Origin of the sequence: Geobacter sulfurreducens PCA, assembly GCF_000007985.2 — a bacterium.
Lineage (GTDB): Bacteria > Desulfobacterota > Desulfuromonadia > Geobacterales > Geobacteraceae > Geobacter > Geobacter sulfurreducens.
This window is the reverse complement of record NC_002939.5, coordinates 1,979,728-2,037,398: the sequence shown is the minus strand read 5'-3', so window position 1 is coordinate 2,037,398 and position 57,671 is coordinate 1,979,728. Positions and strand designations below refer to the sequence as shown.

The window sequence follows — 57,671 nt, the reverse complement described above, 5'->3', positions numbered from 1 at the left end:
GACGTACCTGCAGGTATGCGTTCCGACATCACAGTAGTTGCCATCCCCATGAACGACATTGCCGTGGATCTGGGCGATCCGCGCATGGTCAACATGGTTGCGCTTGGCGCCTATGCCGCCAGGACCGGCGCGGTTTCTCTCCAGTCACTTGAAGATGCCCTCAAGGAAACGCTTCCCGAGCGCAATCATCGATTCATCCCCGCCAACGTCAAGGCCATTGCCGCCGGCGCGGGGTATGGCGGCTAGGAACTGAACTTTCGGTCCCGCATTCCGTCTTCAGGTCGTCTTTGCCCGGCTCTTCCTCGCAAAATTCTCAACGTAGCCCTGCTACGCCTGCGGATTTGCCCGGCCGGATTCGTGGCGGATCCGGGTGCGAGTCTTTGAGAAGTTATCTACTGAAGCGCATGGGAGTATCTACCGGGTTAACGGGGGGCAGGGATGCCCGGAAGAAAAAATTGAAAAAAATGCTTGACGCTTCATGGGGCCTCGTGATAAATAATTGTCCTTCCTCTTGGGGTGTCGCCAAGCGGTAAGGCACCGGATTTTGATTCCGGCATTCCAAGGTTCGAATCCTTGCACCCCAGCCAGTTCAACATCTGGCGGACGGCCAGTGTCGATAGTGGCTGCGGCACAGGTTCAGAAGCGAACATAAAGTTTGGTCCCATCGTCTAGTGGTTAGGACACCGGCCTTTCACGTCGGTAACAGGGGTTCAAGTCCCCTTGGGATCACCATTTAAAGCGGCAATCCTTCTTATAAAGGATTGCCGCTTTTTTTATCCACACCCTGCCCGGCAAAAACGTTACCCACGTTTCACTCACGTTGTATCTCCCGATTCCTCACCGAATTTTTTCGTGTTATGTTGAGATTGTTTTACGGTCCACGTTGGGTATACATATTGCTGTTACGTAATAATACAGTGATTGCTCTTCACGGGCTGCCCTGTCAGGAAGAGCGTGAAGCGGTGTTCTACAGGCTTGAAGGAGGATTGGAAAAATGGTCTTACATGGTCGGAATGTTGGCATTTTCAGGGTTGTATTAGCGGTGGTTTTGACAGTTATTGTCGCAACCGGAGCCTGGGCCGCAACGTTGACCGGCAACGTCCAGAACAGCAGTGGCAAGGCGGGGCGTGTCTATCTCAGGGCCTCCAACAACAGTTTCGGGACCTCGTTCACAATTGCCGCCGGGCAGACACTCCCCTTTTCCATCAGAGGGGTCACCAGCAACAATATGTATACCGTGGACGCCTTCCTCGATGTAACCGGTTTGGGGGTTCAGCACGCCAACGATCCGACGGGTATCTCCTCTTCTGTCCAGGTCACCAGCGACACAACGTATAATGTCGGGACCATTACGCTCGCCAATCCCAGTGTGCCCTTCAGCGGGGAATACAGCCCCCTGGCCACGCCACTGGCGGCAAACGGCGCGGTGTTTCTCATGCTGGACAGCGATTTTTATTATTCCGAACAGTACAACCGGGAATATCCCGTGGCTGAAACGTTCGATGTTGAACGGGCAACGAACGGGAGTGCAAATCCTGCCATATGCGCCAGTCTCACCAACATAACAACCGTGAAGACCGGGATCAAGAACCGTGATCAGGGTGCCTGGGCAGACAGCGCGGGGCAGGCTACAAGCTGTTATCGGGTCACTGCCCATGCGTCTGGCCAGGCATCAGTCACCTCCTCCTGGATGCCCGTCATGCCGAAGCAGGGATCCCGAAGCGTAAGCGGAACCATCACCATCAACGGCGTCACCCCCAGCGGTCCCCTCTACGTGGCTGTGGTGGATGAGTCAGGCGATCCGCCGAAGGTTGCCGCAGCTGCCATATCAAATCCATCATCCCCGCAAGCCTTCACCATCACCGGTGTCGAGGACGGCACCTACTTCCTCTTTGCCTTTCTGGACATGAACAACAACGGGACTGAGGACTTCGGGGACGTGGTTTTCGGTGAATTCAACACAACCCATGTTGTTGTGAATGGCCAGAACGTGACCGGCGTTTCGGCCACCATGACGGCTGTCGATTCTCTTGCTTCCATCATGACGAACCACTGGACCGGCAACTCCCAATGGGGATATTTCGACAATTACAGCCTTAATTTCGCAATTGACGGCATGCGCAAGAAGCCGGTCACCGTGGTGGTCACCTCCGGCCCGAATATAGCCGTGCCCATCGATATTGGGCTTAATGATTGGGGATTCTCGTCATGGGTGTTTATCAACTCCACGCGGCCGACCCCCGGCAGTCAGTACAATCTTGACATCACTTACGAGGGAGACAGTTCTCCGACCCCGACCACCGTCACCATTTCAACGGTTCTGGACGCCTTTGCCACCAACCTGGCGCCGACAGGCAATATTCAATTTAATCAGAACCAACTCTTCTCATGGGCAGCCCCCTCGTCTCCTCCAGCCTCCTACACCTATACCGTTCAAGTCAGCGACGCCACAAACTACAACCAGATATGGTATATCGAGGACCTGCCGTCCACGACTACCTCGGTCACCTACAACCAGAACAATGAGGCGTTCGGCCCTCTTGAAGCAAACAAGACATGTCAGTGGAGCGTCAGCGTAAGGGACGCAGCCGGCAACGCCGCGTTCCGCCAGACCGTTTTCACCCCGGTCACCGGACCGGCTATCAACGGATTCAACCCCGCCGGAGGCAATACCGGCACAACCGTGTACATTGACGGACTCAACTTCAGCACCACGCCTGCTAATAACGTCGTTACGTTTGCCGGCAGCATGGGAAGGGTTGCGGCAACCGTAACCAATGCCACTGCGAGCAGATTGACTGTTACGGTTCCATCCGGAGTGACCACCGGCACTATTCAGGTGACATCCAGCGGCGTCGGTTCTGCGGAAAGTACCAGCAGCTTCAGCGTCGGAACAGCCGGATCCTTTGCAGGGCTGGTCGTGAATTCCGCAAGCACTCCTCTGGGTGGTGTTGCCGTCAGCCTAGGGGGCAACCCGTCAGTCACGACAACCAGCCAGGTCGGGACCGGCTCCTTCTCGCTCGGCGGACTTCCCGCCAACGGCACCTATGACCTCGTGGCAGAGAAGACAGGCTATTTGCCCGCCGTCTCCGCCGTCATCAACGGCGGCTCTGCCATTACTACCACTGCACCGTTTCTTCTCTTCACTCAGGCCGAAGTGAATAGCTGGGGTGTCTACGCCGGCAAAGGGGTGATTACGGCCCGCGTCGTAGACCAGAGCGGCAACCCGATAGGCGGCGCCGTAGCTTCGATCCAAAGCGGCATGGGCAAAACCTACACGGCATACTACTCATCAGACGGCATTACCTTTGGTGGGACCTCGACCTCTGCCAATAACGGCCTCATCGTCATTCCCAATCTAGAGCCCAATGACTGGGTCACTCTCGGCGCATCCAAGACCGGCTGGACGTTCTATACAACAAGTTTCCGCGTGAGACCCTTTGCCGTGGGCGAGGGGGCGGTTTTCGGGGCGCCCAGCATGCCCTCGGTTTCCGGCATCTCCCCCCAGTCCGGTAAAGCGGGAAGTACCGTAACCATCACCGGCAGCAATTTCGAAACAACCCAGTCCGTCACTCTCGCAGGCCAGAACGCGTCCTTTGTCGTCAACTCGGCAACCCAGATCACCGTCACCGTCCCTGCCGGAGCCTCTACCGGGGCATTCGTTGTCAACACCCTTGGCGGCGATGCGGGATCCGGGCTCTTCACGGTTCTCCAAACCCTTGCCGTTACGACTACGGGCACCGGCAATGGAACCGTCACCAGCGTTTCTCCTGATTCCAGAATCGCCTGCCAAAGCGGGTCAGCAACCAACTGCTCCGCTGACTTCGATAAGGGGATAACCGTAACCCTCACGGCTACGCCCGACAATTCCGGATCGATTTTCAGCGGCTGGAGTGGCGCATGTACGGCCAGTGCCGGAGACTGCAGCGTGACCATGGACGCCGACAAGGCAGTCACTGCAACCTTCTCCGTCACGCCCAATCTCAAGCTCATCAACGGCATGACGGAAACAACCTTCGCCTCTCTTGCCGATGCATATGCCGCCGCCGTAACGGGCGACACCATCATGGCGAGGGCCCTGGACTTTACCGGACCCTTTAACTTTAACCGTAACGTTGCGATACTGCTTAGCGGCGGATACGACGCCTCGTTCACACCGACTGCCGGCTACACCAAGCTACTCGGCGGACTCACGGTATCGCTCGGTAGCGTTACATTCAGCAATGTAGCGCTTCAGTAACCTGTATGTTACGTGTTACAAAATTATAATTTGCGGTTTGCCTCGCGAATTGTGTAAAGTGTGGTATATCAAGTTTTTACAGGTCACCTACCGCACACGTTTTTTTGCGTGTGCAAGGAGAACTAGCATGCAGTTTCAGCGTAGCAGGGGCACCAAAGAAGGTGAGAATGATTCTCCTGGCGGCCGGGATACTGGTTGCCATGCCCATGGATCGAGATGCAGAAGCAGTCGTGAGCAAAGCCTTTGTTACGGTAGGTCTCACTCCGTCGTTTACGGGCGTTGGGTCGATCAGCTTTCTTGTCAACAACCCAGCGGGCACGAGTTACCTTAGCACTACCCTTCTCAACCAGGCAGCTTCCCCCAATCTTGTTGAGACTACCGTTACAGATGCCAATACCATTTCATTTTTCTGGGCCGAGGTCATCAGCGGGATCAACACCACATCTTTGCCGCTTTTTGAGTTCGAGTACACGGTAGCGAATGACCAATATCCTGCCTTTTCGCTTGGACTGGATCAGAATGCAGGCATGGGCATCTACGACGTTAACATCCTGCCGCTCAGCACGTCACTTTCTTCATTTGTGCTGGCAACGCGCTACCTCACCGATACCGGCGTCACCCAGTATCCCGTCACGGTAACGGTCAGCGGCGCGGGAAGCGGGACGGTAACGAGCAACCCTGCAGGCTTAACCTGCACGAGCGGCCCCTGCCTGTATGGATTCGACGCGAACAGTCAGGTTACATTGATGCCTACCCCCAGTTCCGACTCCTATTTCAAGGCATGGACCGGGTCCTGCACCGGAACGGGTAACTGCGTGATATCTTCGCTGGCTGCCGGGGCAACCGTTGGCGCGGAATTCGCCAAATACCAAGCCATACGGATAGCGGGAACTACATCTTATTTTGACACTGTACAAGATGCTTACAACACTGCAACAACCGGAGCCGTACTGGAGGCCATGGCAACTACTTCCGCCTCCCTTGGAGCTCTGACCATGAACACCAACAAGACCATAACACTGAAGGGAGGTTACAACGGAGATTATACCCCCAGTACGACCCTGACGACCACGGTTGGCACGATCACGGTGGCGGCTGGCACATTAATTGCTCAAAATATCGTTGTAAACTAAACCTCATTTTGCTATTTTAGCAAAGATCCTCGCGGGGAAAGGAGCATCACATGAAGAGAAAGGTTATGTTGGCGGTTGCGGCTTCAGTTGTAGCACTTATGCCGGTGATGGCCCAGGCGGCGAATAAGTTGATTGTGAAGAATGCCACAGGTACTACTGATATGTTTGTGGTGACGGATGGAGGGCTTGTTGGTTCTGGTACTAATGCACCGGCTGCAGCATTCCACGCCAAGGGTAACACGTATGTTTCTACTCAAATAGTAGCTCACTGGAACGGCATTAACGCTGGTGTGGATAGTAGATATGCTGGAGGTGGCTTTATCGGGTTATACAATGGCGATAATAATGCTTTACCTTTAGCTAATAACCGCCTTGGGTATTTCTTGTTCGGCGCAGCAAATGGCGCGGGAAAGCTGATTGGCTCCGGCTTGAACTTTGCTGCCGAAAAGACTTGGACAACTACATCAATTCCAAGTTATATATCATTTCTGACGGCACCAGAAAACTCTGTTAACATGTCAGAACGAGTTCGGATTACCAGTGCTGGTAATGTCGGTATAGGATCCTTTGCTCCTACTCAGCGCCTTGAAGTGGCAGGTGGTGTTAAACTCAATACCACTGCGGTGAAGCCAGCATGTGATGCAAATGTAAGAGGGACGATTTGGTTCACCAGGGCAAATACTGGAGCTGCAGATACTTTGGAAGTTTGCTCTAAGGATGCAACAGAAAATTATGCCTGGAGAGCTTTATATTAATTAGTTTCCTACATTTGTTGTCATAAGGGCTAACTTAGGTTAGCCCTTTTTCATGTTTGGCGTCTTACCTTGCCTCTTTATCCAACCACTAAATATTAGTATTTTAGCGGTTGAGGGATGTGCCAGCAAGTTCATCTGGCGTTCAATTGGTCGGGGAACTGTGTGGTCTGCTTGAGTTATAAACCCTGCTAGATTCTATTTCTGCCTCGCGACATGCAGACCGATAAATATGTTCTCATCACTCGGCTTGGTTTGAAACTTTGGATAAATGTGTTCTGGACTTTTTTCTGGCTGAATGAACCGTGGCCTTACGTTATTTGTACCCACTCATCCATCGCTCTGCTGGTGAATTACGGGCCGTTATCGACGGCAATGGTTTAGCAACCCACGGGTGGCGGCGAGTTGATCCGTAAACTTCCCCAAATCGAAGATATGCTAAAAGTAGAGCCCTCTGGCACAATACTGAGCCAGAACTATGGTGACAGGGTGTCCTGGAGAATGGTAAAAATAGTTCAAAAGAATTAAGTGATGGAGGAATACGGTGTCTATCCTGCAAAAAGTTACTAGATTTATAACAAACTATGATGATACTGCTTCCGCTGGATCTAGATTTCGATCAAAGCGAATAATTCCTCTATTGCAGATGATTAAAGCTGTATACAATATTCACGGTGAAGTTAAAATAATTGACGTTGGTGGCACATGTAACTATTGGAACATTGTGTCTAAACAATGGATGTTAAAATACAATGTAAAAATAACATTGGTTAATTTGCCTGGCACCGCTGTTTCAATTAATAGTGAGATATTTGAATTTGTACAAGCAAATGGCTGTAATCTTGAAACGTTTAGGGATAAATCATATCATATTGGGCACTCAAACTCTGTTCTTGAACATGTTGGCGACTGGGACAACATGGTTAAATTTAGTAGTGAGTTATGCAGAGTATCAGAAAGGCAGTTTGTGCAGACGCCCAACTACTGGTTTCCAATTGAACCACATTGTATGATTCCGTTCTTCCATTGGCTACCAAAGCCTGTTCGAATTAGATTGGTTATGTCATTTAGCTTAGGGCATTGGAGTAAGGCCAGATCAGTTGATCAAGCTGTTAGAATAGTAGAAAGTGCAAGATTGCTGAATAAACTTATGTTTAAAGAGCTGTATCACGAGGCAAATATAATTACAGAAAGATTTATGATGTTGCCTAAGTCATTCATAGCGATCAATAATAGTACGAATATATGATGTTTGCTAATTAGTTGCGACTATGACTAGCTGTGTAGGTTTACTTGTCAGAATAATTTAAATATTATCGATACTGCTTGTTCTCCATCTTATTGTATAAGTTAGCACGTACCACTAGTGTCCCAACGTTTAGTTGAATAAAACCAGCTGGTTAGCTGTTATTCCGGATCGTTTTCGCAATCCGACTCTGTAAGTACTTGTAATTCTAATATTATCTCAAAAACCGTTACGCTCAGGACCTGTAGAATTGTGTAGATACTGGCGTTGGTTTTCAGCCTTTTCTTCATGATAGCAACGAGCAGATACACGGAGACAGCAATCCAGATTTGAGTCTTTACCGCGTTTTCGGAGGTTCCGTAAAAGGACTTGATCCTCAGGTTCTGCTTGATTCACTTGAAGAACAGCTCGACCTGCCATCTGTTTCGGTAGAGTTGGGCTCTGGTCAGGGCCGGCAGATCGAAATTATTGGTCAGAAAAACGAGCGTTCTGTCGTTTTCGGCATCGTAATACTTCACCCTGCGGAGCTTTTCCGGGTAATGCTTCGCCGAATTGACGCCGGTAAGCAGAATCGTCTGATCGCACATGATTCCCGTTGAACGATCCGTTGGTCCGGAATAAACGCGCCGGAATTTCAGGTTCGACTTTGCACGAATGACAAAGAAGGCCCGGAAATGGTGGAAAGGGTACAACCGCTGGAAGTCGAGGTATCCCCGATCCATGACGTAAAATGCCCCTGGCTCCAGCGGGACGAGGTCGAGGGTGTTGACCTCGTGGAGCCTGCCATCGGAAATGTAGATGAAGCTCGGGATGTTGCCACGCAGATCGAGCAGGGTATGCAGTTTCACCGCAGCCTTTGTCGTTCTGAACTCTGCCCAGGGAAACATTGAAAGACACAGATTGATCGTTGTGGCATCCAAAGCGTAGACGGTGTTGTCGAGATCGAGAGCGAGGCTGTCGCCGGCATAAAGCTTTCGGGCTGTCTGGATCAGAGAGTATGCGAAGTCGGCGTAAATCCGCCAATCCCTGATCTTGTTGGCATTGGCGATGGCGTTGCGGGAAATGGAGCTGCGGATTCCCATGTGGTAAAGCTTGCTCTTCTGCGCTCGCAGACAGGCTTCGATATCCCGCAGGCTTTCCCGGTAGGTGAGTTGAGCAAACGCCATGCAGAGGTAGTGGTCGAGACAAGTGAAGTCCTTGACCTTGAAGTTGCCGCGGTATCGCTCGACGCATTGATGGAAGACATGGAGCGGAAGATGCTCCATTATCTGAGAGAAAACGAGCTTCCCGGGATACATGGCAACACCTCCCGTACTTTGCTGCACGAGAGTGCCGGGGGTTTCTGGGAAAATTTCAAGTCGGTTAAATGCCATAAGCTCGTTTTATTTCAACCAGCACAAGGAGTTACGCCGATGCCGGCGACCAACGTTGGGACACTAGTGAGCATGGATGTAAAAGATGATGCTGGCTTTTGGTTGTGATTCCTTTTGGGCCAATGTTGTAGTGATCTAATAGAGTTGGTCAAAATTGCGAGGATACTATGGCTAATCTACAAAATGAATGTTGTAACGCTAACGATAGCAGCAACAATTTTGAAGCTGAGAGAATTTGCATTCTAGAATACCTAGAGGTTGTTTTATGTGGCTGGAAGCTGATAACAATATTGACCGTTTTGGCATTTGTTTTGTCATTGGTTATTAGTATTAGTTTGCCAAATGTCTACAAAGCAACAACGCGCATTCTTCCGCCACAGCAAGATTCTGGATTGCTAGGTCTTATGTTAGGGCAAGCAGGTTCTTTTGGTGGTGTAGGACCATTGGCGACAGATCTGCTGGGTAAAGCGAATCCTGCAGATATGTACGTTAGTATTATGACAAGTGAGGCTATAAGTGATAAGATTATTGATAAATTCAATTTAATGAAGGTATACAACGAGAAATACCGCATTGATGCATACAAAGTACTTGATAATAATATTGATATTCTTGCTGGTAAGAAGGATGGTATAATTACAATATCTGTTGAGGACGAAGATCCGCAGCGAGCTGCCAATATTGCTAATGCTTATGTAAATGAACTGAGTAATCTTTTAGTTCAACTAAATTCGAAGGAGTCAGCGCAAAATAGAGTATTTTACGAAGAGAGACTTGCTAAGGCAAAAGTTGATTTAGCTCGATCGGAAGACAATCTAAAGCAATTTCAGACAAAATATAAAGTCGTGTCAGTAGCTGATCAGGCACAAGCAGCAATTTCTAATATTGCTCAACTGAATGCTCAGTTGATCGCCCAAGAAATTCAATTATCAAATCTTAGAAAACAATTTACTGAAGATAGTCTAGAGGTAAAAAACGTTAAATCAACCATTAATGGACTGAGGAATCAAATATCTCGAATTGAAAGTCGTGAAGCCGGAGGTGCTATCCCGAATATGGGGTTGATTCCTGAGTTAGGACAACAGTATTTTCGCCTTATGCGAGAATTTAAAGTCCAAGAAGCGATTGTAGATTTACTTACAAAACAATTTGAGTCAGCAAAACTCGGCGAACTTAAGGATTCATATTATGTACAAATAATCCAAACTGCACGGGTTCCTGACAAAAAATCTAAGCCAAAACGTAGTATGATAGTTGCTATGTCCACAGTTATAACATTTGGCTTTGGTATCCTATCAGTAATAATTATGCATATGCTATCGAAACTACCAAGTAACGAGCTTGTTGTATGGAACAGGATAAAGTCAAGAGTAGTTAAAAGAATATAAATGTAGCCACTTAAGGAGTCATAATGGAAAGTAAGAAAGTATCTGTAATAGGTTTAGGATATATTGGACTTCCAACTGCGGCGCTATTCGCTTCAAGAAAAATAAGAGTAGTTGGCGTTGATATAAATATGGAAGTTGTAGATACAATAAACCGCGGCGAGATACACATAGTCGAACCAGATCTTGATATGCTCGTAAATGCAGCTGTAGTTGGCGGTTATCTTCGAGCAACTACTTCTCCTGAGGCGTCCGATGCGTTCATAATTGCTGTGCCAACGCCTTTCAGGGATGGAAAGAAGCCCGACTTAAGCTATGTGGAGACTGCTACTAGAATGATTGCTGATGTACTGAAGAAGGGGGATTTGGTAATTTTGGAATCAACCTCACCAGTCGGAACTACAGAACAAGTGGCAGAATGGCTAGCCGCAGCAAGACAAGACCTGACCTTTCCGCATCAAGTTGGTGAATCATCAGATATTAGGTTAGCGCATTGCCCGGAGCGGGTGTTACCTGGACAAATATTGCGTGAATTAGTCCAAAATGATCGAGTAATTGGTGGAATAACTCAGAAATGTTCAGCTGAAGCAGTTAAATTGTATAAAGCCGTTGTCAATGGTGAATGCATTGTGTCTGACGCACGAACTGCTGAAATGTGCAAATTAACAGAAAATAGCTATCGAGATGTGAATATTGCATTTGCGAATGAATTATCACTTATTTGCGATCAGCTTGGTATTAATGTTTGGGAGCTAATCAGGCTAGCGAATCGACATCCACGGGTCGATATACTTCAGCCTGGTCCTGGTGTAGGTGGTCATTGTATTGCTGTCGACCCGTGGTTCATAGTAAGCAAAACCCCCGATAAAGCACGTCTCATCCGAATGGCGAGAGAGGTCAACGATGATAAGCCGTATTGGGTTGTTGAAAAGATCAAAACAAAGGCTACCAGATTTAAGCACCCAGTAATTGGTTGTTTAGGCATAACTTTCAAAGCAAATATTGATGACCTAAGAGAGTCGCCAGCCTTAGAGATAGTTCGTGACCTTATGGCTTCTGATGTAGGGCATATACTTGTGTGCGATCCTCATTGCACAAATATGGAGTTGGAATTTCCTATTGTCGAATTAAATGAAGTTGTAGTATCTGCAGATATATTAGTTGTTCTTGTTGATCATCAAGAATTCAAAAACATAAGACCAGATACCCTAAAAGAAAAAATTATTATTGATACACGAGGTATTTGGAGTTAGGCTGAAACCAAAGGTGGATTGTGATTAATCTCGAGGCAACTAAACATAAAATAAGAAGTCACGCATCATTTGGTGTAATGGCTATTGGAGCTATTTCGATATTTGTCATAAATTTTGTACTTAAGCACGTAATGGGACCAGCTGATTACGGCAAATATACTGTACTGATGACGTATTTGTCAGCGCTGATTTCTTTTGGTTTTTTAGGCTTCGACCAAATAGTTGTTAGATTGTCAAATGTTGTGGATCAGATTGTCTATATCAATCGCAAATTAATATATTACATCTTAATATCTGGATTAATTACCGCCTTGTTTGCAGCTTGTATTGCGTATTTAACCTATATAGCGACAGATTCGTTTATACAATTGTTTGTAATATTCTTGCTCAGTAATTTTATTTATTTAGTGTCTACTGTGAATCGACTCAAGTCACAATTTGTTCTTTCACAAGTATGTAGTCACGCATGGAAGTTTTTCTTATTGTTTTATGTAATTAATGCAGTTGTCACTTCTGGCAAGCTAACTTATCTTGAAGTTACGTTTGCAATAACTATCAGTATGATATTTTGCGGGCTCATCGCGTTAGTTACCTGTTGTAGATCAAAGATTAGAGGGTGCGATGATACAAATAATAACTCAAAATTATTGGTTGGATTTATATTGTCAATAGCAATCATTACTTATTTGAATTATTTTGATAGACTCATAATCAATAATAAGGTCGGACTGATAGAGGTTGGCGATTACTTTTATTTGCAGAACTTTTTTAGTTATCCATTTGTATTAATTAGTACGTACGTTGGATTTAAAGAAATGATCTACTTTAAGACCCATATTTCTATGGATATTGTAAGAACAAAGATCATTCATGCAATTAAGTTGGGAATCGCATTGTTGCTGCTAATAACAGTTATGGTTACTGTGGTACAATTAAAATATCACAATTTGTCGGTTACTGTTTATGATGCACCGCTAATTATTATTATGAGTATTACTTCTGTTATACGCCTAATATATTCAGTACTATCATCAGTCATGGGTGCTATCGGTACTAGTCATGCCGTTTTAACAAGTAACATTGTGTCAGGAGTATCTGTATTAGTTGGTACGTTGATAGTTATAGCATACTTAAAATCAATTATTATGATTGCATTTATATTTGCAGTATTTTGGACTATCAGAACTATAACATATTATTATCAAATACGAGGATTTATATATGAATATCGCGAGAGCGATTAGGCACGAAATATTGATGTGGATCCAGTTTGTTGTAAAATACATTCCTGGTCGCACAGGCTGTTGGATTAGAAATATTCTTTATCCGTACCGATGCGGCAATAATGTCACCATTTGGGATGGTGTTCAAATCGACAAACCGTCCAACTTGGTAATAGGTAATAACGTCTCGATAAATAGAGGTTCTTTTATTAACGCAGAAGGTGGTGTATTTATTGGAAGTGATGTATTGATAGGCCCTAACGTGATTATATATTCTCAAAATCATAATTTTACGGGTGAGGAGTTAACAAGGCTCTGTGGGTATCAAAAAGCCCCTGTTGTCATTGAAGATAACGTATGGATTGCGTCTGGGTGTATTCTGTTACCTGGAATTAAATTGGGTAAGGGATGTGTTGTTGGTGCTGGTAGTATCGTAACACGAGATGTTCCTCCTAAGTGTTTGGCTCTCGGCAGTCCGGCAAGAGTTGTCAAGGAACTGTAAACATGATTGTCACTATATACAGTTATAATAATGCAACGCGATAGATTTCAGCGAATCGTCATAACATTTACGGCAATTATTGCGACAAGTTTCTTGTGTATTGCTAGTTCTCTTCTCGCTTTGAGCGTTCTTGCAGGATTTATAGTAGTTTATGGGTTGGTATTCGATAAAGAGAGTATTACTCATCCAGTCTATGTAATATCTGGTCTAGTGGGTTTTTACTTTATTTTCGGCTCATTGAATATTTCAACCTATAGAGGAGAGATATCAGAGCACACATGTTTACTTGAATATATGTTTTTATGTTCGATGATAATCGGTGTTCTAATTTATGATATTAAACCTAACGAACATGCACCCATACATTTAAAAGTACCAAATTTACTTTTGATTTTAGCTGGACTACCAGCCTTTGTCGGTTTGTTGTGGATTGGACTTTCACCTGGCTTTCCTCTATTTGACCCAAATTTATTTACTAAAGTTCGTGGCAAGGCCTATTTTTTATCAGAAACTATATTTGTCTTATTTGTTTTGGTAATTAATAATATCTATCTGAAGGAGTTTTCTAAGATAAAACGTGCATTAATAATAGCAGGTTTGTTATTCTTTATTTCTTTGCCAGGGTATAGAGGATGGCCAATTATTGCAATATTGTGCTTATGTCTGCTAAGCCTTAGGTATAGGCAAAAAAAATTATTCACTACATTAGCTATGTATAGTGTATTGGTTTTAGGACTAATTACTGGGTTAGCATATTATCGTAGGTTACATAGTGATGAGCTAATATTGGCCGAGCTAGTAGTCCAAAAATTTGATGCGGAACAGTTAGGTGTGTTTGGAGCCTTATTACATTTTGCATTACGAGAGAGTATTGCGATATCACAGTTTCTTATTGAAAGATATCAGCAAAATGTCAGAGAAATACACGGTTCGTTATTTTTATCAGATTTTATGACAATGTTTCCAGGGAGTAGAGATTCAGGCGGAATAATGATCGCTAGTATCTTTGGTGAGTATAGCGGTGTTGGATTGACTCCTGGGGCATTAGGTGCACTAATTTATGAGTTCGGCACTATAAATACATTCTTCATTGCGATGTTGATTGGTATTATCTTGAGCTATTTTTATAAAATATCTTTGAAGTATGCTGTACCTGGCTATAGCTGTCTGTATTATTTAATAATAATATATATTATTCACTATATCCACAGAGGTATTCCTAAGCCAAGCTATTTAACAAACCCTCTTTTAATAATTTTTTTGTTAACCCTATCAAAACAGTTATCAAAAAATATTAAACATCTAAAGGATATTAAGTGAAGATTTGTCATGTAGCATATCAAACATGGCCTACCCAGTGTGGGGCTGTTACACGGCTTGAACAATTATTAGAAGCTCAACATTTACTGGGCGTGGACACTTTTGTTATTAGCAGTCCGTTTCAAATGGCCAATTCTGCGTGTGCTATAGAATGTAGAAGAGGAATTAAGTACTATCGGACGTCAATTGGGTTTAAGCACATCGGATTTTCAAATGCTATTGGATTTTGGGGACGATTACATAAGTTTACTCACATATTTTCTTTTGTTCGTCAGGTCTGGAAGATATGTTGTATTGAAAAGCCAGACATAATTCATGCTCACGCGACATTTTTTATTGGTTTAAGTGCCTGGTTTGTTGCCCGATTCATGGGAATACCATGTGTCTATGAGGTCCGCTCAACGTGGGAGGAAGATTTAAAGGGAGGTAGTTTCGTATATTTGCAACGATCAATTGTTAAATATATGGAACGGTTAACAATTAAGCTTTCCTCTGGAACGGTTTTTCTTTCAAAAGGATTGCAAGAGCACTACTGTAAAAGAATACCCGTGAACCGATCAGCTTTGATATATAATTGCGTGAAAGAGCCCACAACATCTTCAACAGGGCGAATGAATGATTCAGTATTCAATCTTGGCTATATTGGATCATTATATGATTACGAAGGTCTAGAGAATTTGATCAAAGTAGCGCAGCTCTTGAGGCAAACTGATATTAAGCTCCATATAGATATTGTTGGTGGAGGCCCATCTGAGCAGTATTTAATGGATTTAACACGAAAGATGCGACTCGATGATATTATAACATTTCATGGGAGGGTTAATCCAGATTCAGTGGACAGTTATTATAATAATATCGATGTTATTGTGTTGCCCAGACGGGATCTAGTTATAACTAATAGAGTGGCTGGATTAAAGCCAATTGAAGCTTTTTCTCATAAAAAGATTGTTGTAGCTTCTGACGTTGAAGGCATGAAAGAACTATTTGTTGATGGTATACATGGATTACTATTTCAAGCAGATAACATTAGTGACATGTACAATAAAATTACTTGGGTATATAATAATAAAGAGATTGCATGTAAAATAGCATTATCGGGGTATCAGTTGTTTCTTGAAAAGTATACTTTAGCTGCTATGGGAAAGCAGTATTTACATTTTTACGATGAGGTTTTGGTTAATTCACGCCATGAAATGTGAAGATGCGACAGTAAGTAACTTGTTCGGTTTGCCTTTTTATAATGGCTCATTCGACAGAGCAATAGAATGTCTTGTAAATGATCTTAAGCAAATCACTTATACCCCCAAAGTAGTAGTTACTCCAAATGTTGATCATATAGTCAGAATATATGATGACCCTCAATTGTACGAGGTATACAAGTCAGCTAATTATTTCTTCGCAGATGGCTTCCCAGTAGTTTTGTTAAGTAGATTCATGTCAACACGTATTCACGAACGAGTAACAGGTGCTGATATATTCCCGGCTTTATGTGAATTATCATCAAATCTCCATCTTAAAGTGTTTATTTTGGGGGGTCATTCAACTGAGCCTGCTTACCAGACTTTGAAGAAATTGTACCCCGGAGCTGATATACGCATTTATGCCCCATCAATGAATTTCGAGTATAACGGACCTGAAGGGCAGCAAGCTGTACGACTTGTAAATAGTTGGCAACCAGATATAGTATTTTGTTGTCTGGGGATGCCTAAGCAGGAGTTATGGGCTCTGAGTCACCAGCAAGAGTTGAGTGCTAAGTTAATTCTATGTGTCGGCGCTGCTCTTGATTTCGTTTTAGGTGATGCAAAGAGAGCACCTCTTTTGTTTCAGCGTATAGGTATGGAATGGTGCTGGCGACTTTTCCACGAGCCTTCGCGCCTCTGGAAACGCTATTTGTGGGGATTTTTTAAATTTGTCAAGATCGTTATAAGTGAGATTGGAAAACATAATGAAAGCACTAAATAAATATGTTCGACTTGCGACAGTATTCACTTTGTTGCTAGTTTTTTATGTTTTTTATTATCCGTCTAACGCGAATACAAATGATGTTATTTCGGTTAAGATTTATCCAAACTACAGTCAGCAGACACTTATCGGGTGGGGGGGCAACATTTACCCCTTTCCTGTAGATGATGATTTTATGAAGTATTTGCTAACGAGCTTACCGGTTAACCATTTGCGCATATTCAGCGATTTTCCTGATGTTCCAGGTGAGATCGAAGATAAATTTTTGTCATACATAAATAGTAAAGGTATTAATATTATACTGAACTTTAGATTAAATGACAGGACCTTGACAATTAACGACTTGCCTAAGAAGATATGCGATTATATCGAGTATTTAAATAAGCGTGGCATATCTGTGCGCTATTTAACACTGAATGAACCTGATGCGAAGTTAAGCTCTAAGTTTACTTTTGACAATTACGTAAGCCTTGTAAAACTAATCAAAACAGAACTGTTGCTTAGAAACTTATCTACAGAAATGGTTGGACCAGATACTGCTACACCAAATGGTAGATTTATTGAACGACTAGCTGAGGTAGGAGCTCTGAGTTATTTTAAGGCAATTGCATATCATTCTTATGAGTATAAAGGACTTGATGGTTTTGCTGCCATCGCCAATACTGCCAAATTCTATGATAAACCAGTCTGGATTACCGAACAAAATTATGATGCTGTAGGAAGCAATATGTATAGTAATACATATGCTGCAAATAACATTCGTAACCTTTTTTGGGGAATTAATAAGGGTAATGCAGAACTATGTTTATTTTTTTCTTTTGCGTGGGGACGTGACGGAGGTGTAGTTTTGTTTGATAAAGGTAAGAAGGTTAAACCTATATTTTACGAGTTACAAAAAGTTTTTAACACGATTCCGAAAGGAAGTGTTGTGCTTAAAACTGATTCAGAAATACCTGTATTAGCTGTAAGGTACAACAACAAAATAATAATAATGTTGTATAATGACCAGAATACTGACAAAAATGTCAGGATATCGATAGGAGAAAAGCAGGTGCTCAGATCAATAAAAGGCATGACTATGGATATAATCACTTATTAACTAATCACTAATATTATGCTCAAACAACAAGCTAAGCAATTTACCATTTTGTGTAAGTTGATAGATATCATTTTGATATATATTGCTTTTGCTGCTGCCTATGAGATCAGGAGCAAAATCGGTAATATTGGTGACTTTTATCATTATTTATGGGTTTTGTTGGTTATAATCCCCGTCTGGCACCTCTTGCTTTCAAAATATGGGATGTATGCATCGACGCGAACCCATTCCATCCCCAAGCTTATTAGTGACTTAGTCAAAGTACACATCATCGGCGGCGTAATCACCGCGTCATTGATTTACTTCATAGAGCCCGGCGGCTTCAGGCGTATACTGTTCGGCATTTTCATCCTGCTGTAGCGCGCCCGGTACCCTGGACACAAGATAAGAGTCACGCAGCCTTCTTGAGTTGATACTCCTCGAAAGCCTGTCGTGGGCTTCTGAACCCGAGCTTTTCAACCAGCCACAGCCGGTTGTAACGATCCATGAAGTCAGCTACTGCCATCCTTACTTCTTCGATTGTGCGGTAATGGCGGCCATAGATGACCTGCTCTTTGATAGTCCGATTAAACCGTTCCGTCACCCCGTTGGTCTGCGGTTCGGCAACAAATGAGAAACTTGGGGCAATTCCCCAGAACTTGATCTGATTCTGGAAATGCTCTGAGAGGTATTGGCTGCCGTGATCCATCCTCAGTGCCAACCCTCGAGCAGCAGCGGCACCGACCGAGCCGAAACGGGCCTTGATTCCCATGGCGAGCGGCTGCAATGCGGCAAACCGGTCGCCATTCTTGGTCACATGCCAACCGACGCACTCGGCATTCCAATGCTCGACGGCGGTAAACAACCAGCACCACCCTTCTTCCAGGGTGAAGATCTTGGTGCCATCGGTACCCCACATGACGTTGGGGGCCGCCGTGATGATCTTGCCGGCGTGGTCCTTGGGCTGTCCCTGAACAACCCGGTGAGGGGAGAGCAGATTGTTCTCCCGCATGAGACGCAACACTCGTTTGCGGCCGACTTTTATCCCTTTGACGAAGCGTAGTCGTCCCCAGACCTTACGGTGCCCTTCGCCGACAAAGGGGGATGTCTCCAGGTCGGTCCGGATGAGAGAAAGTACCTCGTCGTCAGAGAGCGGTGTTTTTGGACCACGCTTGAGCAGTACAGCAGGCAATGTTTTTCTGCCTGCACGGCTATAGAACGACGAGCGGGGCACTCCCCAGGCAAGGCAGACGCGCTGAACGCCATAGGCTTTACCGGTGGCAGGGGAGATCGTAGCACTCATTTCTTCGATCTCCTCTGGGCCAAAGGGTGGGCACGCCTCGCTTTCTCCCGCAGTAGCTCGTTTTCCATGGTGATCTCACCGATGCGCTTGAAGGCTGCATCGAGTTCCGCTGCCAACGGATCACCTTCACGAGCCTTGAGAGCAGATTCTATCCCCTGGAGTGCTTTCTGATGCCACTCTTCCAGGCGATAGATTTCGATGCCCAACTCACGGGACAAGGCATCGATTGGTTCACCGCGCATCAACCGCAGGACAACCTCCTTTTTGCGGTTGGCGCTCCAACGTTTGACTTCCGGTGCTGCTCCAGTCGAGCTACGCTCTCCTTCCGCCGCACCGGAGACACTGACATCCTTTTCCATTGACGACCTCCTTGAACACCTAGATTTACCTCATTTTCGTGTCCAAGAAAACCGGGGCCGCCATACATTTTCATCCTGCTTTCCTTCTTACTTCTTACCCTCGGGAAACTGGCCCTCAAGCTGATTCTCTCCCATATCCGGCGGCGCGGTTATAACTTCAGAAATATCCTCATAGTCGGCACTAACGAGCGTTCGAAACGGTTCATTCATCTGGTTGAGCAGCACTCCGACTGGGGACTCAAAATAGTCGGGTTTCTCGGCGTGAAAACAAATTCGCTGCCTGATACGTTGTCCGGATATAAGGTGCTGGGCACCATGGCTCAACTTGTGGACATCTGTAAATCAAACCCCGTGGACGAGGTCGTTTTCTGTCTCTCCCGACAGTGGGAGGAGAATATCGACGACTACCTCCACGATCTGGAGGAGATGGGGATCACGGTTCGCATGGTGCTGGACCATTACGAGATGCGGATTTCCCGGCGAGAAATGAGCATGTTTCACGATGAGATTCCCATTCTCACGTTTTACAGCAAGAATTTCGATGCCACCCAATTGTTCCTCAAGCGGTGTCTTGATTTTTTGGGATCTACCATAGGCCTGCTTATTACCGGCGCTCTGTATCCTTTTATTGCCTTGGCGATCAGGTTTGATTCTCCTGGGCCGATATTTTTCGGCCAAGAGCGGGTAGGGGAGAATGGCCGTATTTTCAAGTGCTGGAAATTTCGTTCCATGTATGTCGACGCAGAGGAGCGCAAAAAGGAGCTTGAGCATCTCAACGAAATGAGCGGTGCCATCTTCAAGATTGCTCACGATCCGAGGATCACCCGGGTGGGCAAGTTCCTCCGCAAGACGAGCCTGGATGAGTTGCCCCAGTTCTGGAATGTGTTTCGCGGCGAGATGTCGCTGGTGGGTACGCGGCCGCCGACTCCTGACGAGGTGGCCAAGTATGAAAACTGGCAACGGCGACGCATCTCGATCCGTCCGGGAATTACGGGGCTCTGGCAAGTCAGCGGGCGAAACCGTATCAACGAATTCGATGAGATTGTTAAGCTTGACCTGAAATATATAGATCAGTGGAGCATCTGGCTGGATCTGAAGATTATCTTCAAGACGGTTGGAGTGGTTTTTTTCGGTACAGGGGCACAGTAGGGTACAGTCCGCCACGTGATGCACGGGCAGGGTGCGTGATTTTTAATTGATTTCTCTGCATTTCATGCTAGCATCGGCTCGTAATCGCTAATAAATTCAGCATATAATGCCGTGTTGAACCGTTCATATCCCTCTTGAGTAAGTGACCCAATGAATCGTATTCCGCTCGGACTGTTGATTGCACTGCTGATTCTCCCTGTGTTCCCCGGTTATGTCTGGGCACTCGCCTCGAGCAACATCCCTCTTGACAGTCCTGTCTATCTATACTTGGATAAACTTGCCGGCTTTGGCTTGATTACCTCTGATACCAAGGGGATCAGACCATACTCGAAGGCCGAAACGGCCCGGCTTCTCCTGGAGGCTGAGGCGAATCTCGTGAAAAACGAAGAACAGATTCCCCCGCTGGCTTTCGAGTTTATCAAGCGCATCCGGGAGTTGATACCCAGGGAAGCATCTCTGAGGGAAGAGCCGGAAAAGGCGCCTTTGGTGGATTATACGCCGGTGACTTCCGCCCGGTTGCGGTATGTGTACCTGGATGGACAGCCCCGCAGTTACAATCGGGATGTGCTCGACCCTGCGAATCAGTCCGCGTTCGGATTCATCGGCGGGAATCTGAGACCTCAGCCCCCCGGAGTGGTTCACCAGTCCGGAACCGAGGGTACCCCTCTGGTGGAGAATAACGAGGGGGTTGTCTATGGCGACGGACATAACCTTGAGTTCCGCTGGAGCATGGAAGGATACCTCGGCCGCTATGCAACCGTACTGGTGGAGCCGAACGCATTGCACACGGACGAAACCAACCGGCTGAGCCTGCAGAAGGGATATCTGAAGCTCGGGAGCGGTGGAATCGAGTTGGAGGTCGGGCGCGATGCCAACTGGTTCGGGCCGGGCTATCGCGGCGCCACGACTCTCACCAATAATGCCGCCAACTTCGACATGGTCAAGCTTTCAAGCCCAGAGCCCGTTGATGTGGGCTGGATCAAGGAGTACCTGGGTGACTTCAAGTATGCCCTGATCGGTTCGCGTTTCGATGCTACGGGGAGTGGCGCCGATTACCGGAAGCCGTGGTTTTTCGGGATGAAGCTGACTCTTAAGCCGAAGCCCTGGTTAGAGATCGGCGCGAACCTGGTGCGCCAGGAGGGTGGACCGGGATTCACGGGCGATGTGAGCCTATTCGATCAGATTTTCGGCGGCGCCGATAACGATCATGTGAACTCGATTGCAGGTATCGACCTGCGCGTCAGGATTCCCTGGCTGCGCAACACGGAGATTTACGGCGAGTATTCGGGTGAAGACTCGGCATCGTTCTGGCCGTTTGTGGAAAGCTATGTGGCCGGTATCTATATTCCCTGTTTGACGCCTTCCGGGCGAGATGACCTGCGGTTCGAGTACTATCGGGGAAGTGTCATCCACTATACCGACTGGCAGTTTCCGGCCGGCTACGTCTATAAGGGGATGACCCCCGGGCATTCGCAGGGGGGGGCGGCAGAGGAGTTTTTCATCCGGTACAGTCACTGGTTCTCGGCCCGCAACTCGCTGGCACTGGAATATTTTCACACCGAGCGGGGACAGGAAGGGCGCCTGAAGGTCAACAGCGCCGGCAGGTATGATCCGGTAAACGGGGTCATGCAGGCTGTTGAACGGAAAGATGCGCTCCGCGCTTTCTGGAGTCTGCCGTTTTACGGCGATGTCGATCTTAACGTTAATTACGGCTGGGAGCGGATTTCCAACGTGGATCTCGTGCTGGGCAACGACCGGACCAATCAGCTCGTGACCCTGGCACTCACCTACCGGTATTGACCCCCCCCCCCACGATTATCCACTATTTCCGCTATTCATTATAAATGATCACCGCCCCGGTCGGGGCTCCTTTGCGTTCGGTAGAACACCCTCCCCATTTTTGTGTCCTGCACAGCAGTGTCCCTGTCGCTGAAAAGCATCCCCTGTAACAAAACATTACATCCGTTCCGCCTGGTCTCTGGGCTGGGGAGAGGACCATCACGTGGCGCAAATGCTGCGCTGATGCCAGTTCCTTGGTGTGTCATGTTTGTCAGGTGCTAATGGCATGTTTCCTGTACTTGGCTACAGCAATCGCACAAGGACGAAACTGTACGCGTACAACGCGTTGTTCGTTCGGATATATGCCGGGCACTGAAAGGAGATATCCCCATGACACGAAAAAAACGCTGCGCCGGGTTACTGTTGGCCCCCGTACTGGCTCTTTCATTGTTTTCAAGGGCCGAGGCGGTCCTGCTCGACGTGGGGCCGATCGTCCCGCAGGTGATAAACAGCTCTCCCCCCCAGCACGGTTTCCCGCTCTGGTACCGAGACACCAACCGGGTGCCGTTGGAGCTTTGCCTCAGCAGAACGGCCAGTGTCAATGGCCCCATGTGTCTTACCCAGGAGCCGTTCCCGGCACAGCCCTTCAATTTTCCCAATAACTTTGGCCCGGAGGCCTTCTGGTGGTCGGCAGATGCCATCATGGCCATGCCCGGCGGCGGCGACGCCCGGCTGATCATGGCGTTGGAAGCGGCGTTTGCCGTCGGAGATCCGATTCCGGGCGACCAGGTTTCCTTTGCACGCATTCGCATACGGATTGACACCCCTGTTGCCGGTACCTATGTGGTGACCTACCCCTATGGCGAGATGACCTTTAATGTTACGGATACCGATGCAGGGATCAACTATACCCGTGACATCGGGATAGCGACAAATAATTTCAACGGCGCCCTCCTGGGGGATGTGGGGCCGTTCCTCTACTGGGACACGGGGCCCGTAGCCGTTGGCGATGAATTGTTTGTCGGGGACCCGAACGTGGATCACCGCGTTCTGGGAAGCCCCTTCCCCGATCCGCTCAATCCGAGCCAATTCTCCAATTTTTTCCGCGTCCGGGGGCCTGCGGCCGTTGGAACGCTGCAGACCGACCTGTTCGCGGTGATGGGCAAAATCTATCAGACGCCGATCCCCACGCCGCTGACGGTTGATCGTCTGACCTACAGCCGTGATGCGGCCGGGATGCAATTCCACGCCGCGGCAACGACCCAACCCGTTTCGAATCAGGTCAACCCGGCGCTTCCGTTCCCGCAGAACTTTGCGCTGACCGGCGTCCCATCTGCGCTGGAGGTGACCGGCACCGGTCTTCCGACCCAGACCATGATCACCAATGACCCCGCTGATGGTAAGTTCTTTTCGGCGAGCAGCTTCTTTGCCGATCCGGGGACACTCCCGGCCACGGTACAGGTGACCAACATTAACGATGAGCCGGATACGGTTGTCACGGTTCCGCTGGTGGACGATGTTACCGTATTCCGGGCAACGTACCGGCCGCAGAGCGGGACTCTGTCCATTGCGGCAGATTCCGCCGATGATGTGGCAAATCCGGTCCTCCAGGCGTATATGCCGGGCATGACCGCTCCGCTCGGCACCTTGGTCAACGGGCAGTTGTCGGTGAGCTTCCCGCTCGTTGATACCTCGGTTACGCCGACCAAGACCCATAGCGTCCCGCCGGTGTGGGTGACGGTAAAGTCGGCTGCGGGAGGAGAGGCTTCTGCACTGGTGACTGTGCGCGATATATCGCCGCCGGTGGTTGCCGGCTTCAGCCCGGCCAGCGGCGTGGTGGGAACGGCCATTACCCTGTTCGGCAGTAATTTCTCGCCGTTCCTGGCGGAAAACATCGTAACCTTCAATGGCACCCCCGCCACGGTGCTCAGCGCCACGGACTCTTTCCTGACCGTTGAGGTACCGCCCCTGGCGACGACCGGTGCCATCGCCGTGACGACGTCCGGCGGCCAGGCGGCCAGCGTTGCTTCCTTCATCCCCCGCTATACGACGTCGGTTACCTTGGCCGGTACCGGCGCCGGATCGGTCAACAGCGTGCCGGTGGGCATAGCCTGCACCGTGGGGACCTGCAGCGGTGAATTCGACTACAATACCGCACTTGAGCTTGTCCAGTCCGCTTCTAGCGGTTCCCAATTCGATGGCTGGTCCGGTGACTGCACCGGTACGGGACCCTGTACGCTTTCGACTACTGCCGATTGGGCCGTCTCCGCCGTCTTTTCCATCCAGCCCAATGTCAGGATCGGTGCGTTGACCTATTTCGGAACCGCCCAAGCGGCGTTCGACGCGGTTCAAAACGGCGAGGTCATCCTTGCCCGGGCCATGATTCTGCCAGGTTCGGACCCCGTGTATGATCGCCCCGGCATCTCCTCGACCTTCTCGGGTGGCTACGCCGACTTCACCGAGCCGTTGACGCAGAGCGACTACACCACCATTGTCGGTTCGCTGACCATAAACCGGGGCGAGTTGGTCGTCGACCAGGTAATGGTCAACTGATTCCTGCTACGACCGGCGCGGGAGTGAGAGCGTGGTTTCCGCTCTCTCACTCCCGCGCCGGTCGGCTTCTACTCCACCTGATACCCCTTCTCCGCAAGTACTCCAGCCAGAGCCGTCCGCGCCTCCTCTTCGCCGTGCACAAGCCTGATGGTTTTCGGAGGGACGGTGATTCCTTCGACGAATTCGACAAGGTCCCGCTGGTCGGCATGGGCCGAATAGCCGCTGATGGTGTGGACGGCCGCCCGCAGGGGGTAGGTGCCGCCGTCCAGGTCGATGGAGGGGCGGCCCCCGGTTTCCCATTTTTGTTTAGCCGCTTCCAGAATCTCTCTCCCCGGAGTTCCCGCGGCCTGATAGCCCACAAAGAGGATATCGGTGCGCGGATCCGGCATCAGGGCCTTGAGGTAATTGACAATGCGTCCGCCCGCGCACATACCGCCGGCAGCGATGACGATGCAGGGGCGGGCGGTTTTGCGGAGATACTCCACCGTGGCCCGATGATCGGCGTGGCTCTCGATGACGGTCATCTGCTCGAAGGATAGGGGATGACGGTTCTGGGCAACGGTTTCGAGCGCTTCTTCGTCCCAGAGTCTGCGCAGCCGGTCGTAGACCCGGGTGACGCTGAGGGCCAGCGGCGAATCGACGATGATTTCCAGGTCGTCCCACGGCAGGCCGGCGGCCGCCTCCTCGGTCCGGTGCCGGCTGATGAGATCCTCGATCTCGTAGAGCAGTTCCTGGGTCCTGCCGATACTGAAGGCCGGCACCAGAAGGGCGCCGCGATTTTCGAGCGCCCGGACGATGACTCTGCACAGTCGCTCCCGGCGCTGTTCGCGTCCCTCGTGCTGCCGGTCGCCGTAGGTCGATTCGAGAACCAGGATGTCTGCCCGTTCGGGCGGTTTCGGGTCGGGCAGCAACGGGGTGAAGGGCGCGCCCAGGTCCCCGGAGAAGACAACGACCGTATCGCCCCTTGTCCCGTTGACGGTGCCGGTCTGCTCCGCCTGAGACGCCGGACTGACCGACACCTCCACGTACGCCGAGCCCAGAATATGCCCCGCCTGCTGAAGACGCAGCGAAGCGGAGCGACCATCCCAGCTTCCCAGCTGGTGCCACCTGTCGTAGGGGAGGGGGACCAGCCGTTTTTTCACGGCATTGAGGAAGCGGGCGATGAGGTGCTCGTCACGGGTGATGCCGACCTTGACGGCGTCCTCAAGAACCAGGGGCAGGAGCAGGGCGGATGCCTCACTGCACCAGATGGGCCCCTGGAACCCCGCTCCCAGCAAGTGGGGGATACGTCCGCAGTGATCGATGTGGACATGGGTGAGCACCAGCCCCTTGACCCGGTCAAGCGGAAAGTCGATAAAAGGAAATCTCTTGCCGCCGGCGCCGTCGTTCCCCTGGAGGAGGCCGCAATCAATGAGGATGGCGGCGTTGTCGGAGATGACGAGCTCGTGACAGGACCCGGTGACGCCGAATATGCCGCCGTGATGGATGATCTGCATCGGTTCTCCCCGGAATTGACAAAGTAGTGTGTAAATTTGTTAATAAAAGCCAGGGGAGAAGTCAAGGGCATATGCGCATTTCCGGTTGACTGAAAGGCGAGGTAAAGGTACTAAGGATTATCGTGACATGTACACGGCACGCCGGTATCCAGCCGGGCATGGCCGCCGGTAAGTTGAGCGGCACCAACGCTGGCCGGTACCGCACCAGTATTTACAGCAGCCTGATAGAGGTACGACGCATGAGGATTTGGAAGGCTTACGTTATCGCTTTGTTCACCCTGATTGCCGGTGTTGCCGGCACTGCGCACTCCATTGCGAGGGCGGTGGAGGTCCCCGAGGCCGTGGTGCGCCAGCTCTCCGAAAGCAAGGGAGCGGCGCCCGCCGTCGGTGAGGCCGCTGGACAGCTTCCCCAGCAACAACCGGAGGAAGGGGCGAAGCTGCTGCTCAAGGCCGAGCCTGCCGACGGGCAGATCGTCCTCACCTGGGCATCGACAGCGGCACCCAAGAGCCCGGAGGAAACCCCGTCGAACTATGTGATTCACTACGGTACCGAGCCCAACGCATACGGTAATAAGGTCGACGCGGGGCTCGCCGCCACCTTCAGAATTCAGAACCTGACCAATGAGCGGCCCTATTTCGTGAGGGTCATGGGCTATAACGCAGATCGCAAGCTGGTGCTTTCCTCCGAGGAGGTAAGGGTGATACCCACGGCCCCGGATGCGTCCGCTTCGTCCCTGGAGCGTGCCTTTGCCCGCCAGAGCCCGACGCTGCTGGACAAGCTCGAACCGACTCCCCTCAACAGATCGCTCCGTCAGTTCGGGTATGAGTTTTTTAAAAACAGTCTCGCAAGTCTGGCCGTAACTGAAAATCTGCCCGTGGGCCCCGACTATGTTGTTGGTCCGGGCGATTCCATCAGAATTGATGTGTGGGGGAGCTTCACCGCCCGCTATGAGCCGACTGTGGACCGCAACGGCGAGATCCTGATCCCGCGCATTGGTCCGGTAAAGCTCTGGGGGCTGACCTACGGCCAGGCTCGGGAAGCCATAGACAAAGCACTGGCCCGCTACTACAAGGGGTACGAGCTGAACGTGACCCTGGGGAGCCTCAGGACCATCCAGGTTTACGTGGTGGGTGAGGTGGAAACGCCCGGGGTGTACAGTGTCAGCTCCCTGGCCACGGTGGTCAATGCCCTGGCCGCCGCCGGGGGGCCTTCGAAGAACGGGAGCCTGCGGTCGATCAGGGTGTCGAGACCGGGAGTCGAACCCCGTTCGATCGATCTGTACGACATGTTTCTCACTGGTGACCGCAGCAATGACGTGAGGCTGCAAAACGGCGACACGGTATTTGTGCCGGTGATCGGGCCGGTTGCTGCCGTGGCGGGCGAAGTGCGGCGTCCCGGCATCTACGAGTTGAAGGGCGCGACGCCGCTCGCCCGGCTGGTGGCCATGGCGGGGGGGATCACTGCAGCGGGAGATACGGGGCGTATCCAACTGGAGCGGATCGAGGGGAACAGCGCACGGATAGTGCTCGATTATGAGCCCAAAGGGGGCGACCTGGAGGCCGAACTCGCCCGGGTGGAACTGAAGGACCGTGACATGGTCACCGTGTTCCCGGTGTTCGATGCCGTGCGCAAGGTGGTCACCCTCACGGGGAACGTGACGCGGCCCGGTGCCTATCAGTTGAAGGAGGGAATGCGGGTCAGGGATATTCTTCCTGATCCGTCGGTCCTTCTCCCCGAATCGTATCTGGAGTCGGCCGAGATTACCCGTCTTGCTCTTCCCGAGTACCGCCGGGAAGTGGTCACCTTCAATCTGCGGGCCGCCATGCAGGGGGATCCCAAGGAGAACCTTCCCCTTCAGGAGCAGGACACGGTGCGGGTGTTCTCCCGGGCCGAGATGATTGAGAAGCATACGGTGTCCATCAGCGGGGCGGTGCTCAATCCGGGCAGCTATGAGTATTTTCCGCGCATGACGGTGCGCGACCTGGTGACCGTCGCCGGCAGTCCCAAGCGAAATGCTTTTCTGGGCAGTGCGGAGCTGACCAGGATCAATGTCAACGGCGACGGAGCGCGGGCGAGTAGGCAGGATATCAATCTCGAAAAGGCCATGGCGGGCGATCCCGATCATAACCTCCCCCTGCAGACCGACGACGTCCTCATCGTCCGGAGCATCGAGAACTGGCTTGAGGCCAGCGACCGGTTCGTGACCCTGCGGGGCGAGGTGAAGTTTCCCGGCACCTATTCCATTGCCAAGGGAGAACGACTGAGTTCGGTCATTGCCCGGGCCGGGGGCTATACCGAACATTCCTGCCTGAAGGGGGCCAAGTTCACCCGCCGGTCGGTCAGAGAGGAGCAGCAGCGCCGCATGGACGAGGTGATCGCCCGGACCGAGCAGGATGTCTACCGCAAGCAGGCGGAACTCTCGTCGGTGGCTACATCACGCGAGGAGCTGGAGGCCACCAAGGCCGCCCTCGACGGTCTGTTGCGGAGTCTGGCGAAGCTGAAGACCACCAGGGCCGAGGGGCGGGTGGTGATCCGGCTGGCGCCGGTCGAGGCGCTTGCCCACAGCTCCTATGACCTTGAACTGGAAGGCGGGGATGAACTCTCCATACCCCCAACCCCGAGCGTGGTGTCGGTCATGGGGTCCGTCTACAACCCCACGTCGTTCCTGCACATTTCAGAGCGGGACGTGGCCTATTACCTGGAACGTTCCGGCGGGGCTACCCGTGATGCCGAATTGGATGACATGTACATTATCAAGGCCGACGGATCGGTCTTCAGCAGGCAGCAATCGTCCTTCGGCATTCGCTGGGACGACTATGCCCGGCGCTGGACGTTCGGCGGATTCCTGTCGTCCCCCCTGGAGCCCGGAGATACGCTCGTGGTGCCGCAGAAGCTCGAGCGAACCGCCTGGATGCGCGAGATCAAGGACATAACAACCATCCTGTCGCAGGTAGCCATAACCGCCGGCGTGATCATCGCGGCAGGTCTCTAGCCGGCATGCTCACGCCGGGGTCACGCAGAAAGCTCTACACGGTTCTTCTTGCCGTCTGGGGGGTGGCTATCCTTGTCCTGACCCTGATGCCGGCCTCCAAGGCGGAACCGCTTCCCTTTCCCGGCTGGGACAAGATAGAGCATGCAGTGGCGTTCGGCGCACTGGCGTGGTTTGCCGGGCGATTTCTGGTCGTGTACGGAAAATGCGTGCGCCGCTGCTGGCTCTGGGCGTTTTGCGCCACTGTGACGTACGGCGCCCTGATCGAGGTTGCCCAGGCAACATTGACCACGACGCGTACCGCCGAGCTGGGCGATCTGGCTGCGGATGCGGTGGGGGCCGGTCTCGTCTGCCTGCTTGCCTCCCGCACGGTGGTTGCCGGAAACAGGGAGGGATAGGGTCGATGGGGCGGTGCATCTTGGGGGTGATAGTTGCGGCATCCGTTCTGGTGGCGCTCACGGCAACGGCTGCAATAGCGGAGGATATGCCCTGGTCGGGCGAATTTCTGAGCCGGGAGGCACGGACGCTCCGCGACGAGTCTGCCGCTTTCGTAACGGCGCCCTTCAGGGTCGATAATGGTGCCCTGTGGGGGACACTGGCCGTAGCGGGGGCAGTGGGAGTCCTGTCGCAGTTCGACGAGGATATCCGGGACGAGGTGGCAGAAACGCGCGGCCGGACCCTTGACCGGATCACCGATGCCGGCAGTCTCGTGGGTAATCCGGTCATCCATCTGGGAGTGGCGGGTGCCGTTTATGGCGGCGGGCTGCTTGCCGGGTCCCCCCGCTGGCGGGATACGGGGCTCATGATGGGCGAGGCGGCGCTCCTGGCCGATGCCGCAACCCTGGTGCTCAAGCAGGCTATTGGCCGCGCCCGACCCCTGACGGGCAAGGGGGGCGGCAGCTTCCGCCCGTTTGGGTTCGAATCGGATTACGATTCCATGCCCTCCATGCACACGGCCAGTTCCTTTGCCATGGCTTCGGTCATCACGTCCACGTCGGGAAGTGTGCCGGTGGGTGTCGTATCCTATGCAACGGCTGCCTTTGTGGGGTTTTCCCGCATGCAGGAAGGAAAGCACTGGGCCAGCGATGTGCTCCTGGGTGCCGCCATCGGCGAACTGGCCGGCAGGATCGTCACCCGCTTCCACGCCGGCGGCGGAAATCTGGCGCTGGTGCCGGCAGTGGCGGAAGACGCGGCAATCCTTTCCCTGGTCGGGAAATTCTAGGAGGTTTTTCATGCTGTCAGCCGTTATCTTCGATTTCGACGGGATCATCGTCGATACCGAACCGCTCCACTACCGGGCATTCCAGGCCATTCTCGAACCTATTGGGTTCGGCTATTCCTGGGAGGCCTACGTGGATGTCTACATGGGCTATGACGACCGGGACGCCTTCCGGGAAGCGTTCAGGGTGCGGGGCGCGGACTTGGAAGACCGCGAACTCGAAGGTCTTATCGCCCGCAAGGCGGCTGCGTTCCAGGAGATCATCGCTTCCGGCGTCACACCCTATCCGGGTGTTGTCGAACTGATCAGGAACATCAAGGCCAATCATCCCGTGGCGCTTTGCAGCGGCGCACTCCGCTCGGACATTCTGCCGATCCTGGAGGGGCTCGGCCTCTCGGGCATCTTTGACGTCATGGTCACAGCCGACGAGGTGTCGGCCAGCAAACCCGACCCGGCCAGCTACGCCCTGGCGGTGCGGCGGCTGACAGCTGCCTTTCCCAACCGGCAGATTCGGCCGGAAACATGCATCGCGATTGAAGACACGCCAGCCGGCATCGCCTCGGCCACGGGGGCCGGGATCGGTGTCCTTGCCGTCACCAACAGCTATCCCGCCGTGCGGCTCGGCGGTGCCCGCAGGGTCGTTGACTCCCTGGCCGACGTGGGCCTGGCCGACCTGGCGGCATTGGCCGGCCAGGAGTAAGCCCCCTGATTCATCGTTTCCATTCATTCTTCCAATGAACCGCCTTCCCGTTGACGACGTCATCCCCGACCTGCTGACGGCCCTTGAGCAGAGGAACGCCGCAGTACTTCAGGCGCCGCCGGGGGCCGGGAAAACCACCCGCGTTCCCCTCGCGCTCCTTGACGCTCCCTGGCTGAACGGCAAACGGATTATCATGCTGGAACCGCGCCGGCTGGCCGCGACGAATGCTGCCCGCTGGATGGCCCGCAGTCTGGGGGAGGAGGCGGGCGCCACAGTGGGGTACGCCATCCGCTTCGACCGCCGGGTGTCTGCCCGAACCCGGGTGGAAGTGGTGACCGAAGGAATCCTCACCCGTCGACTCCAGTCCGATCCGCTCCTTGAGGGGGTCGGTGCGGTGATCTTCGACGAGTTCCACGAGCGGAGCATCCATTCGGATCTGGCCCTCGCCCTCTGCCGCGATGTTCAGGCAGGGCTGCGGGAGGACCTGCGGATCATCGTCATGTCGGCAACCATGGCAGCGGCGCCGGTCGCGGCCCTGCTCGGCGACGCACCGGTCATCACCAGCGAGGGGCGAAACTACCCCGTTGCGCTGCGGCATATTCCGCCCAACGACCGGGAGAACCTCCCCTCGGCCGTGGCGCGCGCCGTCCGAATTGCAGTGCGCGAGTGCGAAGGGGATATCCTCGCGTTTCTCCCCGGCGTCGGAGAGATCAGGCGCTGTGGCCAACTGCTCGCTGATGATCCGCCGTTGCATGCCCCGCTGGTGGTGCCCCTCTACGGCGATCTGCCGTTCGTGGAGCAGGAGCGGGCGATTCTGCCGGTCCCCGGCCGGCGCAAGGTGGTGCTGGCAACAACCATTGCCGAAACGAGTCTCACCATCGAAGGTGTCCGCGTGGTTGTGGACGGTGGCCAGACCCGGCGGCTGAGGTATGACCCGGCCTCGGGGCTGAACCGGCTGGTCACCGAGCGGGTTTCCGCCGCATCGGCGACCCAACGGGCCGGTCGGGCCGGCCGCCTGGGACCGGGAACCTGCTACCGCCTCTGGCCAGAGCATGACCAGCAGGCGCTCCTGGCGGCAGATCCCCCGGAAATCCTCATCGCCGATCTGGCTCCGCTGGCCCTTGACCTGGCACACTGGGGGGTAAGCGATCCTGCGTCCCTTGCCTGGCTCGATCCTCCTCCCCGCGGGGCACTGGAGGAGGCGAGAAACCTTCTGAAGTCCCTCGATGCCCTTGACGGCCAGGGGATGATAACCGAAACGGGACGGCGCATGGCGGAGTTGCCGCTCCATCCTCGTCTGGCCCATATGCTGCTGCGCGCGACCGAGCGCGGCCCGGCACCTCTAGCGTGCGACGTGGCCGCGCTGCTCACGGAGCGGGACATCGTGCGTTCCGCCGGGACCGGTCAGGCCGCCGAACGCGCCGGCTGCGACATGCTCATCCGGGTAGAGGCCCTTGAACAGTGGCGGCAGGGAAGAGGGGGGAGGGATCACCAGGTTGATTCTTCAGCCTGCCGGGCAGTGGACCGGGTGGCATCACACCTGCGGCGCCTGATTGCCCCGGATGGAAAGGGGCACGCGGTTGCGGATCCGGTTCGGGAAACGGGGCTGCTGCTTTCGTGGGCATATCCTGACCGGATCGCCCAGGCCCGTCCCGGGGGCGAACGGCGCTATCTTCTGGCCAACGGCAGAGGGGCCTTGTTGTCGGAACGGAGTTCCCTCCACGGGGAGCAGTTGCTTGTGGCCTATCTGGTGGAGCGCGGCGAGCGGGGGGACGACCTGATTCGCCAGGCGAGCGCCCTTGACCCGGCGCGGTTCCACGAAGAGTTCTCCGGCGACATCTACCGGCGGCGCACGGTGGTTTGGGATGATCGGGAAGGGAGGGTGAGCGCCCGGGATGAGGCCTGCTACGGTGCCATCGTTCTGGAGAGCCGTCCCGTCTCCGCCACGGGCGATGAGGTCCGTGCCGCCTTGCTGGCGGGACTGCGAGCCGGTCCGGGTATAACGGCCCTGGGATGGACGCCGTCCGCCTGCCAGTTCCGGGCACGAGTACGGTTTCTCGGCCGGGTCTGCCCTGACGAAGGCTGGCCCGATCTTTCCGATGAACGACTTCTGAAAACAATCGAGGTATGGCTCGGCCCCTTCCTGGGCAAGGCCCGGAGCCTTGCCGACCTGGCGTCTATCGATCTTCTGACGCCGCTGAAAGCTCTGCTCTCCTGGGATCAGCTCCGTCGCCTCGACGAGGGGGCACCCACTCACCTGACGGTGCCGAGCGGTTCGCGGATTACCCTGGCGTACGATGCGGATGGGGCTCCGACCTTGGCGGTGAAGCTACAGGAAATGTTCGGGTGCGCCGACACCCCTGCCGTGGCCTGGGGGCGGGTCCCGGTGGTGGTCCACCTGCTGTCCCCCGCCGGGCGTCCCCTGCAGGTCACGTCCGATCTGCGCGGTTTCTGGAACGGGGCGTATCAGGAGGTCAAGAAAGAGATGCGGGGACGCTACCCCAAGCATCCCTGGCCCGATGATCCCTGGAGCGCGGTCCCGACCCGCAGGACCAAACGGGCGGGAGGAGGGTAACGAAGGTGGCGATGGTAATCAGTGGTTGGTCAGCAGTATGGTTCCGTCGGCCTGGAGGATCTTGCGAATGGTGTCCGCGGCGCGGGGAGTAGCAGCGGTGCCGATCCGATCGCCTCGAGCACCGGGCAGATATGATGATGTGACGTTCACGTCTCCCCGCCAGGCTTCGAAGTGGAGGTGGGGGCCGGTGGATCTCCCCGTGGAGCCGGAAAGGGCGATGGTATCGCCCGCCGAGACGTTTGCCCCTTCCACCACCGCATTCATGGAGTTGTGGGCGTAGAGTGTAATGATGCCGTCCGGGTGTTCAAGGACCACCATGGTGCCGTAGCCCGGCCGGTTGCCCGCAAAGGCCACGCGCCCCGGCGCGATGGCCCTGACCGGTGTTCCCTCGGGCACGGCGATGTCGATGCCCCGGTGTTCGCGCATGGTGCCGTCGATGGGATCGTGTCGGAGCCCCACCAAGGAGGTTATCCTCCCCTGGACCGGAGGCGCCGCGGATGCATCTGACGGGGACGGGGTGGTCGGGTTGATTGCAGGAGATGTCCCCGTGATGCCGGCAGCCCGCAGGTGGTGCGGCACGGTGCGACGGGTACCGGGCCGGGCTGCCTTTTTTTCGCGCAGATAGAGCGACGCCTTGCCGTTCCTGGGGGAGTCGGTGAAACATTCTACACCGTCCTCGTCCACGAACCGGTATATGTCGGCCCGTGACCGCTCGGGGGCAGTCAGCCCCACCAGCGCCGCGAGCATGACGATACGTACCGTGTGTCCCGTGATCATGATGGTCTCCACTATACTCTATCGGCCGAAAACAACACAAGTTTAACCGGGCTATGAACGCCTGCTGCAAAAGCGTGATGCAGAACTGTCCGATGTTTGGCTTGACCCGATAGCCGGAGAAGACGCAGGGCTGCGCTACTGACCGCGTCACTGGAGCGGGCTGCCTGATAATTGTGCTCATTTGGTATGCAAGCGGGTGCCTTGTGGTGCCTTTATTTTGTGCTATATTTTTCCTGTTCCCTTCCCGATGCCAATCCCCATTCCTCAACCCGTTGAATTTGCTGTTGTTGGATTTTTCTCTCTGTTTAGGCAGACTATTTGCTTTTATATTTGCACCAAAGACGCCGAGGGGGATACGCCTTGCTTTTTGAGGGCGGCAAACCTATAATCCTCCAACTTTTCAACTATCCCAAGGGGGTGATGTGTCTTGAAAAAAGTCGAAGCGATTATCAAACCGTTCAAGCTGGATGAAGTGAAGGAAGCGCTCAACGAAATCGGCATCCAGGGAATCACGGTTGGGGAAGTCAAGGGGTTCGGTCGTCAGAAGGGGCACACGGAGCTCTATCGCGGCGCTGAATATGTCGTGGATTTTATCCCCAAGATCAAGATGGAGATCATTGTCGCCGACGATATCGTTTCCAAGGTGGTCGATACCATCGAGCAGGCCGCCAAGACGGGGCGCATCGGCGACGGTAAAATTTTCGTGACTCCGGTTGAAGAGGTTATCCGCATACGGACCGGCGAGCGCGGCGAAGACGCACTGTAGCGTCGTACTTTATCTGTTTTCGAAAGGAGATTGTGTAAATGACACCACAAGAGGTAGTAAGCTTCGCCAAAGAGAACGGCGCGCTGATGGTCGATTACAAGTTCATGGACTTCGTCGGCATCTGGCAGCATGTTTCCGTGCCCATTTCGGAGTTCGGTGAAGATACCTTTGAGGAAGGCCAGGGTTTCGACGGCTCCTCCATCCGCGGCTGGCAGCCCATCCATGCGTCCGACATGATCCTCCTGCCGGACCCCGCAACGGCCAAGATGGATCCGTTCATCGCGGTGCCGACCCTTTCACTCATCTGCAATGTCTTCGATCCGATCACCAAGGAAGACTACACTCGCGATCCGCGCAACATTGCCCGTAAGGCCGAGGCGTACCTGAAGTCGACCGGCCTCGGCGATACCGCTTTCTTCGGTCCCGAGGCCGAGTTCTTCATTTTTGACGACGTCCGGTACGATTCGACCTCCAACCAGTCGTTCTACATGGTTGATTCGGTGGAGGGTGCCTGGAACACCGGCCGCGAAGAGTTCCCGAACCTGGGCTACAAGCCGCGCCACAAGGAAGGTTATTTCCCCGTTTCCCCGACCGACTCCCAGAACGATCTCCGCAACGAGATGGTCATGGAGCTCCAGAAGGTCGGCATCCGGGTCGAGTGTCAGCATCACGAAGTTGCCTCCGGCGGCCAGGCCGAAATCGACATGCGGTTCTCCTCCCTCGTCGACATGGCCGACCAGCTCCAGTGGTTCAAGTATGTCATCAAGAACGTTGCCTACCGTAACGGCAAGACCGTTACCTTCATGCCCAAGCCGCTCTATGGCGACAACGGCTCCGGCATGCACTGCCACATGTCCATCTGGAAGGACGGCCAGAACCTCTTTGCCGGCGACAAGTACGGCGGACTTTCCCAGATGGCACTCTGGTACATTGGTGGTATCATCAAGCACGCCAAGGCTCTCTGTGCCCTGACCAACCCGACCACCAACTCGTACAAGCGTCTGGTGCCGGGTTTCGAGGCACCGGTGAACATGGCTTACTCCAGCCGTAACCGTTCCGCCTCCATCCGGATACCCATGATGTCCACCAACCCGAAGGCCAAGCGGATCGAGTACCGGACTCCGGACCCCTCCTGCAACGGCTATCTTGCCTTCGCCGCCATGCTGATGGCCGGCCTCGACGGCATCGAGAACAAGATCGATCCGGGGCAACCGCTGGATAAGGACATCTACGGGCTTTCCCCCGAGGAGCTCAAGAACATCCCGTCCGCTCCGGGAAGCCTTGAAGAAGCCCTCAAGGCCCTGGAGGCCGACCACGAGTTCCTTCTCAAGGGCGACGTCTTCACCCCCGACGTTGTCGAGAAGTGGATCGAGTACAAGATGGAAGCCGAGGTCAACCCGGTCCGCATGCGTCCGGTCCCCCTCGAGTTCGCCCTCTACTACGACATCTAGTCGAAGGGGCACCATCTGCAGCAAGCGAAAGGCGGGAGCGATCCCGCCTTTCTTTTTTTGCATCGGCGGTTCAGGCTGCCTCGTTGACTTTCTGCCCCATATCTGTTAGAAATGACCGATTTTACGAGGTGAAAAGCCCCACACATGGAAAACTTCTTTCTCAAGCTCTCCATCATGCTCGTGCCGGCCCTTATGGCAATCACCTGCCACGAAGTCTCCCACGGCTTCATTGCCGATCGCCTTGGCGACCGGACGGCCCGCTTCATGGGCCGGCTCACGCTGAATCCTCTCAAGCATCTGGACCTCTTCGGTACTCTCATGGTCTTCATTGTCGGCATCGGGTGGGCCAAGCCGGTTCCGGTCAATTTCGGCAACCTGCGTAATCCGAAGCGGGACATGGTCTGGGTTGCGGCCGCCGGGCCCATTACCAACTTCACGCTGGCCTTTCTGTCTGCCATGGCCATGCGCGGACTGGCCGCTGCAGGCAGCATGCTGCCGGATAGTTCGCCCCTTCAGATGGCCCTCGACCCGATCGTGCTGATGCTTGCCTTTTCGGTCTACATCAATCTGCTCCTGGGCATCTTCAATCTGATTCCGGTGCCTCCCCTGGACGGCGGCCGCGTGGCCGTGGGGCTTCTGCCCTACCGGCAGGCCGAGGCCTTGGCGCGGTTTGAGCCCTACGGCATGATCGTCATCATCCTGCTGGTTTTTTTCACCAATATATTCGAGAAAGTCATCTCCCCGGTGGTGGATTTGGGCATCAGCATCCTCGCCGGGCCCCAAAGCGGACTGGTGTACAATGTCACGCATTTTCTGATGAGATAACAGGTGCGCGGACCCGGTGGATGAAGCGATGGTCCACCGTTGTCCCGTGCCGGTAAGGAGCCTGTAATGAGCAACAAGCGGATAGTAAGCGGCATGAGACCCACCGGCAAGCTTCACCTCGGCCATTTCCACGGGGTGCTGGCAAACTGGCGTGAGCTTCAGGAGGAGTATGAATGTTTCTTCTTCGCCGCTGACTGGCATTCTCTCACCACCGAGTATGACAATACCGGCGCAATTCTCGAGAACATCCGCGAAATGGTTCTCGACTGGCTTGCCTTCGGGGTCGATCCGGCCAAAAGTGTCATATTCCGCCAGAGTCTCGTGCCCCAGCATGCGGAACTCAACCTGATTCTTTCCATGATTACGCCCGTGTCGTGGCTTGAGCGCAACCCGACCTTCAAGGAAATGCAGGACAACCTTGACGCCAAGGATCTTTCCACCTTCGGCTTCCTCGGCTATCCGGTCCTCATGGCGGCGGACATCATCCTCTACCGGGCGGCAAAGGTGCCGGTGGGACATGACCAGCTGCCCCACCTGGAGATAACCCGCGAGATCGCCCGCCGCTTCAACTACCTCTACCGTGAAGTTTTCCCCGAACCGGCGGCGCTCCTTACGGAGACCCCCAAGGTGCTCGGCCTCGACGGCCGAAAGATGAGCAAGTCGTACGGTAATTCCATCTATCTCTCCGAGACTGCCGAAGAGACGAGCAAAAAAATCATGTCCATGGTGACCGACACCCAGCGGGTCCGCCGCAGCGATCCGGGCGAGCCGGACCGGTGCGTGGCATTCAACCTACATCGTCTCTATGTTCCCGACGACGAACGGGCCGAGATCGTCGAGTCCTGCCGTGGCGCAACGATCGGTTGTGTGGACTGCAAGAAGATCCTTGCCCGCCATCTTGTGGAGACACTTGCGCCGTTCCGCGCCAAGCGCGTGGAACTTGCGGCCCGTCCGGAACTGGTGGACGAGATTCTGGCCGAGGGCAGCGATCGGGCGGCCCGCGAGGCAACCGTGACCATGACCGACGTGCGGGACGCCATCAGACTATGAGTGAAGGGGAAACCCTCACACTCGGCCTTGAAGGAGCCGCCTCGCCCTATACGGTCAGGCTCGAGGTGTTCGAAGGCCCCCTGGATCTACTCCTGCACCTCATCAAGAAGAACGAGGTGGATATCTACGATATCCCGGTATCCACCATCACGCGCCAGTACCTTGAGTACATACGCATGATGAAGGAGCTCAACCTGGAGGTGGCCGGCGATTTCATCGTCATGGCCTCCACCCTGATCCAGATCAAGTCGCGGATGCTCTTGCCGGCGCCCGACGAGGAGCCCGGCGCAGAGGATGAAGAGGCCGACCCGCGGGCGGAACTGGTGCGCAGGCTACTGGAATACCAGCGGTACAAGGAGGCCGCGCTCACCCTGTCCGAACGGGAGTTGCTCGGCCGCGACGTGCATGTGCGCGCCGCAGCGGGGGATGAGCCCGAACCGGCTCCCGAGGAGGAACCGGTAGAGGTGGAGCTGTTCGAATTGATCGAGGCTTTCCGGCGGGTTCTCGACCGGGTTTCCCAGGAGAGTTTTCATGAAGTGGGCTCCGAGTCGATTACCATTGCCGAGCGGATCAACGATATCCTCACCGCTCTGGAGGGAAAGGAGTCGCTCCTGTTCGACGATCTTTTCCCCGAGGGCTCCAACAGGGATTTTTTTGTTGCCACCTTTTTGGCCGTGCTTGAGCTGTGCAAGTTGAAGATGGTGCGGGTCGTTCAGGCGAGCCGCTACGGCTCCATCTGGATCGCGCCGGCAGTGTCGGATTCGGCGGATGCCGCCGGGGAGTTGACTGATGCACCGGCTTGAGTCCCTTGTGGAAAGCCTGCTTTTCGTTTCAGAGACACCGTTGTCTCTGGATCGTCTCTGCTCATTGCTGGAGGAGTTCGACCGGGCCGCTATTCGCGAGGCTCTTGATCGCCTGCTGGAACGCTATGGCGGAGAGGGCCGGGGTATTATCCTGGCTGAGGTGGGGGGCGGATTCCAGTTCCGGACTCCCGCCGGCAACGGAGATGTGATCCGGCGGCTCACCAAGGCCCGGCCGGCCCGGTTCAGCCAGTCTGCTCTGGAGACACTGGCCATCATCGCCTACCGTCAGCCGGTCACCCGAGCCGAAATCGAGTACCTGCGCGGGGTTGATTCGGGCGGGGTGCTGAAGACCCTTCTGGAGAAGAAGCTCATCAAGATTCTCGGCAAGCGCGATATTCCAGGGAAACCTCTCATCTACGGCACCACCCGCGAATTTCTCGAACTGTTTGCCCTGAAGGACCTGAAGAGTCTGCCGTCACTCAGGGAGATCCGCGAGCTTTCCGAAACCGCGGTATTCGAGCAGCAGGAGGAACTGCCGCTGGCTGCTCCTCCGGAAGAGGGCAGAGAGCCGTAAATGTGGTATACGTTATACGTCGACACGTTGCCACAGGGGGGCGGCACGAGGTTACGGGTGTCAAGGAGGATGCCATGGTACGTCAACCAGCAGTGGCCGGACAGTTCTATACCGACGATCCCCGCAGGCTCAGGGAGGAGCTCGGCCACCTGATCCGGCCCGTGCCTGCCCCGCGCCGCGTAACCGGCGTCATCGCCCCCCACGCCGGCTATATGTATTCCGGCGCCATTGCCGGCGCCGTCTACGGTTCGATTGTCATCCCCCGCACCGTTGTCATCCTCGGACCCAACCATCATGGCCTTGGCGCTGCCGCCTCGCTCTACCCCGACGGAACATGGTTGTCGCCTCTGGGGGAGGTCCCGATCGAGCAGCGGCTTTCCTCGCTCGTTCTTGAACACGTGCCCCAGGCGGAACCCGATGTAATTGCCCACCGCTTCGAACATTCGCTGGAGGTGCAGGTGCCGTTCCTGCGCTATCTCAATAGTGATGTTGCCATTGTACCGATGTGTCTGGGTGGCGGCGGGTATGGCTGGTGTCGCCAGGTGGGGGAGGGGCTGGCCCGGGCAATTGCTGCCTATGGCGAGGAGGTCCTGATCGTGGCGAGCTCCGACATGACCCATTACGAGTCGGCGGAGAGTGCCCGGCTCAAGGATGAGGCCGCGCTTTCGTGTGTGCTGGCGCTGGACGCCGAAGGGTTGTTAAAGGTGTGCCGGCAACGGGGCATAACCATGTGCGGGGTGATCCCGTCGACGGTCATGCTGGTGGCGGCTCGGGAGCTCGGCGCGTCCCGGGCGGAACTGATCAGGTACGGAACCAGTGGCGATGTCACGGGGGACAACAGGCAGGTGGTTGCCTACGCGGCGGTTGCGGTCTATTAAGCCTACTCTTCCTTGGATATCCTGACCACCTGCAGAACGCCGGGCATCCGCTCCAGGGTGGGGGCATCCAGGGTTTCCGTGTCACCGATGACACCGATGATGGTTCGGTTGGCGCCGGTGGACTGGTGGATGTCGAAGTTGCGGTTGATCAGATATTCCTTTATCTTCACGAGCGCCTCTTCATCGGCGCTTTTTTTCATGATGATGAGCATGATGGCTCCTTCCTGCCGTCGGATTCCCCGCGGTGCGTCATTATTCGTTCCAGTCGCCGCGATTCGTCAATGACCCGTTCGAAAAGCCGCACAATGGCTCCGTCGTCCAGGGGACCGGTGTTTTCCCGTTGCATCCGCTCGAAGATCTTTTTTTCCCGGGTCGGGTCATAGACCGGCAACCCCTTGTCTTTCTTGATGGCACCGATTTCCAGGGCAAGCCCTGCCCGACGGTTGAAGATCCGCAGCAGTTCGCTGTCCAGCCGGTCGATTTCCTGGCGTATCTGGTCTATGGTCATTGCCGCCTCAGAATTGCTTCTTGATGAAGGTATCGTGTCTGCAGTGGATGTCGTCGCGTTCCGGGTAGTTGATGGTGTAGTGGAGTCCCCGGGATTCCTTGCGCTGGAGAGCGCACTTGACGATGAGTTCGGCCACGGTGGCGATGTTGCGCAGCTCGATCAGGTCGGAAGTTACGGTGAAGTTCCAGTAGTAATCCTCGATTTCCTCCTGGATGAGGCGGATGCGCCGCAGGGCACGCTCCAGCCGCTTGTCGGAACGGACGATTCCCACGTAATTCCACATAAAGCGCCGTATTTCGTCCCAGTTCTGGGAGACGACCACCATCTCGTCGCTATCCGTGGCAGTGCCTGAATCCCACTCGGGAATGACCGGGAATTCGAAGTGGTTCTGCCGCAGTTCCTCCACTGCGTGCTGATAGGCGCGTCCGGCATAGACCGCGGCCTCAAGCAGGGAGTTGCTCGCCAGGCGGTTTGCCCCGTGCAGGCCGGTGAAGGCGGCTTCGCCGATCGCATAAAGGTAGCGGATATCGGTTTCGCCGTTGGCATCCACGGCCACCCCACCGCAGAGATAGTGTGCTGCGGGAACCACCGGCAGCGGATCCCTGGTCATGTCGAGCCCAAACTCAAGGCAGGTCTGGTAGATGTTGGGGAAGCGATTTCTGACGTACTCGGGGTCCTTGTGGGTAATGTCAAGGAAGACGCAGTCTTCCCCATGGGTTTTCATCTCGTTGTCGATGGCCCGCGCCACGATGTCGCGAGGAGCCAGGTCCTTGAGCTTGTGATATTTTTCCATGAACGCGGTGCCGTCGCGACGCCGCAGAATCGCCCCTTCGCCACGCACCGCCTCGGATATGAGGAAGGATTTTGCATGGGGGTGGTAAAGGGTGGTGGGGTGGAACTGCATGAACTCCATATTGGCGATGGTGGCGCCGGCACGGTAGGCCATGGCGACGCCATCGCCCGTGGCCACGTCGGGATTGCAGGTGTAGAGATAGACCTTGCCCGCCCCGCCGGTGGCAAGCAGGGTGATCTTGGCGGTGAATGTTCTCACGACATTGTCTTCGATACCGAGGACATGAGCGCCGAGGCAGCGGTTGGGGGCCACCCGCTTGCGGGTCACTTTCGCCTCTGTGATGAGGTCGATGGCAATATGGTGTTCGTAAATGCGGATGTTGGGGTTTTCCCGGGCCGCCGCCACCAGCGCCCGCTCGATTTCGCGGCCGGTGACGTCGTCGGCGTGCAGGATGCGCCGCTGGCTGTGACCGCCCTCGCGGGTCAGGTCGAAGGCCTCGCCGCTGCGGGTAAACTGCACTCCCCATTCGATCAGGTTCCTGATGACCTTCGGGCCTTCCTCCACCACCATTCTGACCACGTCTTCGTGGCAGATACCCGCGCCGGCGACCAGGGTGTCTTCCACGTGAGCGTCAAAAGTATCGTCTTGGGAAAAAACCGATGCGATTCCACCTTGGGCGTAATTCGTCGCCGACTCGGTTACTTCGCGTTTTGTCACTATTGCGACGGTTCCATGACGCGCTGCCTGGAGCGCGAAGGCGAGGCCGGCGATTCCGCTGCCAATGACCAGAAAATCGCTCTGGATCTTCATTGCGTGTCTCCTAGAAGGGAAAGGAAAAGTAACAGCAGGGTTTGTGTGTAAACGGAATAACTGGGCGATTATTCTCCCCCGTCTGTGGTTTGTCAAGGGTTTTGGGCGCTTGGGCGATGTGCGGCTCCCTTTGGGTTGCATTGGCAATCGCGTTGGTCTATATTTTGAATGGCTTTACGCAGCGGCGCATGCCATAACCGCTGTGGAGGTGTAATGACAAAGACGTTGACGATCATGTTGCTGGCAGGGGCGATGATCTGTTCTGCAGCAGTCGCGCCGGCCCGCGCCGACATCTACCGTTACGAGGATGAAGAGGGGGTCGTCCATTTTACCGACGCCCCCACCGATAAGCGCTTCAAGGTCTTCATGCGCGACATCAAGCGCGACAAGAAGCTCCGGACAACCTTTCGGCTGGCTAATTGCGCCCGCGATCCCAAGGAGTTCGAGCCGATTATCGATCAGTGCGCCCTTGAATTCGGTGTCGACCGTTCCCTGGTAAAAGCGGTTATTCACGCTGAATCGGGCTATAATCCCAATGCTTTGTCCCCCAAGGGGGCCAGCGGCCTGATGCAGCTGATGCCGAAAACAGCCAAGGACCTGAAGGTTGCCAACTCCTTTGACCCCAAGGATAACATCAAGGGGGGAGTGCGTTATCTCCGCTTCCTCCTTGATACATTCAAGGGGGATGTGACCCTGGCCCTAGCCGCTTACAATGCCGGCATGTCGAGGGTTGCCCAGTACGGAGGCGTCCCCCCGTACCAGGAAACCCGCACCTATATTGATCGGGTGCTCAGTTACCAGAAATCCTACCAGACGAATTGAGACAGCCAATGGCCCCCGAATCCGCCAGCACCATCTGGAACGTGCCCAATATCCTGACCCTTGTCCGAATTGCCCTGATTCCGGTCATGGCGGTACTGTTGCTTTCGCCCTCGAAAGAAGCGGGCTTCTGGGCAGCAGCGGTTTTCGCAATAGCCTCGGTCACCGACTGGCTGGACGGCTACCTGGCGCGCAAGATGGAGATCGTCACGGTGTTCGGCAAGTTTCTCGATCCCATTGCCGACAAGCTGATGGTGATGGCGGCACTGATCATGGTTCTTCCCTTCAACAGAATACCCGCCTGGATGGTGCTGGTCATCCTTGGCAGAGAAATCATCATTACGGGCCTGCGCGGCATCGCCTCCACCGAAGGGATCGTCATCCCGGCCAGTGATCTGGGTAAATTCAAGACCATCTTTCAGATCGTGGCCATCCTCGGCATCCTGCTCCACTTCGATTACCACTGGTTCTTCGGCATCGATCATCCCTATCTTTACGTAAATATGCATAACGTGGGGATGTTCTACCTCTGGATCGCCACCATCATTACCATCTGGTCCGGTGTCGACTACCTCGTCAAGTTCACCAAGGTTATTGCCCGCTAGCGGGTGCTATTTGTCCAGCGGCACCGGTTCGCAGACATTGTCGGCCGAGTTAGCCTCAGCACCGCACATGAAACAGGATACCGTGGGCGATGATGTCAGGTGCCGGACTTCGTCCATGAGTCCCTTGCTCTTGAGGACGCAGAGATGTCCCTGATGTTTTTCTCCGCAACTGCATGCAGTTTGCTCAGCCATGACGTGTTTTCCTTTCTCTACGATGCTGTTTTTGTTCAAAGTTTTACATGGTCCCGCGAAGGGCGCATTTTTTCATGCAAAGTTGCTGTCTGTCAAGCCGGTATCCCGGAAGCGGCCTTGGCTGGCTCATCGATGCCATTTTTTGACGTTGACAGGAGATGACAAAACCGGTATAAACCAAAGTCCGATTTGATGATCGGCGGCGTCGCCAAGTGGTAAGGCAAAGGTCTGCAAAACCTTTATTCACCGGTTCAAATCCGGTCGCCGCCTCCAGTACGCAAAAGGGGCTAGCTCATGCTAGCCCCTTTTTTGTTTTTCACAACGGATCGGCCATGGAACCTGATGATAAAGGGGGTTTCGGTTTTGCAACGGACGGATTTTTCTGTTACGATACCCCTTCAATTCCACCGGCAGCAAGGTTTTTCCCATGTCCGAACTTACTCCCATGATGCGCCAATATCTGGAGATCAAGGCTGATCATCCTGACGCGATCCTCTTTTTTCGTCTGGGCGATTTCTACGAAATGTTCCTTGACGATGCGGTCAAGGCATCGCGTATCCTTGACATCACCCTGACTTCGCGCAACAAGGGGGGCGACGGTGCCGACATTCCACTCTGCGGTGTCCCTTTTCATTCGGCGGCACCGTATATCGCCAAACTGGTCGAGGCGGGCGAGAAGGTCGCCATCTGCGAACAGGTCGAGGACCCAAAAAGCGTCAAGGGGATCGTCAAGCGGGAAGTGGTCAAGGTGGTTACCCCTGGCCTGGTGATTGACGCCGAAAGCCTTTCTCCCAAGGAGAATAATTATCTTCTGTCTCTTTTCCCCGGCCCGGACCGCTGGGGGGTTGCCTATCTCGATCTCTCCACAGGTGATTTCCGAGTAACCGAAACTGATTCAGCCGATGCCGCGTGGGCGGAGGTCGCCTGCGTCAACCCCCGTGAAATCCTGATGCCCCTTTCGTTCAGGGACGGGGGGGCGGGGAGTGAACGCCCGGACCTGGCGGCGGGGCGGATGCTCAGCTATGTTGATGAATGGGTGTACGACGCCGAGTATGCCGAACGCATGGTGCGTAATCATTTTGGTGTCGCCTCTGCGGAGGCGGCTGGGTGCGGCAGCATGGACTGCGGCCTCAGGGCCGTTGCCGCGGTGCTCCACTATCTGCAGCAGACCCAAAAGGGGGACGTTCGCCATATCAGCTACCTTCAGGCGTACCGTACCCAGGAGTTCCTGGTGCTGGACGAGTCTTCCCGGCGCAACCTGGAGCTGAACGCCACCATTGGCGATGGAAAGCGGCGCGGCTCTCTCCTTGGCTTGCTGGACCGGACCGTGACGGCAATGGGGGGGAGGAAGCTCAAACAGTGGATTAATTATCCGCTTGTATCCATAGAAAAAATAAACGAACGACTTGATGCGGTCGAGGAGCTGGTCGCTGATGCCGAGTTCAGGCAGGGGGTTCGGGCGGCCCTTGACGGCGTCTATGACCTGGAGCGGCTTAACGGCCGGATCAGCCTCGCTTCGGCTTCGGCCAAAGATCTGGTCGCCCTGCGCGCTTCCCTGGTACGGTTGCCGTCGCTCATTGCCCTTCTGACGCCGGCAGCCTCAACGCTCCTGGCCAGATTGCGCGACGGGATTGATCTCCTCGCGGACGTGGAGGAGCTGATCGGCCGTGGCATCGTGCCAGATCCTCCCTTTGTTCTCCGTGAAGGGGGGATCATCGCGCAAGGGTACCACTCCGAGCTTGACGAACTACGCAGCATCAGCCGGGAAGGGAAGGGGTTCATTGCCCGCCTTGAAGCCCAGGAAAAGGCGCGCACCGGTATTTCGTCGCTCAAGGTTCGCTACAATAAGGTGTTTGGTTATTACATCGAGGTGACCAAGTCGAACCTGTCAGCCATCCCGGACGACTACATCCGGCGCCAGACCCTGGCCAATGCCGAGCGTTTCATCACGCCTGAGCTGAAAGAGTACGAGGAAAAAGTGCTCGGGGCCGAAGACAGGATCGTTGAGCTGGAATACGCACTCTTCCAGGATATCCGCCAGCGGGTGGCGGCCCAGGGGGAGCGGATCGCCCGCACTGCGGACCGGCTTGCGACTCTGGACGTGCTGGCGGCCCTGGCCGACGTGGCCCACGACCATCGCTATGTCAGGCCGACGGTGGACGAAGGGGACGCCATCGTCGTCACCGGCGGCCGCCATCCCGTGGTGGAAGCCCTGAACCGGTCCGAGCGGTTTGTTGCCAATGATGTGCAGCTCGACAACGGTGAGAACCAGTTGGTCATCATCACTGGTCCCAACATGGCCGGTAAGTCGACCTTCATGCGACAGGTGGCCCTGATTGTTCTCATGGCCCAGACGGGGTCCTTCGTGCCTGCCGACGAAGCCAGCATCGGCGTGGTCGACCGCATCTTCACCCGGGTCGGCGCATCGGACAATCTGGCGCGGGGCCAGTCGACCTTCATGGTCGAGATGATGGAAACCGCGGCGATTCTGCGCAATGCAACGCCGCGCAGCTTGGTCGTGCTCGATGAGATCGGCCGGGGAACATCCACCTTCGATGGTGTTTCCATTGCCTGGGCCGTGGCCGAGTATCTGCACGACACGGAGCGGTGTGCGGCAAAGACCCTCTTTGCCACCCACTACCACGAACTGACCGAGCTTGCGGTGACACGCAACCGGGTCAAGAACTGTAATGTGGCGGTGAAGGAGTGGAACGATCAGGTAATCTTTCTCCGCAAGATCGTCGAGGGAGGGGCCTCCCACTCCTACGGTATTCAGGTGGCCCGCTTGGCCGGACTTCCGCAGGAGGTTATCGAGCGGGCCAAAGAGATTCTCCATAACCTCGAAAAGGGAGAGTATGCCGAAGGGGGCATACCGCGCATCGCCCGGGGGAAAAGGGCCGGAGCGCCGAAGCCGTCGCCGCAGCTGTCCCTCTTCGACCAGGGGGACGACCTGCTGCGTCGCCGGATTGCTGGTTTGAATATTGCAGCTCTCACCCCCCTTGAAGCGCTCAATATCCTGGACGAATTGAAAAGGATGGTCTGAGGTCGTGATGCGAAGCACGCTGGCATATGGTTTCTTTTTGGTACTGATGTCCCTGAGTCTGCTCTTCGCTGCGGAGATTCACGCAAAGGAGGAGAAAACCTCGAAAAAAGGTACGGTGACCAAGGAGGCGGCACGAAAGAAGACTTCTACGACCAAGGCGGCCGAGACGAAAAAGGCCGGGGCCGATTCACGGACGGCCGGAACCACCACGGCCGCTGAAAGTGCCGGTGCTACAACCGGCGAGGCGCGGGCCCAGGTAACGGAGATCCGCTACTGGTCGAATCCTGATTACACGCGGGTTGCCATAACCTTGGACCGTGAGGTGCGGTTTGAATCCAACCAGATCAAGCAGCATGTGTCCGACGCCAATCCTTCTCGCATTTACATCGATCTGAACGCTTCGCGCCTCGGTCCCGGCGTGAAGGATCTTTCTATCGGCGACGGCCTGCTGAAGACCGCCCGCGTGGGCCAGTACCGCGCTGACGTGGTACGGGTAGTGCTCGATGTTGAAAATGTCAAGGATTACAAGGTATTTCCCCTGTCGGATCCCTTCCGGATCATCATTGATGTGAAGGGGGTGCGTCCCCTGGAGATCAGCCGTCTCACGGAGCAAATCCAGCCGGCCCCGGCAGTGGCGGCCGAACCGAAAAAAATCGAGCCGAGGGACGAGAAGCCCCGTGTTGGAGCCCGTTTCAAACCGGGCAAAATCAGGCGCATCGTGGTGGATCCGGGCCACGGCGGCCACGATCCAGGCGCGGTGGGCGCCCATGGGACCCAAGAGAAGAACGTGGTGCTGGCCATCGGGCTCAAGCTGGCGGAGAAACTTCGCGATGAGCTCGGTATTGATGTGGTCATGACCCGTTCCACTGACGTTTTCATTCCCCTGGAGGAGCGAACCGCCATCGCCAATAAGGTGAACGCCGACCTCTTTGTGTCCATTCATGCCAATGCCTCGCTCAACCGGGGGGCATCGGGCATCGAAACCTATTATCTCAACCTGGCGAAGACCGAGAAGGCTGCACAGCTGGCGGCCCGCGAGAACGGTACGTCCCTGGAAAAGGTGAGCCTTCTCCAGGCGATCCTCTTCGACCTCATGGCCAACTACAAGCTCAATGATTCCGCCCATCTGGCCGAGGAGGTCCAGAAGGCTCTCTACCGTAAGCTCCACGGGCAGTATCCGTCCACCAGGAACCTGGGAGTCAAGCAGGGCCCGTTCTATGTGCTTGTTGGCGCCACCATGCCGAGCATCCTCGTAGAGACGGCATTCATCAGCAATGAGGCCGAAGAAGAGCGCCTCAAGGATTCTTCTTACCAGGAGCAAGCCGCCGAGGGCATCCTGGAGGGAGTCAAGGGGTACATCTCCAGCCTCAAGTAAACGGCAGTCGGAACTCGCACCCTAAGACATCGAGGTGATATGCAATTCGACATCGACCGATACTTTCCCGACACCTCCCAGGAGAGCGGTGACTCCGGCCGGGCATCCTTTGAGGAAAAGCGCCCGCTCTACCTTGCCGCCAGCAAGCATTTCCTCACTCATTACCGCGAGGAGATCAAATCCGTCCACCGCGGCGGGGCGGCCGGCACCACGGTAGTGAAGCATATCACCGCCATGACCGATACCCTCATCCGCAAGCTTTTCCGGAGCATCACGCGGGACGTGGCCCAGCCGGGGAGGGGCCGCGAGCACCTGACGCTCATGGCCATCGGCGGCTATGGGCGAGGCGAACTGAACCCCCATTCGGACATTGACCTGATGTTCCTCTATGGCGGCAAGGATGCCGCGAGGGTAGAGGATATTGCCCAGAAGCTCCTCTATTTCCTGTGGGACATGCGCCTGGATGTTGGGTATTCCGTCCGCACGCTGCAGGATTGCGTGGAGATGGCCAGTTCGGATCTGACAGTACGAACCGCACTTCTGGACTCGCGGGTGCTGGCGGGCAGCCGGGTCTTTTTCCGCGAGTTCGAGAAGGTGATGCTGACCCAGATCCTGGCAAAGAAGAGTGATTCGTTCATCCGGGACAAAGTGGCGGAACTGCGCAAGCGAAGGGAGAAATACGGCTCATCGGTCTATCTTCTGGAACCCAACGTGAAGGAGAGCGAAGGGGGGCTGCGGGATCTTCATACAGCTCTCTGGGTCATGAAGATCAAGTATAAGGTGAAGGATCCCAAGGAATTGGTGGTGAAGGGGATTCTGTCCGAGGAGGAGCTTGCCTCCTATCACGAGGCTCTCTCCTATCTTTGGCGCGTCAGGAACGAACTCCACTTCCTCGCCGGCCGCAAGAACGATCAGCTCACCTTTGAGGCCCAGACGGAACTCGCGTCGTTTTTCGGCTACGAGGATTCGGCGCGGACTCTTGCCGTTGAAGAGTTCATGCGGGACTACTACCTGCACGCCAACCGGGTTGAACACTTGGCCTCATCGCTCATTGCCCGCTGCATGAGGAAGGAAGAAGGGGCCTTCAAGATCCTGGGGTACTTTATTCGCCGTCCCATCGGTGAGGGGTTTTACATCCTCAAGGGAGAGCTTGTCATCCCTGATGAATCGGTAATCGAGAAAGAGCCGGCCCGGCTCATGAAGATTTTCGAGTATGCCCAGAAGCACGGCGTGGAGATCAGCGTTGCCGTAAAGTCGCTGATCCGGAAGAATCTCCACCTGGTCAACGACAAGTTCCGACGTAGCCGAGAGGTGAACCAGTCGTTCTTTGCCATCCTCCGCAGCGATAAGGGGGTGCCCGAAACGCTCCGCCTGATGCATCATCTGGAATTCCTGAACCATTTCATTCCCGAATTCGGCCACATTTACTGCAAGGTCCAGCATGATCTCTACCATATCTACACGGTTGACATCCATTCGCTCTTTGCCGTGGAGGAGATCGTCAAGCTGCTCCGGGGAGAGCACGAAAAGGAACTGCCGCTGCTTACCTCGCTGGCACGTCAGGTAGACAAGCGGGAGCTGCTCCTGCTCGCGGTCCTGTTCCACGACATCGGCAAGGGCGAGGGGGGCGGACACGCGGAAAAAGGCGCGGCCATGATGCCCACTATTGCCCGGCGCATGGGGCTCTCCAAGGAGGATAGCGAGCGGTTGGAGTTTCTCGTGCGGCAGCATCTGCTCTTTGCTCACATTGCCCAGCGTCGCGACCTCCACGACGAGAAGATGATCGTGCAGTTCGCTCGCCAAATGGAAAAGAGCGAAAACCTGAAGATGCTCTACCTGTTGACTTATGCCGACATCAGGGCGGTGGGCACGGATGTCTGGACGGAATGGAAGGCGAGACTCCTTCAGGAATTGTACGAGAAAGCCTTTAACGTTCTCGAACGGGGCGATTTCCGGCTCGAAGCGCACAGTGAGCGGGTCAAGAAGGTCAAGCGGAAGGTTGTCGAGCTTCTGGGCGACGAGTATCCCGCCGCAGCGGTCAGGGAAGAGCTTCGCGCCATGACTATCCGACATCTTTTGTCCAACCCCGCGGCTGTCATTGCCGAGCACGTGAAGATTCTCCATGCCCTCGAACCGGGCGGTGTCCTCACGCATGTAACGCACGTGCAGGAAGGCGGCTACTCTACCTATTCCATCTGCACCTGGGATATCCCCGGCCTGTTTTCCATGATCACCGGGGTCATGGCCGCCAACGGCATCAATATTCTCGGTGCCCAGATACACACCAGCTCCAATGGTAAAGTCCTCGATATCCTTCAGGTTAATTCGCCGCAAGGATTCATGATAATCGAGGAAAGCCGCTGGAGCCGGGTCGACGAAGACCTGCGCCAGGTGCTGACCGGAAAAATTCGGGTGGCTTCCCTCGTGGCTAAGCGCCAGAGGCCGACGCTTTTGACGGAGCGGCCCAAACCCCGCTTTCCCTCGCGGGTTGATATCGACAATGAGGTGTCGTCGGACTATACCGTCATCGATATCTATACCCACGACAAGGTCGGATTGCTCTACCGGATAACAAGCACGCTCACGGATCTGGGGCTCTACATCGGAATTGCCAAGATTTCTACCAAAGTTGACCAGGTGGCGGACGTCTTTTACGTGAAGGATATCTTTGGCCACAAGATCACCAGTGTCGAGCGGCTGGAGGAGATCCGGGAAAAGCTCCGTGTCGCGGTTGAACAGCCGGAATGAATCAGCATCTGGATCTTTTTCTCGGCTATCTGGTGGTCGAGAAGGGGCTTGCCCGCAATTCGGTGGAGTCCTATGCCAGGGACCTGAGCCGTTATCTGGGGTATGTCGAGCAGCACGCGGGAGGTGATCCTGCCGCAATCCGCCCCCTCCATGTTGCGGATTTCCTGGCGCACCTCAAGGAGTCGGGACTCGGCGCCAGAAGCCGTGCCCGCGCCCTGTCCGCAGTACGGATGTTTCACCGTTTCCTGCTGGTGGAAGGGTATGCCGAAACCAATCCCACCAGCATTATTGAAGCGCCCCGCGTTCTCGCCAAGCTGCCCCAGGTCCTGACCGGCCGGGAGGTGGAGATGCTTCTGGCCGCGCCGGCCGGTGATGCCCCCATCGAGGTGCGTGACCGGGCCATGCTGGAGCTTCTCTATGCAACGGGTCTCCGGGTTTCCGAACTGGTGGGGCTGCGCACGAGGGATGTGAATACCTCAGCCGGTTACCTAATGACCGTGGGCAAGGGGGAAAAAGAGCGGCTGGTCCCCATGGGCGAATCAGCCTGTGCAGCCGTAGTGCTCTATCTTTCCTCGGCTAGGATTCAACTGGGTCGGGGCGGGGAGAGTCCCTTTCTTTTCCTGAGCAGGCTCGGTGAACGGATGACTCGCCAGGCCTTTTGGAATATAATAAAAAAGCGCTCAAGGCAGGCCGGCATTCTGAAGGGAATTTCGCCCCACACGCTCAGGCATTCGTTCGCCACCCATCTGCTCGAAAACGGGGCGGACCTACGGAGCGTGCAGGCCATGCTCGGCCATGCGGATCTCTCAACAACCCAGATTTATACGCATGTTACCCGTGAACGGCTGAAGCGTCTGCACGAACAATTCCACCCGCGCGGCTGAAACGTCGGCCAGGGGGCGGAGATGATAACGTGAAGTGAAATCGTGATCCTGTGATGAAAGGAACTGGCATGAAGTACATTGTGTTACTCGGAGATGGCATGTCCGATGAGCCGATGCAGGAGTTGGGCGGGAAAACGCCGCTCCAGGCGGCACGGACTCCCCATATGGACGCCATGGCACGGCGGGGCAGGATCGGTCTCGCCCGTACCGTGCCGGAGGGATATCCCCCCGGCAGCGATGTGGCTAACCTTTCGGTGTTCGGTTATGATCCCCGCGCCTGCTACACTGGGCGTTCGCCCCTGGAAGCTGCCAGCATGGGAGTAGAACTGGGCTCTGCCGACGTTGCTTTTCGGGTGAATCTGGTGAACCTGGCACCGACCCGCGGTACGCTCGTCATGAATGATTATTCGGCCGGTCACATTTCCACCGCCGAGGGCCGGGAGCTCATCGAGGCGATCCAGGGCGTAATGGGCACGGATGAATTCCAGTTTTATCCCGGGGTCGGCTACCGTCATCTCATGGTCTGGCGCAATGGGAAATGCGGCATGACTGTGGTCCCCCCTCACGATATTTCCGGGCAGAGCATCCTTGAACACCTGCCAAAGGGGGAGGGGGCGGAGCGACTGATAGAGCTCATGAACTCCTCGCAGCTCGTGCTCAACAATCATCCCCAGTATCGGCGCCGGCTCGAAGAGGGAAAGGTTCCCGCAAACTCCATCTGGCTCTGGGGGCATGGCAAGGCGCCCCGGATGGCATCTTTCCACGAAAAGTTCGGCCTTACGGGCGCCGTCATTTCCGCGGTGGACCTGGTGCGCGGCATCGGCGTGTGCGCCGGTCTGGACGTGATCAAAGTTGAAGGCGCCACCGGTTATATCGATACCAATTACGAGGGAAAGGTAACTGCTGCTCTTGAGGCGCTGGAGGCGCACGATTACGTCTATCTCCACGTGGAAGCCCCCGATGAGGCGGGTCACGGCGGCAACCTGGAGCACAAGCTGAAGGCCATCGAAGATTTCGATGCCCGGGTCGTGGGTCCAATTATGGCGGGCATGGAAAAGTTCGGATCGTACCGAATCCTCTGCACACCGGATCACCCGACGCCGTTGCGGCTCAAGACTCACACCGACGCTCCGGTTCCGTTCGTCCTCTTCAGCGGGGAAACCTCGGAGAACGCCGGCGTGGCCGGTTACGACGAAGAGTCGGCCAGATCAGCCGGCTTGGTGGTCGAGGACGGCTTCAGACTCATGGAGATGATGCTGGACCGATAGGGGGAACACGGAAGGGGCGGTCGCAAAGACCGCCCCTTCTTGATTCGACGCGAGGGAGGGTGCTCACCACCTGCGGTAGACGGGACCGAGCGGGCGGTGCCAGTAAGGTCCGGGCCAGACTCCGTACCAGTAGGGATCGTAGTAGTAATAGGGTGCCGGCGTCGGATAGGGATATCCACTGTCATAGTCCTGGCTCTTCCAGACGTGGATCTCCTTGATGGCAACCACCGGGTAGCTGTAGTTCACTTCGTCAAGAGGCTGAACCTTTTTACCCTTGATCTCTCCCACCAAGGTCACCAGACGTCCCGGTTTGAAGATCACCGCATCGAGGAACTGTGCGGAGGTGGCGAGGAACCGTCCTTCCGAGCGGAAGGTGTCGCCGGGAATGCCGCTTTCGTCGAGACCGACCTGCATTACCTCGATTTGCCCCCCATCACTGTTGTTTTTCGTGTCGACAATGACCCCGCCAAGCATGACGTATTTCCCCAGAAATGCGTCAGGATTCGCCTTCAGTCCCGTAAAGGTTACGGTCGGATCCACCAGGCGCCTGGCCTCGTCGCTGAGAACCCGTGTGCATGCCGCCAAGACGACGCATGCAAGGACCATCATCACCAACCTGAACGATCTGTTCATGATTGGCCTCCTTTCTCCTGTCTGACCATAATGGTAGCCGAACATGGGGAAAAGTCCACGACGGTCCCCGTCTCCTTGACGCTGCCGGGATACGGAAATCTCTGGAAGTGACCGGGGTTTCCATGTTATAAAAATCCGCTGATGTTTCCGTCTGGAGGGCGTTCATGAAAATCTGCGTCATTGGCACCGGCTATGTGGGGCTCGTTGCCGGAACCTGTTTTGCCGAAAGCGGCAATACCGTTGTCTGCGTGGATGTAAATGAAGAGAAAATAGCCGGACTCCGGGAGGGAGTCATCCCTATCTACGAGCCGGGGCTCAAGGAGATGGTGATCCGCAACAGCGCTGAGGGGCGGCTAACCTTTACCACCGATCTCGCCGCTGCGGTGAAGACATCCTTGGTGAACTTCATTGCCGTGGGTACCCCGCCGGGTGAAGACGGGTCCGCAGACCTCAAGTACGTGCTCGATGTGGCTCGCGCCATCGGGAGCCACATGGAAGGGTTCAAAATCATCGTCGACAAGTCCACCGTTCCGGTCGGCACGGCCGATCAGGTGCGGCGCGCCGTGCAGGAGGAACTGGACCGTCGCGGCGTCAGCTATGAGTTCGATGTGGTGTCCAATCCCGAGTTTCTCAAGGAGGGGGCGGCCATTGACGACTTCATGAAGCCCGACCGTGTCGTCATCGGCGTTGACAACGTGCGGACCGCCGAACTGATGAAGGAGCTCTATTCCCCCTTCATGCGCAAGACCAACCGTATGATCCTGATGGACGTACGCAGTGCCGAGATGACTAAATATGCCGCGAATGCCATGCTTGCCACGCGGATTTCCTTCATGAACCAGATTGCCAATCTCTGTGAACGGATGGGCGCCGATGTCTCCGCGGTCCGGGAAGGTATCGGGTCAGATTCGCGCATCGGCTACGATTTTCTGTTTCCCGGCGTGGGCTACGGCGGTTCATGCTTTCCCAAGGACGTGAAGGCCCTGGTTCGGACCGCGGAAGAGTGCGGCTACGACTTCATGCTTCTCAAGGCGGTTGAAGAGGTGAACGAGCGGCAAAAGATGCTCATCCCCGAGAAGATCCTCCGGCACTTTTCCGGAGATCGGGCAGGAGAGTCACGTCCCCTCGCCGGCAAGACCATTGCCGTGTGGGGCCTGTCATTCAAGCCGCGCACCGATGACATGCGCGAGGCACCTTCCATTGTCGTGATCGAGCGGCTGCTGGCGGAGGGAGCCTCGGTCCGCGCCCATGACCCCGAGGCGGTCAAGGAGGCGCAAAAAATCTTCGGTGATCGCATTGCCTACAGCTGTTCCAGTCCCTACGACATCCTTGCCGGTGCCGACGCACTCGCCATCGTTACCGAGTGGAACGAGTATCGCAACCCCGATTTCGAACGGATCGCCGAGCAGCTCAGAACGCCGGTCATCTTTGATGGGCGCAATCTTTACAATCCGCGCCGCCTGAAAGAAATGGGCTTCATTTACCACGGAATCGGCCGCAACGGCTCCGGCTTCGTGGAAAAGTAGGCGACTTATGCGCATCCTGGTAACCGGCGGCGCCGGATTCATCGGTTCTCATCTGTGCGAACGGCTTCTGGAGCAGGGGCATGACGTGCTCTGCCTCGACAACTTTTTCACCGGGTCGAAACGCAATATCGATCGGCTGATGGATTTTCATCGTTTCGAGGTCATCCGTCACGATATCATCGAGCCGATCCTGCTGGAAGTGGACCGGATCTACAATCTGGCGTGCCCTGCTTCGCCCGTTCACTACCAGTACAATCCGGTAAAGACCATCAAGACCAGCGTGATGGGAACCATCAACATGCTGGGGCTTGCCAAGCGCGTCAGGGCGCGCATCCTCCAGGCATCCACTTCGGAGGTCTATGGCGATCCCACAATTCATCCCCAGCCCGAATCCTACTGGGGAAACGTGAACCCGATCGGCATCCGGAGCTGCTACGACGAGGGAAAACGGGTGGCGGAAACCCTCTTGATGGACTACCATCGCCAGAATGGTGTCGACATCCGGATCGCCCGCATCTTCAACACCTATGGCCCGCGGATGGCAGAACACGATGGGCGAGTGGTTTCCAATTTCGTGGTGCAGGCCCTCCGGGGAGAAGATCTCACCGTGTACGGCGACGGCAGCCAGACCCGTTCCTTCTGCTATGTGGACGACCTGCTGGACGGGCTCGTGACGCTCATGGAGCATGATCAGTTCTGCGGGCCCGTAAATCTTGGAAACCCGGAAGAGACACCCATTATCGAGTTTGCCCGGCGGATCATTGCGATGACCGGTTCGTCCTCGCAGATCATCTATCGGCCGCTCCCTTCCGACGATCCTCGCCAGCGTCAGCCCGACATCACCCTGGCCCGAACGATCCTTGGCTGGGAGCCTCGCGTATCCCTCGACGAGGGGCTTGCAAAAACCATTGAGTACTTTGCCGGCCTGACCCCGACCGGATAGCAGTACGGAGGAAATCATGCGGAAGCGGATGTATCTCATCCCGACCGGGTGCATACTCTTTATCTTGTATTTCACCGTGTTCGGTGAACGGGGATTGTTGCGGATATATCATCTGAGCAACGAAAGGGATCAAATTCGCCAAAAGGTCGGTGTCGTCCGTGACGAGAACGAAAAGCTTAAAAGAGAGATCGAGGCACTCAAATCGGACAGGCGATACCTTGAAAGCATCGCACGCAAGGATTTCGGCCTCGTGAGACCGAACGAAATCGTGTACCAGTTTCCCACCGCGACCGATAGACCCGAAGCCAAGCCACAGCAGCCGGTATCCACGGCTGTTGGCGCTAAGCGTTAGGCTCTTCGGCTTTTAATCAGATTCCGGTTCAGGAGTATCAACCCATGAGCACCACACGAAAACAATCCTGCGCGGTCTGCGCCTGGCGGGCTAATTGCGCCAAAAAGTTTTGCGTCACTGATGGCGGAGCCCGTTGTCCCGACTTTTCGAGAGACGTCTCCATCAAGGACGTGGAAGAAGAGCCCAATGAGGAGACGAAATGAGTCAGATAGAAGGTTCCATGAAAGATGCGGTCAGGGATCTGGTGCGCGAGGCGCTTGAGCGCTCTTTCGCGGACGGCACCCTCGCCTCGGGCCACGTGCCCGATATTGTAGTTGAAAAGCCGGCCCTCGAAGAACACGGAGATTTCGCGTGCACCGCAGCCATGCTGATGGCGAAGGCGGAAAAGAAGGCACCGCGGGCAATTGCCGAGATTATCATTACTCACCTGAACGATCGGGAATCACTGGTCGAGTCGG

The 57,671-nt window shown here is 54.9% G+C and carries 50 protein-coding genes, 3 tRNA genes and 1 pseudogene (2 of these 54 only partly in view); 44 read left to right on the top strand and 10 right to left on the bottom strand.

Annotation, left to right across the window (positions count from 1 at the left end; genetic code table 11):
• The 7 genes from GS_RS09355 to GS_RS09325 form a co-directional block, all read left to right on the top strand.
• Positions 1–246, top strand: the 3' portion of a protein-coding gene (locus GS_RS09355; protein ID WP_010942504.1) for a 2-oxoacid:acceptor oxidoreductase family protein. It extends 294 nt beyond the left edge of the window; the window shows 246 of its 540 coding nt (coding positions 295–540); its start codon lies off the left edge, out of view; it ends in the stop codon at positions 244–246.
• 266 nt (positions 247–512) lie between these two features.
• A tRNA-Gln gene (locus GS_RS09350) sits at positions 513–587 on the top strand.
• Positions 588–657: 70 nt separating this feature from the next.
• Positions 658–732, top strand: a tRNA-Glu gene (locus GS_RS09345).
• Between the two features lie 310 nt (positions 733–1,042).
• Complete coding sequence (locus tag GS_RS09340) at positions 1,043–4,240, top strand: IPT/TIG domain-containing protein (protein ID WP_235044856.1); 3,198 nt, start codon at positions 1,043–1,045, stop codon at positions 4,238–4,240.
• A gap of 167 nt (positions 4,241–4,407) precedes the next feature.
• Positions 4,408–5,373: a hypothetical protein gene (locus tag GS_RS09335; protein WP_010942502.1), complete on the top strand. Its 966-nt coding sequence runs from the start codon at positions 4,408–4,410 to the stop codon at positions 5,371–5,373.
• 50 nt (positions 5,374–5,423) lie between these two features.
• Positions 5,424–6,128, top strand: a complete 705-nt coding sequence (locus GS_RS09330) for a hypothetical protein (protein ID WP_010942501.1) — start codon at positions 5,424–5,426, stop codon at positions 6,126–6,128.
• A gap of 541 nt (positions 6,129–6,669) precedes the next feature.
• Entirely contained in the window at positions 6,670–7,374 is a 705-nt protein-coding gene (locus GS_RS09325) for a hypothetical protein (protein ID WP_010942499.1), read from the top strand.
• Between the two features lie 129 nt (positions 7,375–7,503).
• On the opposite strand, the pseudogene GS_RS09320 reads toward GS_RS09325, so the two are convergent.
• Positions 7,504–8,669: pseudogene (locus tag GS_RS09320) on the bottom strand (IS4 family transposase).
• A gap of 242 nt (positions 8,670–8,911) precedes the next feature.
• Here GS_RS09320 and GS_RS09315 point away from each other — a divergent pair.
• From GS_RS09315 to GS_RS09275, 9 genes are read left to right on the top strand one after another with little or no spacing between them, the layout of a single operon-like run.
• The gene (locus tag GS_RS09315) at positions 8,912–10,132 is read left to right on the top strand and encodes a GumC family protein (RefSeq protein WP_010942498.1); all 1,221 of its coding nucleotides are present in this window, start codon (positions 8,912–8,914) and stop codon (positions 10,130–10,132) included.
• Positions 10,133–10,155: 23 nt separating this feature from the next.
• Positions 10,156–11,382 carry a UDP-N-acetyl-D-mannosamine dehydrogenase gene (wecC, locus tag GS_RS09310; protein ID WP_010942497.1) on the top strand — a complete coding sequence of 409 codons (1,227 nt, stop codon included), beginning with the start codon at positions 10,156–10,158 and terminating at the stop codon, positions 11,380–11,382.
• 20 nt (positions 11,383–11,402) lie between these two features.
• Positions 11,403–12,626, top strand: coding sequence for a hypothetical protein (locus GS_RS09305; protein WP_010942496.1), 1,224 nt, complete (start codon positions 11,403–11,405; stop codon positions 12,624–12,626).
• Positions 12,604–13,107 carry an acyltransferase gene (locus GS_RS17750; protein WP_010942495.1) on the top strand — a complete coding sequence of 168 codons (504 nt, stop codon included), beginning with the start codon at positions 12,604–12,606 and terminating at the stop codon, positions 13,105–13,107. Before GS_RS09305 ends, GS_RS17750 begins: the two co-directional genes overlap by 23 nt.
• A gap of 30 nt (positions 13,108–13,137) precedes the next feature.
• A complete protein-coding gene (locus tag GS_RS09295) occupies positions 13,138–14,427 on the top strand; it encodes a hypothetical protein (RefSeq protein ID WP_164930430.1) in 1,290 nt (429 codons plus the stop codon).
• Positions 14,424–15,626, top strand: coding sequence for a glycosyltransferase family 4 protein (locus GS_RS09290; protein ID WP_010942493.1), 1,203 nt, complete (start codon positions 14,424–14,426; stop codon positions 15,624–15,626). The genes GS_RS09295 and GS_RS09290 overlap by 4 nt, the downstream gene beginning before the upstream one ends.
• Positions 15,616–16,389 carry a WecB/TagA/CpsF family glycosyltransferase gene (locus tag GS_RS09285; RefSeq protein ID WP_164930429.1) on the top strand — a complete coding sequence of 258 codons (774 nt, stop codon included), beginning with the start codon at positions 15,616–15,618 and terminating at the stop codon, positions 16,387–16,389. Before GS_RS09290 ends, GS_RS09285 begins: the two co-directional genes overlap by 11 nt.
• Positions 16,373–17,488 carry a glycosyl hydrolase gene (locus tag GS_RS09280; protein WP_164930428.1) on the top strand — a complete coding sequence of 372 codons (1,116 nt, stop codon included), beginning with the start codon at positions 16,373–16,375 and terminating at the stop codon, positions 17,486–17,488. The genes GS_RS09285 and GS_RS09280 overlap by 17 nt, the downstream gene beginning before the upstream one ends.
• Before the next feature lie 15 nt (positions 17,489–17,503).
• Entirely contained in the window at positions 17,504–17,848 is a 345-nt protein-coding gene (locus GS_RS09275; protein WP_010942490.1) for a hypothetical protein, read from the top strand.
• Between the two features lie 31 nt (positions 17,849–17,879).
• Here the strand turns inward: GS_RS09275 and GS_RS09270 are convergent, their stop codons facing one another.
• Positions 17,880–18,770 carry an IS3 family transposase gene (locus GS_RS09270; protein ID WP_010941223.1) on the bottom strand — a complete coding sequence of 297 codons (891 nt, stop codon included), beginning with the start codon at positions 18,768–18,770 and terminating at the stop codon, positions 17,880–17,882.
• A complete protein-coding gene (locus tag GS_RS09265; RefSeq protein ID WP_010941222.1) occupies positions 18,767–19,129 on the bottom strand; it encodes an IS3 family transposase ISGsu7 in 363 nt (120 codons plus the stop codon). Before GS_RS09265 ends, GS_RS09270 begins: the two co-directional genes overlap by 4 nt.
• A gap of 66 nt (positions 19,130–19,195) precedes the next feature.
• On the opposite strand from GS_RS09265, the gene GS_RS09260 reads away from it, so the two are divergent.
• The 3 genes from GS_RS09260 to GS_RS09250 all read left to right on the top strand — a co-directional run bounded on the left by GS_RS09260 (position 19,196) and on the right by GS_RS09250 (position 24,610).
• The gene (locus tag GS_RS09260) at positions 19,196–20,278 is read left to right on the top strand and encodes a sugar transferase (RefSeq protein ID WP_164930467.1); all 1,083 of its coding nucleotides are present in this window, start codon (positions 19,196–19,198) and stop codon (positions 20,276–20,278) included.
• A gap of 291 nt (positions 20,279–20,569) precedes the next feature.
• Complete coding sequence (locus GS_RS09255) at positions 20,570–22,078, top strand: capsule assembly Wzi family protein (protein ID WP_316445019.1); 1,509 nt, start codon at positions 20,570–20,572, stop codon at positions 22,076–22,078.
• Positions 22,079–22,447: 369 nt separating this feature from the next.
• Positions 22,448–24,610 (top strand): IPT/TIG domain-containing protein, encoded by a 2,163-nt coding sequence (locus GS_RS09250; RefSeq protein WP_010942488.1) that lies wholly within the window; start codon positions 22,448–22,450, stop codon positions 24,608–24,610.
• Positions 24,611–24,678: 68 nt separating this feature from the next.
• Here the strand turns inward: GS_RS09250 and GS_RS09245 are convergent, their stop codons facing one another.
• The gene (locus GS_RS09245; protein WP_010942487.1) at positions 24,679–26,106 is read right to left on the bottom strand and encodes an MBL fold metallo-hydrolase RNA specificity domain-containing protein; all 1,428 of its coding nucleotides are present in this window, start codon (positions 26,104–26,106) and stop codon (positions 24,679–24,681) included.
• 239 nt (positions 26,107–26,345) lie between these two features.
• Here GS_RS09245 and GS_RS09240 point away from each other — a divergent pair, with 239 nt between their 5' ends.
• The 5 genes from GS_RS09240 to hrpB are packed head-to-tail and all read left to right on the top strand — an operon-like array spanning position 26,346 to position 33,590.
• Positions 26,346–29,099: an SLBB domain-containing protein gene (locus GS_RS09240; protein WP_010942486.1), complete on the top strand. Its 2,754-nt coding sequence runs from the start codon at positions 26,346–26,348 to the stop codon at positions 29,097–29,099.
• A gap of 5 nt (positions 29,100–29,104) precedes the next feature.
• Positions 29,105–29,494 carry a VanZ family protein gene (locus GS_RS09235; RefSeq protein WP_010942485.1) on the top strand — a complete coding sequence of 130 codons (390 nt, stop codon included), beginning with the start codon at positions 29,105–29,107 and terminating at the stop codon, positions 29,492–29,494.
• A 5-nt stretch (positions 29,495–29,499) separates the two neighbouring features.
• Positions 29,500–30,318, top strand: a complete 819-nt coding sequence (locus tag GS_RS09230) for a phosphatase PAP2 family protein (protein WP_010942484.1) — start codon at positions 29,500–29,502, stop codon at positions 30,316–30,318.
• A gap of 10 nt (positions 30,319–30,328) precedes the next feature.
• A complete protein-coding gene (locus GS_RS09225; protein ID WP_010942483.1) occupies positions 30,329–31,015 on the top strand; it encodes an HAD family hydrolase in 687 nt (228 codons plus the stop codon).
• Between the two features lie 34 nt (positions 31,016–31,049).
• Positions 31,050–33,590 (top strand): ATP-dependent helicase HrpB, encoded by a 2,541-nt coding sequence (hrpB, locus tag GS_RS09220; protein ID WP_010942482.1) that lies wholly within the window; start codon positions 31,050–31,052, stop codon positions 33,588–33,590.
• Positions 33,591–33,608: 18 nt separating this feature from the next.
• Here hrpB and GS_RS09215 read toward each other — a convergent pair whose 3' ends face one another.
• Positions 33,609–34,367, bottom strand: coding sequence for a M23 family metallopeptidase (locus GS_RS09215; protein ID WP_010942481.1), 759 nt, complete (start codon positions 34,365–34,367; stop codon positions 33,609–33,611).
• Between the two features lie 427 nt (positions 34,368–34,794).
• Between GS_RS09215 and GS_RS09210 the strand changes: the two genes are divergently transcribed.
• The 7 genes from GS_RS09210 to amrB all read left to right on the top strand — a co-directional run bounded on the left by GS_RS09210 (position 34,795) and on the right by amrB (position 40,714).
• Positions 34,795–35,133, top strand: a complete 339-nt coding sequence (locus GS_RS09210) for a P-II family nitrogen regulator (protein WP_010942480.1) — start codon at positions 34,795–34,797, stop codon at positions 35,131–35,133.
• Positions 35,134–35,171: 38 nt separating this feature from the next.
• Positions 35,172–36,584 carry a type I glutamate--ammonia ligase gene (gene glnA / locus GS_RS09205; RefSeq protein ID WP_010942479.1) on the top strand — a complete coding sequence of 471 codons (1,413 nt, stop codon included), beginning with the start codon at positions 35,172–35,174 and terminating at the stop codon, positions 36,582–36,584.
• 144 nt (positions 36,585–36,728) lie between these two features.
• Positions 36,729–37,409, top strand: a complete 681-nt coding sequence (locus GS_RS09200) for a site-2 protease family protein (protein WP_010942478.1) — start codon at positions 36,729–36,731, stop codon at positions 37,407–37,409.
• A gap of 66 nt (positions 37,410–37,475) precedes the next feature.
• The gene (trpS, locus tag GS_RS09195) at positions 37,476–38,459 is read left to right on the top strand and encodes a tryptophan--tRNA ligase (protein WP_010942477.1); all 984 of its coding nucleotides are present in this window, start codon (positions 37,476–37,478) and stop codon (positions 38,457–38,459) included.
• Positions 38,456–39,262, top strand: coding sequence for a segregation and condensation protein A (locus tag GS_RS09190; protein WP_010942476.1), 807 nt, complete (start codon positions 38,456–38,458; stop codon positions 39,260–39,262). Before trpS ends, GS_RS09190 begins: the two co-directional genes overlap by 4 nt.
• On the top strand, positions 39,249–39,836 hold the full coding sequence (scpB, locus tag GS_RS09185) for an SMC-Scp complex subunit ScpB (protein WP_010942475.1): 588 nt from the start codon (positions 39,249–39,251) through the stop codon (positions 39,834–39,836). Before GS_RS09190 ends, scpB begins: the two co-directional genes overlap by 14 nt.
• Before the next feature lie 74 nt (positions 39,837–39,910).
• Positions 39,911–40,714, top strand: coding sequence for an AmmeMemoRadiSam system protein B (gene amrB / locus GS_RS09180; protein WP_010942474.1), 804 nt, complete (start codon positions 39,911–39,913; stop codon positions 40,712–40,714).
• A 2-nt stretch (positions 40,715–40,716) separates the two neighbouring features.
• On the opposite strand, the gene GS_RS09175 is transcribed toward amrB, so the two are convergent.
• Genes GS_RS09175 through nadB form a run of 3 tightly spaced genes read right to left on the bottom strand, consistent with a single transcriptional unit; the run spans position 40,717 to position 42,825 of the window.
• Complete coding sequence (locus tag GS_RS09175) at positions 40,717–40,926, bottom strand: hypothetical protein (RefSeq protein WP_010942473.1); 210 nt, start codon at positions 40,924–40,926, stop codon at positions 40,717–40,719.
• Complete coding sequence (locus tag GS_RS09170; protein WP_010942472.1) at positions 40,911–41,222, bottom strand: chorismate mutase; 312 nt, start codon at positions 41,220–41,222, stop codon at positions 40,911–40,913. The genes GS_RS09175 and GS_RS09170 overlap by 16 nt, the downstream gene beginning before the upstream one ends.
• Before the next feature lie 7 nt (positions 41,223–41,229).
• On the bottom strand, positions 41,230–42,825 hold the full coding sequence (gene nadB / locus GS_RS09165) for an L-aspartate oxidase (RefSeq protein ID WP_010942471.1): 1,596 nt from the start codon (positions 42,823–42,825) through the stop codon (positions 41,230–41,232).
• Between the two features lie 213 nt (positions 42,826–43,038).
• Between nadB and GS_RS09160 the strand changes: the two genes are divergently transcribed.
• Together GS_RS09160 and pgsA are read left to right on the top strand one after the other, a co-directional pair.
• A complete protein-coding gene (locus GS_RS09160; protein WP_010942470.1) occupies positions 43,039–43,647 on the top strand; it encodes a lytic transglycosylase domain-containing protein in 609 nt (202 codons plus the stop codon).
• Positions 43,648–43,655: 8 nt separating this feature from the next.
• Positions 43,656–44,249 carry a CDP-diacylglycerol--glycerol-3-phosphate 3-phosphatidyltransferase gene (gene pgsA, locus GS_RS09155; protein ID WP_010942469.1) on the top strand — a complete coding sequence of 198 codons (594 nt, stop codon included), beginning with the start codon at positions 43,656–43,658 and terminating at the stop codon, positions 44,247–44,249.
• Between the two features lie 6 nt (positions 44,250–44,255).
• On the opposite strand, the gene GS_RS09150 is transcribed toward pgsA, so the two are convergent.
• Positions 44,256–44,441, bottom strand: coding sequence for a hypothetical protein (locus GS_RS09150; RefSeq protein ID WP_010942468.1), 186 nt, complete (start codon positions 44,439–44,441; stop codon positions 44,256–44,258).
• A gap of 198 nt (positions 44,442–44,639) precedes the next feature.
• Here GS_RS09150 and GS_RS09145 point away from each other — a divergent pair.
• The 6 genes from GS_RS09145 (at position 44,640) to GS_RS09120 (ending at position 53,759) form a co-directional block, all read left to right on the top strand.
• Positions 44,640–44,714 (top strand) — tRNA-Cys (locus tag GS_RS09145).
• A 154-nt stretch (positions 44,715–44,868) separates the two neighbouring features.
• On the top strand, positions 44,869–47,484 hold the full coding sequence (gene mutS / locus GS_RS09140; RefSeq protein ID WP_010942467.1) for a DNA mismatch repair protein MutS: 2,616 nt from the start codon (positions 44,869–44,871) through the stop codon (positions 47,482–47,484).
• Between the two features lie 4 nt (positions 47,485–47,488).
• A complete protein-coding gene (locus GS_RS09135) occupies positions 47,489–48,859 on the top strand; it encodes an N-acetylmuramoyl-L-alanine amidase (RefSeq protein WP_010942466.1) in 1,371 nt (456 codons plus the stop codon).
• A 39-nt stretch (positions 48,860–48,898) separates the two neighbouring features.
• Positions 48,899–51,607: a [protein-PII] uridylyltransferase gene (gene glnD / locus GS_RS09130; RefSeq protein ID WP_010942465.1), complete on the top strand. Its 2,709-nt coding sequence runs from the start codon at positions 48,899–48,901 to the stop codon at positions 51,605–51,607.
• Positions 51,604–52,491: a site-specific tyrosine recombinase XerD gene (gene xerD / locus GS_RS09125; protein ID WP_010942464.1), complete on the top strand. Its 888-nt coding sequence runs from the start codon at positions 51,604–51,606 to the stop codon at positions 52,489–52,491. The genes glnD and xerD overlap by 4 nt, the downstream gene beginning before the upstream one ends.
• Positions 52,492–52,559: 68 nt before the next feature.
• Positions 52,560–53,759: a cofactor-independent phosphoglycerate mutase gene (locus tag GS_RS09120; RefSeq protein ID WP_010942463.1), complete on the top strand. Its 1,200-nt coding sequence runs from the start codon at positions 52,560–52,562 to the stop codon at positions 53,757–53,759.
• Between the two features lie 63 nt (positions 53,760–53,822).
• Here the strand turns inward: GS_RS09120 and GS_RS09115 are convergent, their stop codons facing one another.
• Complete coding sequence (locus GS_RS09115) at positions 53,823–54,392, bottom strand: Slp family lipoprotein (protein ID WP_010942462.1); 570 nt, start codon at positions 54,390–54,392, stop codon at positions 53,823–53,825.
• Positions 54,393–54,556: 164 nt separating this feature from the next.
• On the opposite strand from GS_RS09115, the gene GS_RS09110 reads away from it, so the two are divergent.
• The 5 genes in view from GS_RS09110 to argS are tightly spaced (at most 44 nt apart) and all read left to right on the top strand, a layout consistent with a single transcriptional unit that may run on beyond the window.
• Positions 54,557–55,918 (top strand): UDP-glucose dehydrogenase family protein, encoded by a 1,362-nt coding sequence (locus GS_RS09110; protein ID WP_010942461.1) that lies wholly within the window; start codon positions 54,557–54,559, stop codon positions 55,916–55,918.
• A 7-nt stretch (positions 55,919–55,925) separates the two neighbouring features.
• Complete coding sequence (locus tag GS_RS09105) at positions 55,926–56,861, top strand: UDP-glucuronic acid decarboxylase family protein (RefSeq protein ID WP_010942460.1); 936 nt, start codon at positions 55,926–55,928, stop codon at positions 56,859–56,861.
• Positions 56,862–56,877: 16 nt separating this feature from the next.
• Positions 56,878–57,213 (top strand): FtsB family cell division protein, encoded by a 336-nt coding sequence (locus GS_RS09100; protein WP_010942459.1) that lies wholly within the window; start codon positions 56,878–56,880, stop codon positions 57,211–57,213.
• A 44-nt stretch (positions 57,214–57,257) separates the two neighbouring features.
• Positions 57,258–57,416: a hypothetical protein gene (locus tag GS_RS17425; RefSeq protein WP_010942458.1), complete on the top strand. Its 159-nt coding sequence runs from the start codon at positions 57,258–57,260 to the stop codon at positions 57,414–57,416.
• Positions 57,417–57,433: 17 nt separating this feature from the next.
• Positions 57,434–57,671, top strand: partial view of an arginine--tRNA ligase gene (gene argS / locus GS_RS09095; protein WP_200858945.1) — the start only. Its footprint extends 1,448 nt past the window's final position; the window shows 238 of its 1,686 coding nt (coding positions 1–238); it begins with the start codon at positions 57,434–57,436; its stop codon lies off the right edge, out of view.

Coding starts and splice junctions, on each gene's coding strand:
- GS_RS09120 (WP_010942463.1), top strand. CDS start 52,560: ATGAAGTACATTGTGTTACTCGGAGATGGCATGTCCGATGAGCCGATG.
- GS_RS09175 (WP_010942473.1), bottom strand. CDS start 40,926: ATGCTCATCATCATGAAAAAAAGCGCCGATGAAGAGGCGCTCGTGAAG.
- GS_RS09235 (WP_010942485.1), top strand. CDS start 29,105: ATGCTCACGCCGGGGTCACGCAGAAAGCTCTACACGGTTCTTCTTGCC.
- GS_RS09170 (WP_010942472.1), bottom strand. CDS start 41,222: ATGACCATAGACCAGATACGCCAGGAAATCGACCGGCTGGACAGCGAA.
- GS_RS09215 (WP_010942481.1), bottom strand. CDS start 34,367: ATGATCACGGGACACACGGTACGTATCGTCATGCTCGCGGCGCTGGTG.
- GS_RS09105 (WP_010942460.1), top strand. CDS start 55,926: ATGCGCATCCTGGTAACCGGCGGCGCCGGATTCATCGGTTCTCATCTG.
- mutS (WP_010942467.1), top strand. CDS start 44,869: ATGTCCGAACTTACTCCCATGATGCGCCAATATCTGGAGATCAAGGCT.
- GS_RS09295 (WP_164930430.1), top strand. CDS start 13,138: ATGCAACGCGATAGATTTCAGCGAATCGTCATAACATTTACGGCAATT.
- xerD (WP_010942464.1), top strand. CDS start 51,604: ATGAATCAGCATCTGGATCTTTTTCTCGGCTATCTGGTGGTCGAGAAG.
- GS_RS09285 (WP_164930429.1), top strand. CDS start 15,616: ATGAAATGTGAAGATGCGACAGTAAGTAACTTGTTCGGTTTGCCTTTT.
- amrB (WP_010942474.1), top strand. CDS start 39,911: ATGGTACGTCAACCAGCAGTGGCCGGACAGTTCTATACCGACGATCCC.
- glnA (WP_010942479.1), top strand. CDS start 35,172: ATGACACCACAAGAGGTAGTAAGCTTCGCCAAAGAGAACGGCGCGCTG.
- GS_RS09250 (WP_010942488.1), top strand. CDS start 22,448: ATGACACGAAAAAAACGCTGCGCCGGGTTACTGTTGGCCCCCGTACTG.
- hrpB (WP_010942482.1), top strand. CDS start 31,050: ATGAACCGCCTTCCCGTTGACGACGTCATCCCCGACCTGCTGACGGCC.
- GS_RS09150 (WP_010942468.1), bottom strand. CDS start 44,441: ATGGCTGAGCAAACTGCATGCAGTTGCGGAGAAAAACATCAGGGACAT.
- nadB (WP_010942471.1), bottom strand. CDS start 42,825: ATGAAGATCCAGAGCGATTTTCTGGTCATTGGCAGCGGAATCGCCGGC.
- GS_RS09225 (WP_010942483.1), top strand. CDS start 30,329: ATGCTGTCAGCCGTTATCTTCGATTTCGACGGGATCATCGTCGATACC.
- GS_RS09190 (WP_010942476.1), top strand. CDS start 38,456: ATGAGTGAAGGGGAAACCCTCACACTCGGCCTTGAAGGAGCCGCCTCG.
- GS_RS09265 (WP_010941222.1), bottom strand. CDS start 19,129: ATGGAAAAGGATGTCAGTGTCTCCGGTGCGGCGGAAGGAGAGCGTAGC.
- GS_RS09275 (WP_010942490.1), top strand. CDS start 17,504: ATGCTCAAACAACAAGCTAAGCAATTTACCATTTTGTGTAAGTTGATA.
- GS_RS09270 (WP_010941223.1), bottom strand. CDS start 18,770: ATGAGTGCTACGATCTCCCCTGCCACCGGTAAAGCCTATGGCGTTCAG.
- GS_RS09110 (WP_010942461.1), top strand. CDS start 54,557: ATGAAAATCTGCGTCATTGGCACCGGCTATGTGGGGCTCGTTGCCGGA.
- GS_RS09160 (WP_010942470.1), top strand. CDS start 43,039: ATGACAAAGACGTTGACGATCATGTTGCTGGCAGGGGCGATGATCTGT.
- GS_RS09100 (WP_010942459.1), top strand. CDS start 56,878: ATGCGGAAGCGGATGTATCTCATCCCGACCGGGTGCATACTCTTTATC.
- scpB (WP_010942475.1), top strand. CDS start 39,249: ATGCACCGGCTTGAGTCCCTTGTGGAAAGCCTGCTTTTCGTTTCAGAG.
- pgsA (WP_010942469.1), top strand. CDS start 43,656: ATGGCCCCCGAATCCGCCAGCACCATCTGGAACGTGCCCAATATCCTG.
- GS_RS09330 (WP_010942501.1), top strand. CDS start 5,424: ATGAAGAGAAAGGTTATGTTGGCGGTTGCGGCTTCAGTTGTAGCACTT.
- glnD (WP_010942465.1), top strand. CDS start 48,899: ATGCAATTCGACATCGACCGATACTTTCCCGACACCTCCCAGGAGAGC.
- GS_RS09280 (WP_164930428.1), top strand. CDS start 16,373: ATGAAAGCACTAAATAAATATGTTCGACTTGCGACAGTATTCACTTTG.
- GS_RS09200 (WP_010942478.1), top strand. CDS start 36,729: ATGGAAAACTTCTTTCTCAAGCTCTCCATCATGCTCGTGCCGGCCCTT.
- GS_RS09230 (WP_010942484.1), top strand. CDS start 29,500: ATGGGGCGGTGCATCTTGGGGGTGATAGTTGCGGCATCCGTTCTGGTG.
- wecC (WP_010942497.1), top strand. CDS start 10,156: ATGGAAAGTAAGAAAGTATCTGTAATAGGTTTAGGATATATTGGACTT.
- GS_RS09245 (WP_010942487.1), bottom strand. CDS start 26,106: ATGCAGATCATCCATCACGGCGGCATATTCGGCGTCACCGGGTCCTGT.
- GS_RS09115 (WP_010942462.1), bottom strand. CDS start 54,392: ATGAACAGATCGTTCAGGTTGGTGATGATGGTCCTTGCATGCGTCGTC.
- GS_RS17750 (WP_010942495.1), top strand. CDS start 12,604: ATGAATATCGCGAGAGCGATTAGGCACGAAATATTGATGTGGATCCAG.
- GS_RS17425 (WP_010942458.1), top strand. CDS start 57,258: ATGAGCACCACACGAAAACAATCCTGCGCGGTCTGCGCCTGGCGGGCT.
- GS_RS09335 (WP_010942502.1), top strand. CDS start 4,408: ATGATTCTCCTGGCGGCCGGGATACTGGTTGCCATGCCCATGGATCGA.
- GS_RS09315 (WP_010942498.1), top strand. CDS start 8,912: ATGGCTAATCTACAAAATGAATGTTGTAACGCTAACGATAGCAGCAAC.
- GS_RS09240 (WP_010942486.1), top strand. CDS start 26,346: ATGAGGATTTGGAAGGCTTACGTTATCGCTTTGTTCACCCTGATTGCC.
- trpS (WP_010942477.1), top strand. CDS start 37,476: ATGAGCAACAAGCGGATAGTAAGCGGCATGAGACCCACCGGCAAGCTT.